Raw genomic sequence first — 57671 nt, 5'->3', positions numbered from 1 at the left:
TTCCCTATACAATCAGTGGGGATGACGTGACCTATAAGTCCGGGAATAAACCGTATATCACCGGGCGCCTGGGCATCATGGCCGGGAAATCGTATAGCGTCAACGGCCATGCCGGCCTGTTCTACGGCCGCTTTGGCGTTCAGCGGGAAATGAACGGGACTACGACCGGGAGCCTCCACAGCGATGACCAGGCAACCCTGACGGCCGATGTCGGTTCCAGTCATTACACTTGGTATGACATGACTTTTGGGACATCCCTGTCCCTGGGAAAGGGGAATTCTGTCTGGGGCGAATTGACGCGGCGCTCTGGGTCCAACATGATGTCGACGTGGAGCGTCAACGGCGGACTGGTCCTGAAATGGGGCGGTGCCAACCGGACGACGCGGGAACGGATGAAGGCCTTGAAAAAAGACCCGCACAGTATCGAACTGGATATCAAGAAAAAATAATAAAAAATAACCATTCTCCATTATTGACAAGTGTACTGATTTAGTCTATAATAAGCACATAAAGAAAAACAATTATTAATTAGTAAGCAACTTCTTATATATAAATCGTACATTCGCCAGGGGCCTAGCCCCGAAGGAGGAACCCATATGAAACACGTAGAATTTTACCGTAACGATAAAGATGGCAGCGTTTTAGTATCTGTAGGCACACAAGTACCGGAAAAACTCATCTATGCCGGTCAGGAATTGACACACCTCGTCGCCGATACCGTCGACGCAGCTAAAGAAAAACATGTACCGGCTATCCAGAAAATCGATGGTCACTTGGAAGTCCACGTCGGTTCAGTGACACACCCGATGGAAGAAAAACATTACATCGAATGGATTGCTTTAGTCGATGACAATGGCGTAGATATTCGTTATCTCAAACCCGGTGAAGAACCGAAAGCGGAATTTGAAACCGGTGATACTGGGGAAGTCTATGCATACTGCAACCTCCACGGCTTGTGGAAAGAATCGTTCGCCGTCAAAGAAGCTCCGTCCCTCGATGGCGCTACCTGCTCGCCGGAATTTGGCGGCTGCGTCATCCACGAATTATAAGCCATAAGGAGGTCACGCCATGAACGTATACGATTTCACCGTCAAAGATATCCAGGGGCACGATGTATCCCTGAGCCAATATAAAGATAAAGTCCTTCTCATTGTCAATACGGCCAGCAAATGCGGCTTTACACCGCAGTACGACGGCCTGGAAGCCTTATATCAGAAATATAAGGATAAAGGCCTGGTCATCCTCGGCTTCCCGTGCAACCAGTTCTTGGAACAGGATCCGGAAGATAATCAGCATATCGAACAGTTCTGCCGACTCAATCACGGCGTCACGTTCCCGCTCTTTGCGAAAATCGACGTCCGCGGCGACCAGGCAGCTCCGCTCTATCAATACCTCACCGAAGCTGCGCCTTTCCAGGGTTACGAAACGGATAAAGAAAGCGGTCAGCTCATCCAGAAAGTCGTTGCCGAATACTATCCGGATAATGCCCAGGGCAACGGTATCAAATGGAATTTCACCAAATTCCTCATCAACCGGGACGGCAGCCAGGTCCAACGCTTTGAACCCAGCACGACACCGGAAGAATTAGAACCAATCCTCGAAAAACTACTCCTCTCCTAATAAGAAAAGGGACTGTCGCACATGCGGCAGTTCCTTTTCTGTAGGGGCGCTCCCTATAAGATTTGTATTACAAACTATAAAACCATCCGCTAATCCCTAACCCCTAACCCCTAGCCACTAACAGCTAATCCCTAAGAAAGGGGTTGTCGCACGAAGGTTTCTGCCATCATGTGATGCCCCGTTTACTTTATAGTTTGTAGCACAGAACTTATAGTTTGCAGAGAAAAGCTTTAAATTTAAACCCATCCGCTAACAACTAATAACTAGCCACTAACAACTTGAAAGGAGCTGTCGCGATGCGACAGCTCCTTTCAATATGACAAGCCCTGCTGAAATGGGGTATAATAAAATTGAATCGTTATCTATGAAAAAAGGAGTGTGTTTCCCATGAATAAAAAAGCGGAAAATTTTAAGAAATATCTGGATGACAAAGACATCAAGGCATTTACGGTCGATGAAATCAAGGATGACCCGTTCCAGACGGTCGTCTTCCGGTCGGCTGCCGACATTAACGGCAACCGCCTGCCCCTCATCGTCATCCTCGACACCAGCATTTACGGCATGATCCGCGTCCTGGTAGCGCCGAAGGTTCTGCACGATGACAACGAAGCGGCCGTCCTCAAGCTGCTCAATACGTACAATAAGCAGTACAAGTCCTTCAAGTACTACGTCGATGATGAAGGCAACCTCATCCTCGATACCTGCATCCTTCTCAAAGACGATGAAGTTGACGGCGATTTGATTTATGCCATGTTCGACGTCATCATCCGCCACCTCGGCGAATCGTACAAAGAGCTCATGAAATCCATTTGGGCATAATATGGTTTATAGTACAGCGTTTGTAGCGCGCAGTAGAGGATTTTAAATTTTTAGCTATTGGCTTACTGAAAACTACAAACTACAAACTAGCAACTAAAAAATAGGCTGTCTTTGTATGACAGCCTATTTTTTATGACTCTTTTTCATGAATATGCACGCGTTTAGATAAAATTGGCATAAGATGAACGTTTTACTGGAAAGGCCTTGCGTAAATTTTTTCGAAATAGTACAATGAAGATAACAAATAGTCATCTAAAAAATACCTTAGTCACATAGTGAAAAGTGATGATTTTATCTGCGCAATGTTAAGGATGACTCCTAAGTGTACACGGATTCTTTCATTTACCAGGTTTTACAGAAAGGGGAAAAGTACTATGGCAAAGAAAATTTTCAAGACAATGGACGGGAACGAAGCTGCGGCTTATATTGCCTACGCCTTTACGGAATTGGCTTCCATCTTCCCGATAACGCCGTCGTCGCCGATGGCGGAACACGTCGATGAATGGGCCGCTCATGGCCGTAAGAACTTGTTTGGCACGACTGTCCAGGTTCAGGAAATGCAGTCCGAAAAAGGGGCTGCCGGTGCCATGCACGGTGCGTTGAACACTGGCGCATTGACGACGACCTTTACGTCTTCCCAGGGCATGATGATCATGCTCAGCAATATGTTCAAGATTTCCAGCGAACTCCTGCCCGGCGTCTTCCACGTCGCTTCCCGTACGGTCGCCACCAACGGTTATACGATCTTTGCCGGCCATGACGATGCCATGGCTATGCGGGGCACGGGTATCAGTATGATGTGTGAATCGAGTGTCCAGGAAATCATGGACCTGGCAGCTGTCGTCCATGCCACGGCTATTTCCTGTCGTATCCCGATCGTCAACTTCTTCGATGGCTTCCGTACATCTCATGAAATCCAGAAAATCGAAGTCCTGCCGTATGAAAAACTCCGGCCGCTTCTCGATATGGATGCTGTCCGGGCTTTCCGCAAACGCGGCATGAATCCAGATAATCCGGAAGCCATTTCTTTCTGCGAACCGGCTGAAACGTTTATGCAGCACCGCGAATCGCTCAATAAATTCTACGACCGCGTGCCTGATGTGGCAGAAGGCTACATGCAGAAAATCAGTGAAATCACAGGCCGTGACTACCATCTGTTCAATTATACCGGTGCTCCCGATGCTGAATTCGTTCTCGTCGCTATGGGTTCCGGCGCGCAGACTATTGAAGAAACGGTCAAGATGCTCGTTGCCAAAGGCGAAAAAGTCGGCTGTATCAACGTCCACATGTTCCGTCCGTGGTCGGAAAAACATTTCCTGGCTGCCTTGCCGAATACGGTCAAGAAGATTGCCGTCCTGGACCGCACCAAGGAAACCGGTGCCAACGGCGAACCGCTCTATCACAGCGTAGCCGCTACTTTTGCCGTAGCTGATAATGCACCGAAAGTCTACCACGGCCGTTATGGTATCGCATCGAAAGAATTCTTGCCGGGCGACGTCGTAGCCGCTTTTGAAAACCTCAAGGCCTTCGAACCGAAGAACGACTTCACTTTGAGCATCGTCGACGATGTTACTTATAAATCTCTGCCTCGTGTCAAAGGAATCACTACCGGCGGCAAAGGCCTGAAAGCCTGCAAGTTCTGGGGCTTCGGTTCCGACGGTACGGTCGGCGCCAATAAGAGTGCCATCAAGATCATCGGCGATAACACCGACATGTATGCCCAGGCATATTTCGCTTATGACTCCAAGAAATCCGGCGGCGTCACCGTATCGCATCTGCGCTTTGGCGATACGCCGATCAAGATGCCGTATCTAATCAATAATGCCGACTTCATCGCCTGCCACCGCCAGTCCTATGTCCATGGCTTCGACCTCCTGCGGGGCATCAAGAAAGGCGGTACGTTCCTGCTCAATACGGTTTGGAAACCGGAAGAACTGGATGAAAAACTGCCGGCTAAATTAAAACGCGCTATTGCCCGCAACGACGTCAAGTTCTATATTATCGACGCCGTCGGCATTGCTCAGAAAATCGGTCTCGGCGGCCGCATCAACATGATCATGCAGTCGGCCTTCTTCAAATTGGCCGACGTCATTCCTCTGGACCTGGCTATTGCGAAACTGAAAGAATCCGTCGTCGCATCGTATGGCAAGAAAGGCCAGAATATCGTCGATATGAACAATGAAGCTATCGACCAGGGCCTGTCTGCTATCGTCAAGGTCGATGTACCGGCCGCCTGGGCTGATGCTGTCGATGAACCGGTTGATATGTCGAAACATACGAAATTCTTCCGCGAATTCTCCATTCCTGTCAATGCCCTCGAAGGCGACGACCTGCCGGTCAGCGCTTATGATGGCATCGAAGACGGCCGCTGGCCGACGGGGACCTGCGCCGAAGAAAAACGCGGCGTCGCCATGTTCGTGCCGAGATGGGATGCTGAAAAATGTATCGGCTGTAACCAGTGTTCCTTCGTCTGCCCCCATGCCGCTATCCGCCCGTTCCTGATGACACCGGATGAAGCCGCTAAGGCACCAAAAGGCTACCAGGATAAGGAAATCAAAGTGGCACCGGGCTATAAGTATAATATCGTCGTATCCGTCATGGACTGCCTGGGCTGCGGCAGCTGTACCCACGTCTGCCCGAAACAGGCCTTGACCATGAAGCCCTTCGACGATGAAGAATATAAAGCCGCTCTTTGGGATTACGTCATCGACTTGCCGGCGAAAGCCAACCCGATGGACAAGAATACCGTCATCGGCAGCCAGTTCGAACAGCCACTCCTCGAATTCACCGGCGCCTGCGCAGGCTGTGCTGAAACGCCGTATTGCAAAGTCGTCACCCAGCTCTTCGGCGACCGCATGATGATTGCCAACGCTCACGGCTGTTCCAGCGTCTGGGGCGGCAGTGCACCGGACTGCGGCTATACCAAGAATGCTCAGGGGCACGGCCCGGCCTGGTCGACGTCCCTCTTTGAAGACAACGCCGAATACGGTTTCGGTATGATGCTGGCTGAAAAGACGGAACGGAAACTGCTGGAACAGTACATCGATGCCGCTATGGACGTCGCCAGCCCGGAACTGCAGGCAGCCTTTACGGAATGGAAAGAACATAAGGCTGAAAGTGACGGCACCCGCGAACGTTCCGATAAGGTCATTGCCCTCTTGGAAGCTGAAAAAGACGGCAAACCGGCACTGGAACAGGTCTATGATATGAAACAGTTCCTGGTCAAACGCAGTCAGTGGATCTTCGGCGGCGACGGCTGGGCTTACGATATCGGTTACGGTGGTCTGGACCACGTCCTGGCTCAGGGCGAAGACGTCAACGTCCTGGTCTTTGATACGGAAGTTTACTCCAATACGGGCGGTCAGGCTTCGAAGGCTACGCCGACGGCCGCTGTGGCTCAGTTCGCCGCTTCCGGTAAGAAGACACGCAAGAAGGATTTGGGCATGATGGAAGCACAGTACGGCTACATCTACGTCGCTCAGGTCGCTATGGGCGCCGACAAGAACCAGTTCATGAAGGCCCTCAAAGAAGCGGAAGCCTACAACGGCCCGTCCCTGATCATCGGCTATGCACCGTGTATCAACCACGGCCTGAAAGTCGGCCAGGGTCAGAGCCAGCTCGAAGAAAAACGGGCAGTCGAAGCCGGTTATTGGCATCTGTGGCGCTATAATCCGGAATTGAAGAAACAGGGCAAGAACCCCTTCATCCTCGACTCCAAACCGCCGACAGCCAACTTCCGTGACTTCCTCATGGGCGAAACACGCTTCTCGTCCTTGCAGCGCACCTTCCCGGATACGGCAGAAGCTCTCTTCGAAAAGACCGAAGAAGACGCTAAGGAACGCTATGAAGGCTATGTCCGCATGACAAAAGCATATGATGACAAATAAATAGTTCGTTGTAAATGAAAAAAGGCGCTGTCGCACGAAGACAGCGCCTTTTTTGCAGTCAGCGGTTAGCTGTTAGCCGTTAGCGGATGATTTTAAGTTTAAGGCCCGTTAGGAATTTGGATGCTTCTCCGGCAGACTGGTCAGAAAATCACATGGATCCTGGGACGGGCTCGCCACGTGCGAGCCCCTACGGATTACGAGCCCCTTCGTGCGACAGCCACTACGAGCCACGAGCCACGAACCACGAACCACTAGCCACGAACCACTAGCCACTCTCCCGTCCTTCCAAGAGGCCGGTCAGGATGGTGATGTAGTGGCGGGCTTCTTCGGGCAGAGGCTCACCGGCAATTTTGATCCAGCCTACAGTCATGGTATCCAAGGGATTCTCGATGGGGATGGCCTGGATGTGGCGGCCGATGATGGATGGCGCTACATGGCCCGTGCCGATGGTGTAGGCATCGGTAGACCGGATGACGCTGAACAGGGTGGACCGGTCGGTGACGTATATACACTGGCGGCTGGCCGGATTGGGAAGGAGGAGTTCTTCAGAGAACTGGGACTTGTCATGGCCTTGTTCAAAGCGGACGCAGGGATACTCCATAAATTGGCCGGGAACGACGTGCTGGCACGCTGCCAGGGGATGGCCGCTGCGGACATAGAGACAGGGCGTAAAGGCGCAAAGAGGCGTAAATTCCAGCTTGTTTTTGCAGAATAAGTCCTGGAGAAAACGCTCGTTCATATGGGACAAGAAGAGGATACCCAAATGGCTCTCCCGGGTGACGACGTCGTGGATGACCTGCGACGTCCGCCCTTCACGCAGGGTGAATACGCAGGAGCTGCCCGGCTGGACGTGCTGCAAGGCGTGGATGAAGGCTTCGTCGGCGAAGGGATAGTGCTGGGAAGAAATGGACAGGATCTGGGGAAGGTCCTGTCTTTTTTCTGCCTGGAAATGGTCGTGCATGGCCGCGGCATGGGAGAGGATGTGACCGGCATAGTGCAGGAATTCCAGCCCTGCCGGTGTGAAGGTGATGCCATGGCGGTTCCGCTCGACCAGGGTCAGGGAGAATTCTTTTTCCAGATCCCGGATAGCTGTGCTCAGGCTGGGCTGGGAGATGTTGAGGGCCTGTGCGGCAGCTGAAATTGAATTGTGCTTAGATAACTCTAAGATATAACGAAGTTGCTGTAAAGTCATAATGAAACACCTCGAATATCAACCGTACCTATAGAATCGTTTATCGTACTTTTATTGTATCAAAATAAAAAAATCGAGGAAAGTTATGAGCTTTTGATACAATAAAGGAATATTTAAAATGAAAATAAAGAATAAATAGAGGCGAAAAGGTAAAAGGAAATGTCTAGTCGTGACTTGCAAATTATAAAGAAAATATATCGAAATTTGACTTTTTAGAAAGGACATTTCTTTGTAGAAATGCGGGAATCGTGAGAACAAGTCATTCTCAATATATGGAATTTTGGTCTGATGATGGAGAAAATTTAAAGGAAATAAGGTATTGATATAGGAAAATCCTATGAAAGTAAATTGCACAATGAATATTTTACAGTTCATACCTTACATGCTATACTTTAATTAAGAAATAGAACGTTTTAGTAAAAGGTGAAACGCCGACATATACATTAAAAATTATGGTTTTTGGAAAATAAACAAAAACTGATATAGATAAAATGTATATGAAGAGAAATTGAGAAAGGGGAGCCGATGACATCGACGAAGATGTAATGTTAAGAGAGACACTGTATTTTCAAATGTATCCATCATAGGAGGTAATTCATATGAACTCATCAGCAGCATTGGCCCGTCAGGCGGGCATGACAGATGCACAATGGAAAGAAGCCGTCAAGTTCGACAGCACGGACTGGGGCTGGATTATTATGAGCATCGGTATGGCTATCGGTGCCGGTATCGTCTTCTTGCCCGTTCAGGTCGGCCTGGTCGGCGTATGGGTCTATTTGTTCTCAGCTATCATCGCCTATCCGGCTATCTATCTCTTACAGCGTTTATTTATCAATACCCTGGCAGACTCGCCGCGGTGTGAAGATTATCCCAGTGTCATCAGTGGTTACCTCGGTAAGAACTGGGGCTTCCTCCTGGGGATCCTCTACTTTCTGAGCATCCTCATCTGCGTCTTCATGTATTCGACGGCCCTGACCAACGACAGCGCGTCTTTCCTGTTTTCCTTTGGCGTAACGGATACGCTCCTGTCGGACAGCCCCTTCTACGGACTGGCTATCATCTGTGTCATGGTCCTCATCGCCTCCCGGGGTGAACAGCTCTTGTTCCGCGTATCGACGCTCATGGTTCTGACGAAATTGTTAGTCGTCATCTGCTTAGGCGGCATCATGATCCAGCATTGGAACCTGGCCAACATCGGCGTTTTCCCGGATCTGGGCTACCTCGTCAAGAACACCATCGCCATGCTGCCGGTCACGTTGACCTCGATCCTCTTTATCCCCAGCATCAGCCCGATGGTCATTTCCTACCGCTCTCATAACAAGTCCATCCACGTCGCCCGTTATAAAGCCATGCGGGCTATGAAAATCGCTTTCTCCGTCCTGTTCATCACGATCTTCTCGTATGCTATGTCCTTCAACCTGGCCCTCGGTCATGACCAGGCTGTCATCGCTTACTCCCAGAACATTTCGGCTCTGGCCATCGTCGCCAGAGGGTTTGATGGCAGCGCCGTCAAGATTTTCAGCCTCATCCTCAATATCTTCGCAGTCATGACGGCTTTCTTCAGCGTCTTCCTCGGTTTCCGTGAAGCCTGCCAGGGCATTGCCATGAATATCCTGCGCCGCTTCATCCCGGAAGAAAAAATCAGCAAGACCGTCGTCCGTCACGGTATCCTCCTCTTCGCCGTCGCCGTCGCCTGGGGTGCCATCGTCCTCAATGCACCGGTCCTCAAGCTCTTGACCCTGCTCGGCCCGATTTTCGGTATCATCGCCTGCCTCATTCCGGCATACCTGGTCTATAAAGTCGATGCCCTGCATAAATACAAAGGCATCTCCCTGGTCCTCATCGTCTTCGCCGGTATCCTGCTCATCATCTCGCCGGTCATCGCGATGATGTAGTTTCTTAGCAGTTAGGGATTAGCAGTTAGTGGCTCATAGTTCGTAACGCCCTGAAAACCCCTAACCCCTAGCCCCTAACCGCTAACCCCTAAAAAGGATTGTCGTCGTACGACAATCTTTTTTTCGCCAGTAAAACGATTGTCTTTAGAAAATGGACAAAAATCTCCTTGACAGGTTAAAAAATGCGGTGTATCATACAACCATCAACCGAACATCGTCCATGAAACCTTTGAGGCGGAAGTAAAAACGATGACGTGCACGTACAGAGAGCCGGGGTGCTGAGAGCCGGCCGACGCAGCTCGTTAAATGGACCGCTGAGGGCGCAGTCAAAGGCCTTAAGGCTGAGTATTCTGCGACGTGTTGGCATACGTCAGTTGCCGGGAATATGTTGGTATTCCGTCGAGAGTAGGGTTCGATCCCTAAAACAAGGTGGCACCGCGGAACTTAATCCGTCCTTGACAAGTAACATTGTCATGGACGGATTCTTTTTTTTAGGAGGTTCATATGGAAACGCTTAGTCTGGAACAGGTAAAAGCATATCAAGGGGAATATAAGGTCGTGCCCATCTGCCGCAGCATGTATGCCGACGTCCGCACGCCTATCGAAGTCTTGCGCATCGTCAAGAACATCAGCTCTCACTGCTACTTGCTGGAAAGCATGGAAGATTCCCAGCGCTGGGGCCGTTACACCTTCATCGGTTATGACCCGCAGATGGGCTTGTACTGCAAGGACGGTACGGTTCACATCAAGACTGGCGCTGAAGTCCAGATCCATACAGACCATCCGGAACAGCTCATTTCCCAGATCCTGGCAGACAATAAGGCGCCGCGCCTTTCGGACCTGCCTCCTTTTACAGGCGGTCTGGTCGGCTACTTCGCCTATGATTTCATCAAATACGCCGAACCGTCGCTGAAACTCAATGCCGTCGATGATGATGGCTTCAACGACTTCGACCTCATGCTGTTCGACAAGGTCATCGTCTTCGATAACCTGAAACAGCAGATTTACCTCATCGTCAACGTCCGTCTCGACTCGGCAGAGGAAAATTACAACCGGGCCCTTTTGGAAATGAAGCGCATGGAAGCGCTGATCCGCGAAGGCAAGAAGGCACCGGACGTACCGTTGCAGCTCAAGAGCGATTTCAAGCCCTTGTTCAATGAAGAAGAATATTGCCAGATGGTTGAAAAGGGGAAGAATTACATCCGTGAAGGCGATATTTTCCAGGTCGTCCTGGCCAACCGCCTGAGTGCCGAAGCCGAAGGGAGCCTCCTCGATACATACCGCGTCCTGCGGACCATCAACCCGTCACCGTACATGTTCTTCTTCTCCGGTGATGACATCGAACTCGCCGGTTCTTCGCCGGAAACGCTGACCCGCCTGGAAAACGGCGACCTCTTCACCTTCCCGCTGGCCGGTTCGCGGCCGCGGGGCAAGACGCCTGAAGAAGACCAGGCCTTAGAAGACGAACTCCTGCACAATACGAAGGAACTGGCTGAACACAATATGCTCGTCGACTTGGGCCGCAATGACCTGGGCCGCATCAGTGAATTCGGCAGCGTCCACGTCGAACGCTATCTCGACGTCCTGCGTTTCTCCCACATCATGCACATCGGCTCGACGGTCCATAGCACAATCCGCAAGGATAAGACGGCTGTCGATGCCATTGCATCGGTCCTGCCGGCCGGTACCCTATCGGGGGCGCCGAAGATCCGGGCCTGTGAAATCATCGATGAACTGGAAGGTCACAAACGCGGCGTCTATGGCGGTGCTATCGGATACATCGACTTTACCGGCAATATGGACTGCTGCATCGGCATCCGACTGGCTTATAAGAAAGGAAATCACGTCTACGCCTGCTCCGGTGCGGGCATCGTCGCCGACAGCATCCCTGAACAGGAACACCAAGAATGCCTGAACAAGGCCAAAGCCGTCGTCATTGCACTACAGCAGGCTAATGGAGGGATTGACAAATGATAGTTCTCATTGATAATTACGACAGTTTTTCTTATAATCTCTACCAGCTCCTCGGTCAGTTCGACCCGGATATCACGGTTATCCGCAACGATGAAAAGACGGTCGAAGAAATCGAAGCCATGCATCCGGACCATTTGATCATCTCTCCCGGCCCTGGCCGCCCGGCCGATGCCGGTATTTGCGAACAGGCTATCAGCTACTTTGCCGGCAAAGTCCCTATCCTGGGCGTCTGCTTAGGCCATCAGGCCATCTGCGAAGTCTACGGCGGCACCATTACCTATGCCAAACAGCTCATGCACGGCAAACAGTCCGTAGCTACGCTGAAGACGGACAGCCCTTTGTTCAAGGGACTGCCGGAACAGGTCGACGTCGGCCGCTATCATTCCCTGGCCCTCGACCCGGATACGCTGCCGGAAGAACTGGAAGTCCTGGCCCATACGGATGACGGCGAAATCATGGCCGTCGGCCATAAACAGTATCCTGTCTACGGCCTGCAATTCCATCCCGAATCGATTTTGACGCCCCAGGGGCCGATGATGGTAGAAAATTTCCTTAACTTATAAGTGATATAGATGACTCTTTGAACAGGGAGGTACTTACAATGATTAAAGAAGCGATTATCAAGATTGTCAATAAAGGCGATTTGACCTATGACGAAGCTCATCAGGTCATGATGGAAATCATGAAAGGCGAAACGACGCCGACTCAGAACGCTGCTTTCCTGGCTGCGCTTTCGACGAAGAGCACCAAAGCCGAAACGATCGATGAAATTTCCGGCTGTGCCGAAGCCATGCGTTCCCTGGCCACGCCCGTTCCTCATCCGGGTATGGAAGTCCTGGAAATCGTCGGTACCGGCGGTGATGGCGCCCACTCTTTCAATATTTCCACGACATCAGCCATGGTCCTGGCCGCAGGGGGCGTCAAAGTCGCCAAACACGGCAACCGGGCCGCTTCATCCCTGTGCGGCACGGCAGACTGCCTGGAAGCGCTGGGCATCAACATCCAGCAGGACCCGCAGCTGGCGTTGAAGATGCTCAAAGAAACGAATTTCTGCTTCCTCTTTGCCCAGAAATACCATGCTGCCATGAAATACGTCGGGCCGATCCGCAAGGAACTGGGATTCCGGACAGTCTTCAATATCCTCGGACCCTTGACCAATCCGGCCAAGCCGGAAATGTTCCTCCTCGGCGTCTATGACGGCTATCTCGTCGAACCGCTGGCCAAAGTCCTGGCTTCCCTCGGTGTCAAACGGGGCCTCGTCGCTTATGGCCAGGAAAAACTCGATGAAATTTCACCGAATGGCCCGACGACGATTTGCGAACTCCGCGACGGGTATTACCGGACGTCGGTCATCAAACCGGAAGACTTCGGCCTCACACCGGGGACAAAAGAAGACCTCGTCGGCGGTACGCCCGAAGTCAACGCCCAGATTACCCGCGATGTCCTGTCCGGTAAGATCCAGGGGACGAAACGCAATGCCGTTCTCATGAACAGCGGTGCAGCCTTCTTCGTCGCCGGCAAAGCCGACTCCATCGCCGATGGCATCCAGCTCGCCGCCAGCCTCATCGACAGCGGCAAGGCGACGGCTGCCCTGGAAAAATGCATTGCCGTCAGCAAGGAGTGAGAAGGTGCCCTATGATATTAGATGATCTTACCGCAGCCGTTGCCAAGCGGCTGGTCACGGATAAACAGCAGGTGCCGCTGGAAGTCATGAAGCAGCGGGCCCTGGCAGCGCCAAAAAAAGAAGGCTTCCCCTTTGAAAGGAACCTGGCCAAACCGGGCTTGTCCTTCATCTGTGAAGTCAAGAAGGCGTCGCCGTCCAAAGGCCTCATCGCTCCTGATTTCCCTTATGTCGCCATTGCCAAAGAATATGAACAGGCCGGTGCCGCAGCGATTTCCGTCCTGACCGAACGGGATTACTTCCTGGGCAGCCCGCAGTATTTACAGGAAATCGCCGCTGCCGTCAAGACGCCGGTCCTGCGCAAAGATTTCGTCATCGACGAATATCAGATCTATGAAGCCCGGGCCCTGGGCGCGTCGGCTGTGCTCCTCATCTGTGCCGTCCTCGATGATGACCGGCTGCAGACCTTCTTCCAGCTGGCTGATTCCCTGGGCCTGTCGGCCCTGGTCGAAGCCCACGATGAAGAAGAAGTGCGCCGGGCCATCGCCGTCGGCGCCCGCGTCATCGGCGTCAATAACCGCAACCTCAAGGACTTTACGGTATCCCTCGATACGAGCTGCCGCCTGCGGCCGCTGGTACCGAAGGACATCCTCTTTGTTGCCGAAAGCGGCATCAAGACGGCAGACCATACGAAGGTCCTGCGCGACCACGGCGTCGACGCCGTCCTCATCGGCGAAACCTTCATGCGCAGTCCTGACAAGAAAGCCATGCTCGACGAGCTGGCCGGAGGCTCTCGTGGTTAAGGTCAAGTTCTGCGGCCTCAAGCGGCCCTGCGATATTGCCTGGGCCAATGAACTCCGTCCCGATTATGCCGGCTTCGTCTTTGCCGGCAAGAAACGCCGCGTCAGTGACGACCAGGCTGCTGCTTTGCGGCAGGACTTGAATCCGTCCATCCCGGCCGTCGGCGTCTTCGTCGATGACAGCCTGGAACATATCGAAAAGCTGGTCACCGCCGGTACGATCCAGATGGTCCAGCTCCATGGCCATGAAGACGACGCGATGATCGAAGCCGTCCAGCAGACCTTGAAGGTACCGGTCATCAAGGCTTTCTCTATGGCCAGTCAGGCCGATGTCCGGCAGGCTCAGATGAGCCGGGCCGACTACATCCTGCTCGACCACGGTGCCGGCGGGACCGGGGACTGTTTCGACTGGGCCCTGCTGGCCCATATCGACAGACCGTACTTTCTGGCCGGCGGCCTCAATCCGGACAACGCGGCCCAGGCGGCGGCGCTCCAGCCTTTTGCCCTGGATGTGAGCAGCGGCATTGAGACCGATGGCGTGAAAGATAAAGAAAAAATGAAACGATTCATGGCACAAGTACGTGCTTACAGGAGGTAACTACATGAGTACAGGAAGATTTGGCCCCTTCGGCGGTCAATATATACCGGAAACATTGATGAATGAAATCCAGCGTTTGGAAAAAGCTTACAGCCATTATAAGAATGATCCCGATTTCCAGGCGGAATTGAAAGATTTGCTCGACAATTATGCCAACCGTCCGTCTTTGCTCTACTATGCAGAACGGATGACCAAAGACCTGGGCGGTGCTAAAATCTATTTGAAGCGCGAAGACCTGAACCATACAGGCGCCCATAAGATCAACAACGCCCTGGGCCAGTGCCTGCTGGCCAAGAAAATGGGCAAGACGCGGGTCATCGCTGAAACCGGTGCCGGCCAGCACGGCGTCGCTACGGCGACGGCAGCGGCTTTCTTGGGCCTGGAATGTGAAGTATTCATGGGCGAAGAAGATACGATCCGCCAGGCCCTGAACGTCTACCGGATGGAACTCCTGGGCGCAAAGGTCCACGCCGTCACGTCGGGTTCGCGGGTCCTCAAGGATGCCGTCAACGAAGCTATGCGTGAATGGGTCAGCCGCGTCGATGATACGCACTACGTCATCGGCTCGACCATGGGACCCCATCCGTTCCCGATGATGGTCCGCGATTTCCAATCTGTCATCAGCAAGGAAGCGCGTCAGCAGATCCTCGAACGGGAAGGAAAATTGCCTTCGGCTGTCCTGGCCTGCGTTGGCGGCGGCAGCAATGCCATGGGGATGTTCTATCATTTCATCGGCGATAAAGACGTCAAACTCATCGGCTGTGAAGCCGCTGGCAAAGGTATCGACACCAAGATGCACGCTGCGACTATGGCCAAAGGCGAAGTTGGCATCTTCCACGGCATGAAATCGCTCTTCTGCCAGAACGAAGACGGTCAGATCGATGAAGTCTATTCTATTTCTGCCGGCCTCGACTATCCGGGCATCGGGCCGGAACATGCTTATCTGCATCAGACAGGCCGGGCCCAGTATATCCCCGTCAAAGATGATGAAGCCGTCGAAGCTTTTGAATATTTAGCCCGTACAGAAGGCATCATCTGCGCTATCGAAAGCGCTCACGCCGTCTACGAAGCCATGCAGATTGCACCGAAGATGAGCAAGGACGACATCATTATCGTCTGCTTATCCGGCCGCGGTGATAAAGACGTCGCCGCCATTGCAAGATATAAAGGGAGGGACTTACATGAGTAAGATTGGCAACGCCTTTAAGAACGGCAAAGCATTTATCGGATTCTTGACAGCTGGCGACCCGTCACTGGACAAGACGTATGAATATATCATGACTATGGAAAAAGCCGGAGCGGACCTCATTGAAATCGGCATCCCTTTTTCCGATCCCATTGCAGAAGGCATCGTTATCCAGGAAGCTGACCTGCGGGCTTTGAAAGCCGGTACGCACATTGATGACGTCTTTGCCCTCGTCGAACGGGTCCGCAAGGAAACCCAGATTCCCCTGGTCTTTTTGACGTACCTCAATCCGGTCTTCCACTACGGGGTTGAAAAATTCTTTGCCCGCTGCCAGGAAACCGGCATGGACGGCATCATCATTCCGGATATGCCCTTTGAAGAACGCGACGAATGTGCGGCTGCTGCCAAAGCGCATGGCATCGACATCATTTCCATGATTGCACCGACGTCGAAAGACCGTATCCAGAAAATCGCTAAAGTCGGCGAAGGCTTCTTGTATATCGTTTCCTCCCTGGGTGTTACAGGGACGCGGACGGAAATCAAGACGGACCTTAAAGAAATCATTGATACGGCTAAGGAAGTCACGGACGTACCCTGTGCTGTCGGATTCGGCATCAATACGACAGAACAGGCTGAAAAAATCGGCCATGTCGCTGACGGCGTCATCGTAGGCAGTGCTATCGTCAAAATCATCGCCAAATACGGCGACGATGCAGCACCCCATATCTACGACTATGTCAAAGCCATGAAAGAAGCTACAGTTCGAGGCTAATAGTAAACTTTCAACTTCAAATTCAAAAAGAGGCTGTCTTAAACGACGCCTCTTTTTTTGTTATTGTGAAACTTTTTGTGAAGTGTATAATAAATGCAAGAGTCTATATAGGCGGGATAGGAGGGAGCATGATGAATGTAAAAGAACATATTCGACAGGACATTGTTACTTTTGTCCGAGATTATGGACAAAAACAGGGGATTGCCGATGTATGGCGTACACCTTTGGTCGGGTTTGCAGATGCCCGTTGTGATGGAATCAAACGGTTGAAAGAACTGGTATCGCCAGAACACGTCATGCCGTGGGAAGTCTTGGAAGATGCGACGATTATCATCGCTTATTTCGTTCCTTTTACCAAGGCATTGGGCGAAACGAATGCCTGTACCGGGTTGGCGTCTCCACAGTGGGCCTTGGCCTATGAACAGACGAATGCGATGTTTAATACGCTCAATGACCATCTTATCTATCAGTTGCGTCTTGCCGGATATCATGCAGCTGTTTCTCCAGAAGCGACGACCTTTGATCGGGATAAATTGATTAGCCATTGGTCTCAGCGTCATATCGCCTATCTGGCCGGATTAGGCTCATTTGGCATCAATAACATGCTGATTACCCAAGAAGGCTGTTGCGGCCGGTATAGCACTATTGTTACGAATTTACCGGTAGCTGCCGACCATCCGATAGAAGCAGATTATTGCTTGTACAAGAAAAATGGTACTTGTGGTGTTTGTACTCGGCATTGTCCTAGTGGCGCTTTGACGTGTGATGGATATGACCGTAAAAAGTGTTTCGACGTCTTGCTGAAGAATGCTGAGGTTTATACTAATTTTGGCAGTTCCTATACGAATGAAGACGGTACAGGGAGTAATAGTGCAGGCAGCGAAGTTTGCGGCAAATGTGTTGTCCATATTCCCTGTGCGACTTGTGCTCCTGGGTTAAAAGTACGCTGAAATGGAGTGGTGACTTTACATATTGTCCCGCCCATATAAAACTTCAAATTCAGAACCATCCGCGAATCCTTGATTAGTAGTGGATAACCTTTTAAAAAGCCTGTCGCACGTGCGGCAAGCTTTTTTTACATTACAATTTCGCATTACGAATAATTTGTCTATGCTAAAATTCGCATTTCATTGACTTTGGATGATGGTCATGGTATTATGTAGCCATAATAATTCTTAAAACGAAATATCAATATAACAAATCATCATATTGCATATTATCGTTGTTTGTTTAACACCAAAGGAGAGAGGTCGTATGAACTTTGAATTGACAGCACAGCAACAGCAGATTATGGAGCAGGTCCGTGATTTTACTGCCAAGAGACTGGCACCCGGTGTGGTAGAACGGGACGAAGCATCCGAATTTCCCCTTGAAGCTTTTAAGGAATTCGGCAAGATGGGCATGTATGGCCTTTGTTATCCACAGGCGTTCGGCGGTACCGATATCGGCTATCTGCCGTATATCCTGGCCGTTGAAGAAGTGTCCAAGGTTGATGCTTCTTTTGGCATTGCCTTTTCGGTCAACACGTCGCTTTATGGCGGCAGCATCATGTATTCCAGCGCGACAGAAGAACAGAAACGGCGTTTTTTGAGCCCTATCGCTTCGGGTCAGGCTATCGGCTCTTTTGGACTGACTGAACATTCCGCTGGTTCTGATGCAGCTGGTCAAAAAACGGTTGCCACGAAAGATGGCGATGACTATGTGCTAAACGGTACGAAAATCTTCAATACGAACGGCCCGTTAGCCGATTATACGGTTGTCTATGCCTTGACTGACCCGGCTCTGGGTACGAAAGGCATGTGTGCTTTCGTCCTGGAAAAGGGAATGGAAGGGTTCCACGTCGGTAAAATCGAAAACAAGATGGGCATCCGTTCAGCGCAGGTTTCAGAAATGGTCATGTCCCAGGTCCGCGTTTCGGCAGACCGGATGATTGCCAAACCCGGAGAAGGGTTCAAACTCGCCATGAAGACACTGGATGGCGGCCGTATCGGTGTCGGTGCTCAGGCATTGGGGATTGCAGAAGGGGCTTTCAAAATCGCCATCGACTATATGAAAAAACGGGAACAGTTCGGAAAACCCCTCTATAAGCAGCAGTATTTGGCATTCAAGATGGCAGAACTTTATGCAGATATCGAAAAGGCGAAATTAGTGCTCTATAAAGCAGCCTGCCTGAAAGAAGCCGGCAAGCCCTTTACGACGGCGGCTGCCGTAGCTAAATTGACTTGTACTGACGTGGCGATGAAGGTTACGACGGAATGTGTACAGATGATGGGTGGCAATGGTTACATGAAAGAATATCACGTCGAACGCATGATGCGCGATGCGAAAATCACCCAGATTTATGAAGGGACCAATGAAATCCAGAAGCTCGTTATTTCCGGCGGCTTATTCCGGTAGATAAAAAAAGGCCGTCGCATGAAGGTTTTTGCCATCCTGCGAGGGCCTTTTTACTTTATAGTTTGTAGAAGATGGTCTTAAATTTAAAAGCATTCACTACAAACTGCAAATGAATACTCAAAAAGAGGCTGTCTTAATGCGACAGCCTCTTTTTTACGCTATTAATGCTGAGCCGGTGCCGGTTGAGCGTCGAGTTCAGAAGCCAAATCGTGGTCGGTCATGGCACAGACTGCCGAGTCGGACCAGACGTTTTCGGCTGTTTCAATCATGTCGATGATGGTGTAGATCGGCAGGATGATACCCATGATGCCGATAGGAGCCCCGATGCCGGACATGAGCGACAAGGTCAGGAAGTAACAGCCCATGGGGACGCCGGCGTTACCGATAGCTGCCAGAACGGCGACGAACAGCCAGGCAATCATCGTGCCTATAGAGAGGTCGAAACCGCCATTCTGCATGAGGAATAAAGAGGTGACCAGGATGAAGGCAGCACAGCCATTCATATTGATGGTCGTACAGATAGGCAGGACGAAACGGGATACCTGAGGATGAACATTGAGACGCTGTTCGGCAGAAGCCAGGGTGACCGGAAGCGTACCGGCCGAGCTCTTCGTGAACAGGGCGACGGCAATAGCCGGTGCCATCTTGCGGAAGACGTAAATCGGGTTGAGACCGCGGAGAGCTAGGAAAATCGGCAGGACGATGAAGAACTGGATGAGGTTACCGCCGAGGATGACCAGGGTGTATTTGCCCAGGGCACCGACGATGACCCCTGCTTCAATCTGCGCCGAAAGCTGAGCCGAGAAAGCCAGGATGCCGACGGGCAGAATCCAGAGCAGGGCCCGGATGAGGGTGAAGAGAACTTCCTGTAAGCCCAAGAGCCCTTTCAGGAGAACGGCGCGGTTTTCCGTCTTCGGCATGAAGGCTAAAGCCAGGCCGACAGCCGCTGCGATGAGCATAACCGAGAGGACATTGCCGGACAAGAACGGCTGGAGCATGTTATTCGGGATAACCGACAGGAAATGGTCATAATACGTAACTTTTTCCAGTTTCTGCGGGACGTTGGAAACCCCGGAATTGATGAGGTCAACTGGCAGGTTGCCCGGAGCAATCCAGAGATAGAGTGCCAGGCCGATAGCGGCAGCACAGATCGTCGTCAGCAGCGTGTACGTGACGGCGTGGGCAAAAATGCGGCCCGTTTCTTTTTTGGCTCCCAAAGCCGATAACGTTGTGATGACAGCTAAGGCGATGGTCGGTACGGCGATGAATTGGAATAAGCGCGTGAAAACTGTGGCAATGAAATCGAATAATTGATTCAATGCCGGAATACCGAGCCAGCCTAAGATTGCGCCGATGATCAAGGCGCCCATCCACAAGGCAAACTGACGGCCGCGATGCTGGCCCTGGCTGCCACGGATGGCTTCGCGGGCCTGTTCTTGGACCCGGTCTTGTGATTCGTTAGACATGAGTGACTCCCCCTTTTGGAATATAAACAGATTCTATAGAATACCGTTTCAGTATATTATAGAAGAGGGGACGCTGTCTGTCAATGGAGAAAGGACGAGTCATGCAAAAAAAGACATACGTAAAAGGACCGATACACACGCGACATATGTCTACCGGTCCTCTACGTTATAGGATTCATATTCATCTCGTTTTTGGTTCTGGTTACTTTAACCTCGTACAAAAATGTTGAAAACAATTGTCGTTCGTTGCGCTTGGATTTACTAGACTAACCTATTTGAAAAACATCACACCCATTCGAAAAGTTCGAAGCACTTCAAATCAAGATAAGTTAATTCGTAATGTTCATCGACGAACGTTTGCTGATCCTATGGACATTATTTAGTTGTTAATGATCAACGCAATGAAAACTAAATCATTCTGACTTTTGTTTTCCAAGCTGTGACCCTTGCCATCTGATGTGTAAGTAACGTCTCCTGGTTTAACGGTCCGGATTTCTCCGTTGTCGTCATATTCTCCCTCTCCGGAAAGGATGTAATATGCTTCTGCGTTGTCACTGTGAACGTGATAGCCTAAGGAACATCCAGGTTTCAATGTGATTTCGGCGAACATACCTACCTTGTCTTTCAGCTCGGTGGCGCTCAGAAGTCTCTTCTTCAAGATGTACCCCTTACCGCCGGCGGCATGTTCTACTTTCTCTATTTCCACTGGACTCACCCCTTTCTAATGCGCTTACAAAGGAAGCAACTTGCTTGCGATTCCTTTCGCATCTCTTGGCTATATTATAGCATAGGATTTTACGTTTGTCATGAGATAGACGAAAATATATTATGTAACTTATGCATCGAAGAATAGACATGTATAGCCTTTAGGAATAATGAGGAACACAGTCCGCAGGTCGCAGGTCGCAAGCCTCCCCTGATAGGGGAGGTGGCCTGAAAGGCCGGAGAGGTTGCATTTTCGAATCCGCTTGTGAAAATCCCGTAACCTGTACGAAAATCAACCTCTCAGTCAGCTGCGCTGACAGCTCTCCCAGGAGGAGAGCCCCTTGGGCGGGGCATCAAAAAAGGCGCTGTCGCATGGAGACAGCGCCTTTTTGGGTATTAAGTTTGTAGTTTTTAGTGAAGGCTTTTAAATTTAAAGCCCTCTTCTACAAACTCTGTACTACAAACTTTCAAGAGAAAGGGGACTTTCATGATAGTAAAAGCCTTCGTGCGACAACTCCCTACAGGAAAAACAGCTTCGCTATTTTTCCTGTAAAATCGGCATGACTTTGGTGGCATGGGGCATGATGTTGATGGTGTAATCCTTGTCTTTGCCCTGTTCTTTCAGTTTCTGCTGTGCCAGGTCCCAGGCTTCCTGGACCGTTTCGACCGGAATCTGGCCGGTGCGGCGGATGTCGTTGAAGTTACGCGGCAGCGTGACCAGGATGACCGTGTCCTTGTGGGTCAGGCAGAAGAGGTTGAAGGCGACGAAGAAGGGGATGGTGAAGTGTGCCCGCAGGGCTTTTTCCATTTCGTCCATCGTGTCGTATTTGAAGCTGTCCATGTAGATGGCTGGTTCCTTGATGTCCCGGGCTTCCATGATGGCGATGATGATGCCGCCGTCTTTGACAGCCATTTCAGCCGGGTCATAGCATTTGCAGCCCTGGTAGAGGCTGACGTCGCTGGGATAGCCGCCGGCGCAGGCAATGACGACGTCCGTTTTCTGCTTCATGGGAACGCGCTGGATGTCGAGGACGGCTTCCGTGCCGGCACGCCATGCTTCGTACCAGTCGCCGCCGACCATGCGGCAGATTTCACCGTCGCCATTGATGACGGAGTGGACGAGGAAGCAAGGGTTGATTTTGCTGCAGGCTTCAATCATGTCGTCATTGAGCGGGTTGTCATCGATCATGAGAGCGCGGGTCTTAGGATTGATGCCATGACCGAATTCGTCGGCTAAGGCATGGCAATGGTTGCGCTGGATCGTTTCAAAACCGGAGACGCCGGGCAGGATGAGCTTGCGGCCGCCGCCGTAACCGGCAAAAAGATGGGTCGTAATGCCGTCGACGATGATGACTTTATCGGCGTCGACGACGCGTTTATTGAGTTTTAACGGCGTACCGAGCTTGGTCGTACCGCAGTCGACGAGGGTCGGGTCCATGCAGTCGTGCTGATAGGTCTTGATGCGGCGGATGACTTCTTCGCCGCAGACGAGGACGTCTTCTTCCGGCGTCTGGGCGCGGTGCGAGCCCTGGGCAAAGACGATGTAGATGTCATCATCGGGGATGCCGGCCAGATTCAATTCATCGATGATATAGATGAGGAATTGATTGGAATGGTTCCACGTGCGGGTGACATCGGCGACGACGAGGCAGACCTTATCGCCTTTCTGGACTTTTTCCTGCAAAGGCGCGCTGCCGATAGGATGACGCATGCAGTCGATCGTCGCTTGTTTGACATCGACAGCCGGAACGTGTTTTCCTTCCATGACGTCGGAAATGTGTTCTTCCGGGAGCATGACAGTCTGCGTAGTTTCACCAATATTAAAAGTAAATTCTTTTAATGCCATTCTTTACCACCACTTCTTTTTAAAATTAAAAATAAACTGTACTTTATTATATCATGTTTAAAACGCTGTGCAAGCTTAAACTTTACAATAATCGTTTAACATATGGCGATGACAAGCAGCTAGACATTGCCTAGATAGACGTAGTGAAGATACGGGCTGGCTGCTGCCTGCAGTTGTTTCAGCGTCGTCACGGGCGTCGCCGGCGCTGACCAGTGATATTGCGGGAAGTAACGGGTCAGATGCAGGGGGATGTCCGGAGAAATGGATGCCAGCCATCGGGCCTGATGGTCCATTTGTTCGACGTCGTCGTTCTGACCGGGAATGACCAGTGTCGTCACTTCGACATGGCTTACGGCAGCGGCTGCTTCAATCGTATCCAGCACGGGCTGGAGGGAGGCCCCGCAGAGGGACTGGTAGAAGTCCTGGGAGAATCCCTTGAGGTCGATGTTCCAGGCATCGATATAGGGCAGCAGGGCCTGGAGCGGCTCTTTTTCGATGTAGCCGTTGCTGACCATGACGTTGACCAGGCCGGCTTCATGGACGAGGCGGGCTGTCTGGATGATGAATTCATAGCTCAAAGTCGGTTCGTTGTACGTGTAGGCCAGGCCGATGCTGCCATTTGACGTACTGCTTTGGGCCAGGGCCAGAGCCTGTTCCGGCGTCAGTTCCCGGAAAGGCGCTTCCTGCTGGGAAATCTGCCAGTTCTGGCAGAAGGGACAGGTGAAATTGCAGCCCCACGAACCCAGGGACAGGATAGCGGAACCGGGGTGGAAGCGATAGAGGGGCTTCTTTTCGATAGGGTCTAAGGCGATGGCCGTGCATTGGCCGTAGTTCAGGGCCTGGAGACGTTCTCCGTCGTAATAGCGGGTCTGGCAGCGGCCGCGATGACCCTGGACGATGTGGCAGTGATGGGGGCAGAGACGGCAGAGCGCCTGGCCGGCCGGACCGATTTCGTAATAGGCGGCTTCCATGGTCTCACCTACTTATAGCGCGTGACCGTGAAGCGGTAGAGGTCGGGCTGGACCTGCGGCGGGATGCCGGCTTTTTCCTTGGCAATGGCGATTTGCTGCTGGACCGTGTCGACGCCTTCCAGGTCGGGCAGTAAGAGGCCCGTCTGGGCATGGCTCATGACGATGACGCCGTACTTCTTGGGGTCCAGGTCGGCCGGAGAAGCCACGGCTTCGGGCTGGCCCAGGACGTCGACGGAAATGTCGATGTCTTTCAGTTCGTCCAGGCTGACCGGGTAGAAGCGCGGGTCCCGCGTCGCAGCAGATACGGCGTTGTGGATGATTTCGCTGGCAATATTCATCTGCATGGGCAGGAAGGTGCCGATGCAGCCGCGCAGGCGGCTCCCCTTGTGGAGGGAAACGAAGGCGCCGGCCTTGTCTTGCAGGTCTTCCGGCAGGTCCTTGGGAACGTTCATGAAGGCATGGTGCTTCAAGTAGTACGAAATGCTTTCCCGGGCCAGGCGGACGCGGATGTCGGCGACAGCCGGCTTTTCGGCCCGTTTTTCCTGACCTTCCGGCAGATACAGGGCGACGCCGTAGCCGACGCCGAAGGGCCCTTCATAAGAATAGACCGGCATGACCGGGCGGAAATGGCGCAAGGCGCCGAAGAGGAAGTATACCGACGGCAGGCCGCACATGCCGGCTTCGTCGATGAGGCTGCGGCTCATCGTCTTTAAGAGGGCCGGATCCTGTTTTTGCAGGGATTCCATGACGGTCTTGTCGAAGATGGCCCCTTTTGGCGTGTAGCCGTTGGGCGAACCCGGCAGGAGACGGTGCGACAAGTCGCCCGATGCGATGATGGCGATGCGCCGGCCCAGGCGGGCAGCGGCCTGGACGACGAGGTCGCCTAAGAGGCTCATGCTGTCGTAGTCGTCGAAGCGCGGTGCCATGATGACGACCTGACCGGTGAAGCCGGCCTGGCGCAGGTAATATAAGGGGACGAACGTACCCTGATCGACGTAGAGAGGGTGACCGAAGCGGTCGCTCCAGGCAGCATCGAGGCGGTATACGTCAGTCTTGGGCGTGGCTGTTTCAAAGATTTCTTCGGCCAGGTCCATATCGGTGCGGACGTCCATGGCCAGTTCCGGATAGCCGAAGGCGTCGAGGTTGCCGTAGAGGCGGGGCGCTTCCAGGAGCGTCGCCCCGTCGGGGAAGACGTAGTTATGAGGCGACATGATGACCAATGTTTCCGGCTTCTGGCTGACAATCAATCGGGCAGCCGACTGGACGGCCCGGACCGTGGCGTCTATCTTTCGCAGTTCATCGCCGCCGATTTCCGGCAGCATAATCGGCGGATGGGGAAATAACCCCGCTGCGACACAAGCATGTTCCATAAGAAAAACCTCCCTCATAATGGTATATGTTTATTATACCATTATGAGGGAGGTTTGACTAAAGGGCTTGTCGCACGACGACAAGCCCTTTAAAGTGGTTAGTGGCTAGCAGTTAGTTGTTAGCGGATGGCTTTAAATTTAAAGCTATCGCTTCAAACAGCATACATCAAACCTCAAACATTAAATTAAAGAGAAAGGAATCATGCATGATAGCAAAAAAACTTTGCACGACAGCAGCCTGTGAAAGCGGTTCAGGGGGATTCCCGCAAGCGGGACGCCCTTTGCGGCCTGCGAACTGCGAACTGCGGGCCGCCTTAACAGGCCGGCCCCTACTAATATTCCGTATCATCCATGAGGCTGGTCTTGCCGAAACGGGTCTTCAGGTCTTTTCGTTCCATTTTCCACTGCGACGAGGCGATGGACATGGTCGGGTCGTAGTTCGGCGACTGCATGTTGAGGACGCCGCAGATGAATTCGTATTCCAGGTCGTTGGTGAAATACTTATCTTTATTGGCCTTGATGGCTTTGACGACTTCTGGGTTGCGCTTCTGGTAGCCATCGGACAAGTAGCAGAACATGGGGATGCGCAGGACCTTGAAGCTGGCACTGTCGGGCTGGCGGGCGACGTCGGGATCGCTGCCGTGGTCGGAGAAGTAGATCATGGCGTCGAGATTGAGGTTATCCCGGGCATAGTCGTAAATCTGCGACAGGACCCAGTCCGTATAGAGGACGGTATTGTCGAAATCAGCTTCCTGGTTGATCTTGCCGTCATTGAACTTCTGGAATTCTTGCGGGTAGCGGTTGCGGTATTCGATGTGGCTGCCCATGACGTGGAGAACGACGAAGTTCTTTTCCTTGGGATCGACGCGTTTGAGGAACTGTAAGAGAGCTCCGTCCAAAGTCGATTCTTTCAGGTCCCGGTCGACCCATTCGGAGACGTCAGCCGTGTTGGCGACTAAGGTGATGGGCGTATCGGCAACGCCGACAGAGCCCTGGTTGCTGAACCAGTACGTCTTATAGCCGGCCTTCTTGGCCATGTCGATGATGGAGATGGATTCGTTGAAGGGCTTGTCATTGTAGAAATTCGATTCCGTCAGGGCGTGTTCCAGGACGGGGACGGTGTACCAGACGCAGCTGTAGGCGTTGGTGAACAGCGTGAAGTCCGGATTCGACTTCATAGCCGTCAGCCACGGCGTATTGGGGACGTGATCCGGGTTGTAAGCATTCATCAGCGTCCGCGTTTCCGATTCGCCGATGACGACGATGACCGTGTTGGGATAGTCTGCCGGATGGAGCTGGACGGCCTGAAGGGCGGCGTATTTATCGTCGTGGTTTTCGGCATATAAGGCCGAGCGCTGCATATAGTCGTGCGTGTCGATGAAGGTCCGGATCGGGAAGGCTTCCGGGAAGATTTCTTCACTCAAGGCACCGACAGACGGGGCGATGATGAGCAGCAGCGAAGCCAGGGGGATGATCTTGCGGTAGACGTGGGTCCGGGGCAGGATGTTCTGGCGATAGTTCAAGAGGTACAGTGCTCCCAGGATCAGGGCCAGGGCGACGGCGATGGCGGTCACCTTGAAGAGTCCCAGGGAATGGAAGTATTCAAGCGTTTCTGCAGGTCCCGTCTGGAAAATGAGCAGGGCGCCGGACGTGGTGATCGACGAATTATAAAGGAAGTAATAGACCCACTGCAGCAAGATGATGAAGAAGGCTGCGAACTGGACCAGGGTCATGAAGATGGCCCCGATTTTGTGGGGGAGGTACTGCCGGACAATCATGTTCAGGCAGAAAAAGATAGCAAAAAAGTATAGCCCTACATATATATCATATATATTGTTCAAGTAAATCGTGTTGGTATTGACCAGGGAAATATAACTCAAGTAAGGGCCCGTGATGATCCAGCCCAGGCCGATGAGGGCCGGCGGGATGACGGCGCCTGGGGACAGGTGCTTCCAGTACAGGGCCAGGGACAGGACGACAGCGCCGACGCCGGGCAGCAGGCCGAACGTCATGTCTTCGATATTGTCGGGACCCATGCCCAGGGAGACGAGAAACTGCCATTCAAAGCAGAAGCCGTAAACTACGGCAAAGATGATGAACAGCGGCAAGAGTTTGCGCCGCCAGTTGCTGAATGCCTTCTTTGCATGAACCATGTGTTTGTTCTATCCTCTCTGTAAATCTCTTTGTAAAAACGGTGTAAACAAAGCGTACCGGCTATATTATACATCAAATGTAGCCGATAACATAGAGGGAAATTTGGAATTGTTGGAAAAAAAGATAAAAAAAGACTTGCCAAAAATGCCATGTCATGGTAGAATAGTTTTCGTTGAGGCACTCCGTGCTGATACAATGGTGAAACGGCCCCGTGGTGTAGCGGTTTAACATGTCGCCCTGTCACGGCGAAGATCGTCAGTTCAAATCTGATCGGGGTCGCCACTTTTTTTGCTCAGGTAGCTCAGTCGGTAGAGCAGGGGACTGAAAATCCCCGTGTCGGCGGTTCAATTCCGTCCCTGAGCACCAACATCACTTACCTATCATGCGGTTGTGGCGGAATGGCAGACGCGCTACTTTGAGGGGGTAGTGAGCGAAAGCTCATGGGGGTTCAAGTCCCCCCAACCGCACCATAGCTTCTCTCTGAGGAGCGCTGAATAGAAACGGCCCCGTGGTGTAGCGGTTTAACATGTCGCCCTGTCACGGCGAAGATCGTCAGTTCAAATCTGATCGGGGTCGCCATATTCTTTTTTTTACAATTTTATATGCGGTTGTGGCGGAATGGCAGACGCGCTACTTTGAGGGGGTAGTGAACGAAAGTTCATGGGGGTTCAAGTCCCCCCAACCGCACCATGTAAAAAGGGCTTGTCGTATGACGACAAGCCCTTTTCAGTGATTAGTGGCTAGCTGTTAGTGGTTAGCAGATGGTTTTGAATTTATAAAGAGAAAGGGACTACGCATGATGGCAACAGCCTTCGTGTGACAGGCCCTTTTTTAGCAGTTAGTCTTTCGTAGGGGCCGTCCTGTCAAGGCGGCCCGCCACAAACCACTTCTCCACTGCTTACGACAAACTCGAAAAAGGGGAATCCCTATGGATAAGGAACATATATTTTTTGAAAATTATGCCAGGAACTGGGACCGCGACCGCAAGGCCGACGTCAGGGTCTTGTCGTCTTTTATGGAGCTGGCAGCTATCCGGCCTGGTTCGGTCATCCTCGATGCCGGCTGCGGGACGGGCGTGTTCCTGCCGTATTTATCGGCTGCTGCCGGTCCAGACGGGACGGTTGAAGGCTTTGATTATTCCCAGCAGATGATCGATGTGGCTAAAGAGAAATTTTCTCACCTGGCCAACGTTACTTTTACGACGGGCGATGTCCTGAAATACCATTTTCCGGAAAAACATTACGATGTCGTCTGCTGCCTTAATTTTTATCCTCATGTCGCCAATCACAGCCGGGAAGTCATCCACCGCCTTTATGATGCCATTGTGCCTGGCGGGATGCTGCTCATCATGCACGATATGCCCCGCAAGGCTGTCAACGCCATCCATGGAGGCCAGCCCGTGCTGCCGCCTGTCGATGTCTTGGAAGAGAAATTGATCAGCGCCGGTTTTTCCGTCGTCGCCGCCATGGATACGGACTCGTTCTATTTCATCAAAGTCATCAAGGCTGCCGATGAAGCCGATTTCGTCTATGACGACGAGGAACCGCCCGTCCCTGTAGATACCCATCCGGCTCATCATCATGCCCATCATCATACGGAAACGAAACGCGTCCTCAACCGCCTGTCGCGCATTACCGGTCATATCGAGGCCATCAAGCGCATGATCGAAGAAGACCGTGACTGCAGCGACGTCCTGGTCCAGCTGGCCGCCGTCCATTCGGCTATTGCCGGTGTGAGCCGGGTCATCCTCAAGGACCATATCGACCATTGCATCGTCGATGCCATCCAGGAACACGACACAGAGGCCGTAGAAAATCTCAAGAAAGCTATTAATACCTTTGTCAAGTAATGGTATAATAGGAACAGAGTATCCATTTGGAAAGGGTGTGACCACGATGCAGTTTCGTGTAGTATTAGGTGATTTATCGGAGTGGAAGGCCGACGGGATCGTATATTCTGCCAGCTCGACTCTCTTGCCGACGAATAGCGTCAGTAGTAAGATTCATCAGAAAGGCGGCTTGTCTTTTTCCGCCTCGTGCCGTACCATCGGCATGTGCCACGTCGGCAGTGCCGTCATGACCAAGGGCTATAAATTGAAGGCCCCTTTCATCATCCACGCTGTCGGGCCGTACTGGGTAGGCGGCAAGCGCGGCGAAGAAGGAGAATTGTTATCGGCTTATAAGAAGGCCATCCATCTGGCCGATGAAAAGCATTTGAAGCACATCGCTTTTGCCTCGCTGAGTACGGAAGAAAAACGCTATCCCCTGCAGCGGGCTGCCGCAGCCGTCGTGCCACTGCTCCTGACCGACGGGGCCGGTTTCGACCGCATCGATATGGTCTGCACGAGTCCGGAAGAACAGGAAGCCTATACGAAAGCGGCTGTCTTCTTTTGGCTCCGCCATCTCGGAGACGCTGCCGGCAATGAACAGGCGGCCATGATGGAAGAAGCCGGCGCTTCCCTGGCCTTATTGCAGAGCCGCGATGACGCACCAGACCCGATTGCCTTATCGGAAGACGTCAAGAAAATCGAAGCCATCGTCCATCCTTTCTTGAAGTTGAGGAAACGCAGCCTCGTCGACATCGAACAGGCTGCTTCACAGATCATGGCCTTGTATCCGGCCAGCAGTGCGGAAGGAGTGTAACCCATGGCAAAAAGAAACGGAACCCATGACCTGGACGTCACTGTCCAGTGCCCGGCCTGTCACGAATACGGCGTTTTCCATACGTGGGACGTCATCGATACGGCAGATGCGAAATTGAGTGAACGCGTCCATTTCGACGAAAATCTCTTTTTCTACACCTGCCCTCATTGTCATGCCAAGATTCATATGGAAAGCAAGTGCCTCTACATCGACCGGGACAAGAAGCTCCTGGTCTGGCACATCCCGGACCCGAAAGAACGGGTCACATCGAAGGAAGTCCAGGATGCCCTGGGGTCTCCGTCCTTCACGACCTATACCTGCCGGGCTGCCCTGACCTGGGGCGAATGGCGGGAAAAGATCATCGAACTGGAAGGCTCTTATGACGACCGCCTCTATGAAATCATCAAATACGGCGCTTATCAGCTCCTGAGCCAGGAAGACAAGGACCGCCTGCCCCTGGAAGCCTATCACATCGACTATGCCGACGACAGCCACGACCCGGACAAGCTGGCCCTGGTCTTCATGCAGAAAGATGCCAAAGGCATGGCCTATGTCTATCCCATTACGGAACACTTGAAAGAAGTGACGAAAGACATCTTCCTGCCCATCATCGAGCAGATCGCCGATGCCAACCGCAAGGCCCAGTTCGACCGTTTCGGCTATTCCTGGGCCCGCCAGTTCACGACGTATATCATCAAGGCTGCCGAAGAAGACAAGAACCGCGAAACCTATGGCAACCTCATCGGTTTCTGGGTCAAGACCATCGGCGACGAAATCTTCCGGGCCGAAGTGAAACCGGAATAATTTGTAGGGGCGCCCCGTGTGGGGGCGCCCGCCGGTCGCAGTTCGCAGGCCGCAAGTCGTAAAAACCATGCCATTAAGCTGGTAGGGATGTGGTTGACTGTTCGCGGCGGGACGGCCCTTACGAACTGCTAGCCCCTAACCACTAGCCCCTAACCACTAGCCCCTAACCACTAACCACTAAAGAGGCGCTGCCGCGTATGCGATAGCGCCTCTTTTTATTGACAGATGTTTTAATTGAAAATATAATAAAAATAATGGGTTATTATAGGATTTGTATTCCTTTGCAATTCATAATTTTGTTAGATGAGGAAGGAGACATTGGATGTTTTCTATTTTAAAGCGCATTATGCTGACGACGGTCATTGCTGTCGGTTTTATGATTGGCTCCATGACGGTGACGGCTCAGGCCGATATGCCGCCGACGATTGCTGAATCGGCCTGCATGATCGATGTCGATACAGGCAAGGTATTATATCAGGTCTATCCGACCAAGTGGGTTCATCCGGCGAGCACGACGAAAATCGTCACGCTCATTACGGCACTGGACCAATATAAGGACAAGCTGGACCAGCCCTTGCAGATTTCCTGGGAAGCCGCCAATACGGAACCTTCCTGTCTGGGGATCGCACCGGGTGATCCGATTTCCATCCGCGAAGCCCTGCGGGGCATGATGGTCGTTTCCGGGAACGATGCCGCTGTCGCCGTTGCCCAGACCTTGGGGGGCTCTGTCGCCGGTTACGCGGAAAAGATGAACCAGGAAGCAGTCAAAATGGGAGCTACCCATACGAATTTCGTCAACCCGAACGGCCTGACGGCAGCCCATCACCACACGACGGCTATCGACATGGCCAAGATGGCAGCGTATGGGATGAAGAACTTCCCTGAATTTCGTTATATTGTAGGACTCAAATCCTATGATGTAAAATATATGGACGGTCGGGAACCGAAGCACGTCACGACGACGAACCACTTCCTGACAAGCGGCTATCCTGGCGCGAACGGCGTCAAGACAGGTTTTACCAATGCTGCAGGCGAATGTCTCGTTGCTTCGGCAACGCGCAACGGCCATACGCTGGTCTTAGTCTTGTACAACGACGACAACCGCTGGACCGATGCACCGACCATTTTAGATTACGGCTTCCGGAGATTGCAGACGGGGAATTAGTCTGACCGGGAGCGCGACGAGGGGGTATAGTTATGGCGCACGTTTTGATTATTGAAGATGACAGTATGATTGCTGCCATCGAACGGGACTTTCTCGAGGCCAATGGCTTTGAAGTATCCGTAGCCATGACGGGAAAGGAAGGCATGAAAATCTTTGATGGCGGAGCCATCGAAGCAGTCCTGCTGGACATCGGCCTGCCTGACACGGATGGCTTTCTGTTGTGCCGCAAGCTGCGGGACATCAGCAACGTCCCGATCCTTTTCATCACCGCTCGGGGGAGCGACGACGATAAGATCAAGGGATTGGGACTCGGCGCTGACGATTATATCGTCAAGCCTTTCAATCCATCGGAAATGATGGCCCGCCTGAAGGCCCATCTGGAAATCCATCAGAGACTGTTAGGGGTACGTCTCCAGGATGCCGATGACAATAAACCGGATATCCAAGTCGGTGACTTGCGCATTTTCATCAAGCGCCACCAGGTTTTCCGGGGAAAAACAGAAATCAATCTGACCGGGAAGGAATTCAATCTGCTCTTGTTCCTGGCCCGTCATCCCAATCAGGTCTTCTCCAAGAAGTACCTCTTCGAGATGATATGGCATCTCGATGCCCTGGGCGAACTGGCAACCGTGACGGTCCACGTCAACCGCCTGCGGGACAAGCTCAACGAAGTCGAACCCGAATTCACGGCCATCGAAACCGTTTGGGGAAACGGTTATCGCTTCCGCGTAGAAGAATAGAGAAAGGGCTTGTCGCTGTGCGACAAGCCCTTTAACGTTGTTAGTGGCTAGTGGCTAGTGGCTAGTGGTTAGTGGCTCGTTTTCTACAAACTACCACTGCCCAATCCGGCCAGGATGGCGGCTGTCAGTTTGTCGGCTCCTTCTTTCAGGGCTTTCAGTCCGGCTGGGGTAATAGCGTCGATGTGGACACCGCCTGTGCAGACTGTCCGCTGTCCGGTGGCTGCGGCGACGGCTTCGGCCAGGGGGCGGCAGAGAGATTCGTCTTTATGGCCCAGGGCATTGAGAACCGACGACGTAGCGCTCCGGGACCCGTCGCCGTGCAGGCTGGGCCTGGGTTCAGCCAGGACGACCGTTCCGACGTGGGCCTGGCCGCCCTGGCAGATGAGGATATAATCCGTCCCGGCCTGGAACAGGGTGACCGTCAGCGTCGTCTGTAGTTCGGGAATATCTTGAGAAAAGGTTTTCATAGCACACCTCATTTCCAAAAAGTGGGTGACCGTACTTTATCACAATCAGCGGCTGCCGTCAACCGGGGCAGGCCGGTGCGGTGTATAGCAGCTATACACCGGGACAAGGAGTGATTTCCATGAAACATGGCATTTCAATCAGCGATATGGCTAAATTGCACGGCCTGACGAGACAGACGTTGCTGTATTACGATAAAATCGGCTTATTCAAGCCGGAAAACGTCGATGACAAGGGCTATCGCTATTACAGCTGGCGCCAGATCCCTGTGTTGCGGGAAATCTGTTTCCTCAAGGCGACGGGCATTCCCTTGAAGGACATTGTCGGCCACTTCCAGAATCGGACAGCACATAAGGAATTGATCCTGCTGGACAATCAGAAAATCGTCATCGAAGAAGAAATCGGCCGGCTCCAGCGCCTGCGACAGGCCCTGGATATGCGCATCCAGACTTACCGTACGGCTGATGAAGCCATTCGCATGCATCAGGATGAGCCCTTTTTGCTGAATCTGCCGTCCCGTCAGGTCCTCTATCGGGAATATTTGAAGCCCGTCCACAAAGAGAATCTCCACCGGACATTGATGGAATTATGGAAGAACGTCACGCCGGAACTGGGGCTGCCAGCCGGGCGTTTCGGCACGATGATCCTTCAGGAATACGCCCGGACGGACCATCCTATCGACGGAGCCGGGAGTTGTTTTTTCCTGCCGGAATGGGAACAGCGCCGGCCCGAAGCGATTACCCTGCCGGCCGGGGAATACGCCTGCCTGTTCAGCTATCACATGCCCTATGATATGACGGCTATGCAGCAGCTCCTGCAATGGATGGACGGGCAGGGACTGGAGCTGGGCGGCCACGTCGTCGACATCTGCCTTCTCGATACGACCTTCTATACGACAGCCGATTCTGTCGATTTTTGTCTCCTCCAGGCGCCGGTATATCACAGAAATAAATAAGTTCTGACAAACCTCTTGACTGTATGCTGACTGTACAGTGTACCATGACTTCCGTAAGCAAAAAAGCTGGTGCACACAGCCGCAAAGAGTCAGGAGGTTATTTTTATGCGAAACGATATTTATGATTTGCGTACCGCTCTGGAAGCGTTGAAGAATGAACCGGGACAGCTCGTCGAAACGGCCGTCGAAGCCGATCCGAATGCTGAAATTTCCGGGATTTACCGTTATGTCGGTGCCGGCGGCACCGTACCGCGTCCGACCAAAGAAGACGGCCCGGCCATGCTCTTCCACAACGTCAAGGGCTTTCCCGATGCCAAGGTCGTCATCGGCATGCTTTCCAGCCGCAAACGCGTAGGCCTGCTCCTGGGCAGTGACTACAAGCGCCTGGGCTGGCTCCTGCGCGACGCCGTCAAGAATCCCATCAACCCGGTCATTACGGAAAAACCGGCACCTTGCCAGGAAATCGTCTATTTGGCCAGTGATCCTGATTTCGATTTGCGCAAGCTCGTACCGGCACCGACGAATACGCCGGAAGACGCCGGCCCGTATGTCACCATGGGCCTCTGCTCCGGCAGTGATCCGGAAAATGGGGATACGGACGTCACCATTCACCGCCTGTGCATCCAGTCCCGTGATGAAATGACCATGTGGATTACGCCGGGCTCCCGCCACCTCGGCGCTTTTTGGGAAAAATGCCTGAAACTCAACAAGCCCATGCCTATTTCCGTCAGCATCGGCATGGACCCGGCCATTTACATGTGTGCCGGCTTCGAACCGCCGACGACGCCGATCGGTTTCAATGAATTGCAGATTGCCGGTGCCCTGCGCGGCAAACCGGTTGAACTGGCCCAGTGCGTCTCCATCCCGGAAACGTGCATCGCCCATGCGGAATACGTCATCGAAGGCGAACTCATCCCGGGCCTGACCATGCGGGAAGACATCAATACCAATACGGGCAAGGCCATGCCGGAATTCCCCGGCTATACGGGCGATGCCAAACCGGACAGCCTGCCGGCTTATCTTCCGGTCATCAAGGTCAAAGCCGTCACGACCCGCAAGAACCCAATCATGGAAAGCTGCATCGGTCCGAGTCATGAACATGTCTCGATGGCCGGCATCCCGACGGAAGCCAGCGTCATCGACATGGTCGAACGGGCCATGCCCGGCCGTCTGGTCAATGTCCACGCAGCGCCCTGCGGCGGTGGCAAATTCGTGACCATTATCCAGTTCCGCAAGAACAACATCAACGATGAAGGCCGCCAGCGTCAGGCTGCCCTCCTGGCTTTCTCGGCATTCAGTGAAATGAAACATGTCTTCCTCGTCGACGAAGATGTCGATATCTTCGACATGAACGATGTCATGTGGGCCATGACGACGCGTTTCCAGGGCGATGTCGATTTCATCGCGATTCCCGGCGTCCATACGCATGTCCTGGACCCGTCCAACGACCCGGCCTTCGACCCGTCCATCCGCGTCCATGGCATTTCCTGCAAGGCTATCTTCGACTGCACCGTTCCTTTCGATATGAAAGACCATTTTGAACGCTGCCGGTTCCTGGAAGTCGATCCGAAAAAATGGCTGCCTGATTTTCAGTTCTAATCAGGGATATCCCGCATTTTAGGAGGTTTACTCATGGGGAAACAGAAACCCGTCATCGGTCTGATTGTCGGTCTCATCATCGGCATCGGCCTGTATTTCATGAATTTTCCCGGTCTCAGCACGGAAGGGCATCTTTGCTTGTCCTTCTCGCTCATGACCGTAGCCTTCTGGGCTTTTGGCGTCGCCCAGCCCGGTTATATTTCTGCCTTGTACCTGGTCCTGCTGTCGGTCTTCAACGTCGCGCCGGGGACGCTCATCTTTTCGACCTGGACGGGTCCGATGATGTACCTCATCATCGGGGCCTACCTCATCGCCGCCGCTGTCAATGATTCCGGGCTGGGTGAACGCATCGCCTACTGGTACATCGACCGCTATGTCACAGACTTCAAGAGCATCATCATTTCCATCTTTGTCCTGACCTTTATCCTGGCCCTGCTCATCCCGCATCCCTGGCCGCGGGCCTTCCTCATCATGTCGGTCATGAGTGTCGTCATCAAGAGCGCCAATATTCCCAAAGTCGATGCCGTCAAAATCGGCTTTACCGTCTTTACGGCATCCATTCCCGTGTCGATGATTTTCCTCACTGGCGACGCATCCATCAATCCCTTGGCCGCTGCCAGCGTCACACCGGCTCCCTTGGGCTGGATGGCCTGGCTGGAAGTCATGGGGGTTCCCATGATCGTTGCCAGCCTCATTACCCTGGGCATGATCCTGGTCATGTTCAAGCCGTCTCAGGAAATCTCCGTCAACAAGACGGAAATCGCCGCCAAGCGCCAGTCCCTGGGCGCCATGACGGGCATTGAGAAGCGAACGGCCCTGTGGGTTGTCATCGCCATCATCTTGTGGATGACGGACAGCATCCACGGCATCAATATCGGCTGGGTGACGCTGTTCATCGCTGTCATGATGGCCCTGCCCAAAGTAGGCGGTATCCTGACGCCGCAGAGCTGGTCCAGTGTACCGGTCCAGACGCTGCTCTTTTTGACGGCGGCTGTCGCCATCGGCCGCGTCGGCGGCGAAACGGGGATGAATGCCTGGATTGCCCAGACCCTGCTGCCGACCGCCGTTCCGGACAATATGTTCATCCTGGTAGCCTTCATCACCCTGATTTCCATTATTGTCCACATGTTCTTTGGCAGCGTCATCGCCGTCATGGGCATCGTCATCCCGGCCATGCTGGCATTTACACAGCCCTTGGGAGTCAACTCCATCATCCCCGTCATGGCTACGTATATCGCGGTCAACTGCCATTTTGTCCTGCCGTTCCATAATCTGGCCATCCTGGTCGGTATGGGCGAAGAAAACGGCATGTATTCTGAAAAGGAAACGATTAAGTTCGGCGTTCCCTATACGATTGTCTTATTCATCCTGACCTGCGTTGTCAGCCTTCCCTGGTGGAAAGTGCTGGGTTTGTGGTAGGATAGCAGAAAGAGAGGTACTGCCATGCGCATCATCGTCGGCATTTCTGGCGCCAGCGGCGTCGTCATGGGCTATCATTTGCTGAAAGCCTTGAAAACTATTCCTGGAATGGAAACGCACCTCATCATCACCGAAGGAGCTGCCAAGACCTTTCCTTATGAAACGGATATCCCTGTCTCGGCTGTCCGGGCCCTGGCCGACGTGGTCCATGATAACCACAATATGGCAGCCGCTGTATCCAGCGGGTCTTTCAAGACGGACGGCATGATCATCATTCCCTGCAGCATGAAGACCGTCGCCGGTATCGCCAGCGGCTATGCCGATAATCTCTTGCTGCGGGCTGCCGATGTCTGCCTGAAAGAAGGGCGGAAAGTCGTCATCGTCCCCAGGGAGATGCCCATGAGCCGTATCCACCTGCGCAACATCAAAGAAGCCGCCGATTATGGCTGCACCGTCGTACCGCCGGTCCTGACCTTCTATAACGGCGCCGATAGTGTAGAAAAACAGATACAGCACATCATCGGCAAAATCCTCATGCAATTCCATATCGATTACGAACCCTTCGTCCCATGGACGGGGAGGGAATAAAAAATAGGCTGTCGCAAGGGCGACAGCCTCTATTTTTTACTGTAGGGGTCGCCGCGTGGGCGACCCGCTGGATATTTGGTGGCAATCTCTCTGGGCCAGAAAATCGTTCATGTTCTGGGGCGGGCTTGCCACGTGCAAGCCCCTACGAAGATAGTTGCTAACCACTAGCCCCTAACTGCTAGCCACTAAAAAAGGGCTTGTCGCACGTGCGACAAGCCCTTTTTTCACACTATTAGTAATTGACGTTGCGGAGTTCGAAGAAGGACTGGGGATGAGCACAGACCGGGCAGATTTTCGGAGCTTCGGCAGCTTCTACGATGAAGCCACAGTTGCGGCAGATCCAGGTCTTCTTGTCGGATTTCTTGAAGACTTCCTGTTTTTCTACGTTAGCCAGGAGAGCGAGGTAGCGTTCTTCATGGTGTTTTTCGATTTCAGCGACTTTTTCGAATAAGAAGGCGATTTTGTCGAAGCCTTCTTCGCGGGCTTCTTTAGCGAAGGTCGGGTACATTTCCGTCCATTCGTAATGTTCGCCGGCAGCAGCGTCTTTCAGTGCGTTGATGTCGTTCGGCATTTCGCCGCCGTTGAGGAGTTTGAACCAGATTTTAGCATGTTCTTTTTCATTGTTAGCCGTTTCTTCAAAGAAAGCTTTGATCTGTTCGTAGCCTGCTTTTTTAGCTACGCTGGCATAATAGGTGTACTTGTTGCGGGCCTGAGATTCACCTGCAAAGGCAGCCTGTAAGTTTTTTTCTGTTTTCGAACCTTTTAATTCCATAATTCATTTCCTCCTTGACAAAAAGTTATATTTGAAATTATTTTTTAGCACCTCTTTGGGTTGATTTCATTGTAGCACTTTTTAACCCTAATGTCAACGGATAATAATTATTTGTTAGTATATTTTTTTTAACGGGCCCGGTTGTTGTCATGGACGTCTGTCGTATGGTCGCGGTCACTGGAATGGCTGCTGCTCTGCGTGCTGCTGCGGCTGTTCTGGGTCTGGCTGCTGCGCTGGGAAGACGACTGGCTGCTGCGGCTTTGGGATTGGGATTGAGAACGGCTGCGACTGGTGCTGTCGTCGCGGGTATAGGAGTTCCACTTCGACTTGACCGTATCGCCGGCATCTTCGGCCGAGTCCTTGAGGCTGCCGTATTTGGCCTTGAACTGGGCTTCAATCTGATCAGCCTTTTCCGGATACATGGCCTTCAATTTAGCCAGGAGTTCGGCTTTGCTGGCATTGCCCTTGTCCAGGGCGCCCTGGATTTCTTTATATTCTTTATAATAAGCCATCCAGTGCTTCAGCGGGCCGTAATCGTTGCTCATGAAGGACGTATAGCTGCCGAAAGCGCAGGCCAAGGTCAGGATGAGGAAGACGAGGACGCGCTTCATTTACTGCGCCCCCTTTCCGCGGGCTGCGGCGTGGCAGGCCTGGCTGGCCGAGCTGGCCGTCATGGCGGCGAAGAGGACCGTCAGGACGATGAGGACCCGGGTCACGATGGAGAGTGTCGGCAGGGGCAGGAGGTCCGTATAGGCATAGGCTGGGATGAAGGAAATGCCGATGGCCGCCAGGATGACGATGGCCAGGGCCAGGTAGAGGAAACCGCTGAGGATGCCGAAGAGGGTACCCAGGACGTCCATGAAAGGACTGGCCACGGCTTTGGCTGCCTTGCCCATCTGACTGTCGCCGTCGTTCCAGTTGAAATCCTTGCCCGTCTTGGCGGCTTCGGCAGCGTAGCGCTGGCGCATGGCCTGTTCCCGGTCGTAACGGCGCTGCTGCTGGGCCAGCTGCTGCTGACGGTAATATTCGTCGTCCCGGTCCTGGTCATAGAAGATGCGGTCTTCCACGCCCGGGCCGAAATCGCCGTAGGCCCCGTATTCGTCGCCAGGCATACGCGGATTGTCTTCGGGGACGATGGGTTCGCCGATATAGTAGCGGTAAATGTTCTTGGGATGCCCCAGTTTACAGCAGATTTCCTCTTCCGATCTGCCTTCTTTGGCACCGAGGCGGAACTGTTCTTCACAGTCTTCGATGATGCCTTTCAAGTCATTTTTGTCGCTCTTGCGGAAATAGTAGTGCAAGAGGTCCATAAATTCATTCTTTCTCATGCTTTACTCTGTCAGGCCCTTCCTTTCCCGTGAGTGCTTCATAGCGCTGGTGCAACGTCGCCCCGTACTGCCAGGCAGCGACGCTGATGGCGGCGATGGCGATGATGACGATGAAGATAGCAAATACCGGCATGTCCGGCAAAAAGGCGACCGACGCCAGCGGCTCTTTTTCCAGGGCGATGCAGATGGCTACCCAGGCCAGGAGCGCGATGGCGCAGACCGTAGAGATCGTGCCGATGATGTAACAGATGAGATAGGACCGGCGCAGGTTCTGCCGGCTCATCGATGATTTCAAAGCAATTCCTCCTCTTCAATTCATTACCTGTTATCTTAACACAGGCACTATAGCAGGTCAATCGCGGCGGCTCATTCCCTTGCGAAGGGGGGCCTGGGGCTATATAATGATATATTATAATTGTCTTTTGAAGGAGGAATTTTGATGGCTGATTTTGTCCGTTATTATGTAGGTGACGTCGTTCAGATGAAGAAAGCCCATCCCTGTGGTTCAAATGAATGGGAAGTGCTGCGCATCGGCGTCGATTTCGTCATCCGCTGCATGGGGTGCGGCCACCGGGTCATGATTCCCAGACCCAAATTTGAAAAGGCTGTAAAGAAACGATTAAAATGTGCCGGTGATGAAAGTGAAAAAGCGTAAAAAGTTAGAAAAAGGTATTTTTATTTTTAGGACTTTGTGGTACAATATTCAACAGCCGATATTTTAATGCTTTACTAGAATAAAGAACTAAAGAAAGGGAGGTCATAGGATGAACAACAATACCTTGGATGGAGTGAAGATGCTCCACCATGATGAAATGCGCAATTATGACCGGATCCAGGGGAAAATAATTTCTGTTATCATGAACCACGGCTGTAAGATTATTGAAACGCCGAGTTTTGAAGATTATGACGTATACCAGCACTTCTTTCCGCAGCTCCGCCAGCAGATGGTCAAGACCATCGACACGGATGGACGGGTCCTGGTCCTGCGGCCGGATGTAACGCTGCCTCTCGTCGAAACGGCGGCTCGCGAGTTCCCGCGTTCGAACCAGCTGCTCAAGTTCGGTTACGTCAGCACGGTATTCCGCGAATATTACGGCCGGTCGACGTACGGCAAGGATTTCCTGCAGGGGGGCATTGAAATCCTGGGCGACTCCAGTCCCGAATGTGATGGCGAAGTCATCGTCACGGCAGCTGAGATACTCAAAGCCGTCGGCGTCGAAAATATCCGCATCGACATCGGAACAGCGGCCTATACGCAGGCTTTATTCGATGGCCTTCCCATTTCGGAAGAAGAGAAAGAAACGCTCAAAGGCTATATGGCCGAACGCAACCTGGTAGCCTGCAAGTCTTATATCGCATCGCTGCCGATTTCTGCCGATGCCCGCAAGGCCCTGGAAGCCCTGCCGGTCCTCTTCGGGCCCTATGCCCAGACCTTGAGCAAGGCCCGGGAGTACTCCATCAACAGCGGTATGCTCAACGCCCTGTCGCGGCTGGAACGGGTCTATGACTATATCCTCTATGCCGGCTATGCCGACAAGGTCCAGCTCGATTTCGGCTTTGCCAGCCGCCTGGGTTACTATACGGATACGGTCTTCAAGGTCTACGTCGACGGCGCTTTGTATGACATCATCGACGGCGGCCGCTATGACCAGTTGTCGTCGCGGTTCGGTGTCGACCGCCCGGCCTGCGGCTTCGGCATGAATATCAATCTATTATATGAATATATGAGCGATGCCGGCCTGTTAGAAGATACGGAACCGTCGTTCCAGATGGCCGTCTCCTATACCGCCGGCGACCAGACCCTGGTCCGGGACCTCATGAACTGGCGCAGCCGCGGCTTCCGCGTCGCTGCCTATCCCGATTCGTCCTTCATCGACAGCGCCGACTACAGTATCCATGCCATTTACCGCAACGGATCGTACTATAAGGACGGCAAGGCCATGACGGCCGAAGAATTGGAAGCACTCATGGGGAGGTTGTAACATGGCGATTCATATTGCACTGGCCAAGGGCCGTATTCATAAAGTGGTCATGAAATATTTAGCCGAAAGCGGCTATGATTTCCCGACTTATTCCGAAGAGAGCCGCAAGCTCATCTTTGAAGATGCCAAGGGCCAGCTCAAAGTGACCCTGGTCAAGTCGCCTGACGTCGCGGTCTACGTCGAACGCGGTGCTGCTGACGTCGGCATCGTCGGCAAGGACGTCCTCATCGAAGAAGCGCCGGGCGCCGACGTCTACGAAGTCATGGACCTGGGTATTGGCCGCTGCCGCATGGCCGTTGCCGGCATCGCCGGTAAGCCGGTCGACATGACCAAGCGCATCACTATCGGCACGAAATATCCGCGCATTGCCCGCAGCTATTTCGAGGCCAATCATCACAGCGTCGACATCATCAAGCTCAACGGGTCCGTCGAATTGGCACCGATCGTCGGCTTGTCCGATGTCATCGTCGATATTGTCGAAACGGGCAATACCTTGAAAGCGAATGGCCTGGAAGTCCTGAAATATTTCATGGATTTCAGCGCCCGCATGATTTGCAATCCCGTTTCCTTTAAGATGAAATATAACGAAATCCAGCAGCTCATGGATGTCATCCGTGAACACAGCATGAAGGCATAACTAAGGGGGAGTTAGAGTGGAATGGATAGATGTACCCAGTGAAGGGTTGACTTTACGCGACATTCGCCGCATTACGAAACGCGATCAGGCAGAAAGTGAAGATATCCGCAAAGCCGTCGAAGCCATTTTGGCCGACATCGAACAGCGCGGCGATGCGGCTGTCCGTGAATATACGAAACGCTTCGACGGCGTCGACCTCGACAGTTTTCTCGTTTCGCCGGAAGAAATCGACAATGCTGTCGACATCGTCGGTCCCGATTTCATGGCCATTTTAGAAGAAGCGGCTGCCAATATCCGGGCGTATCATGAACGCCAGGTCGAACAGACCTGGATCGATACCTTCCGCCCCGGCGTCCGTCTGGGTGCCAAGTTCACGCCTATCCAGCGCGTCGGCGTCTACGTCCCTGGCGGCACGGCAGCTTATCCGTCGACGGTCCTCATGGATACCATCCCGGCTCATGTCGCCGGTGTCCCGTCCATTGCCGTATTTACGCCGCCGGCCAAAGACGGGTCAGTCAATCCCTACATCCTGGCTGCAGCTCACGTTGCCGGAGCTACGGAAATCTACAAGGTCGGCGGGGCTCAGGGGATTGCCGCTGCCGCTTACGGTACGGAAAGCATTCCGCCGGTCTTCAAAATCGTCGGCCCCGGCAATGCCTATGTTGCCATGGCTAAGCGCCTGGTCTTCGGTACTGTCGGCATCGACATGATCGCCGGCCCCAGTGAAGTCGGTGTACTGGCTGACCACGATGCCAACCCGGTCTGGGTCGCCGCAGACCTCCTGGCCCAGGCTGAACACGACCGCCGGGCGGCTGTCTTCCTGGTTACACCCAGCGCTGCCTTTGCCGGTGAAGTCGAAGCCGAAGTCCGGCGCCAGCTGGAAGAATTGCCGCGTAAGGACATCGCCGCCGAATCCATTGAAAAACACGCCAAGTTCTTCATCGTCAAGGATAAGGACCAGGCCGTCGACATCATGAACCTCATCGCACCGGAACACTTGGAGATCGCCTTCAGCGATGCCGAAGCATGGGCTAAGAAAATCGTCAATGCCGGTGCCATCTTCATGGGGCCCTATACGACGGAACCGTTAGGGGATTATTTTGCCGGTCCGAACCATACCCTGCCGACGATGGGGACAGCTGCTTTCTCGTCGCCCCTCGGCGTCTATGACTTCGTCAAGCGCAGCAGCCTCCTGGAATACCATAAGGAAGCCTTTGAAGCTGTCGCCGACAAGGTCATGCGCTTCGCTAATGTAGAAGGATTACAGGCACACGGCCTGGCTGTAAGGAGGAGAATCGATGAATAATAACTGGCTTCGCAATACCATCCGCTCTTTTGAACCCTATGTCGTCCCGGAAATCCGGGAACATACCGTCATCAATGCCAATGAAAGTCCGTATAATCTTTTTGATTTCCCCAAGGTCAAAGCCGATTTCCTGGAACGCCTGGCCAAGACGCCGTCGTACCACTATCCGGATCCCTTTGCTGAAGAACTGCGGGCAGCCCTGGCGAAATACGTCGGCTGCCAGCCTCAGGAAGTCCTCGTCGGCAATGGCGGCGATGAAATCATCAGCCTCATCATGAATACCTTCCTCAATCCTGGCGATACGCTCCTGACCCATACGCCGACCTTTGACATCTACGGCATCGACGCCGAAGTCCTCGGTGCCAAGGTCGTCACCGTGTCCGACCTCGACGGTTACCGCCGCGACCGCGACGGCCTCCTGACCAAAGTGAAGGAACTCCAGCCGAAGGTGACGGTCCTCTGCAACCCCAATAACCCCACAGGGGAACTGCTGCCTCTGGATTACGTCGAAAGCCTGGTTCAGGCTGCCGACAATATCGTCGTCGTCGATGAAGCGTACCTGGAATTCGCCGGTGCGCCGAGCATCATTACTAAGCTCTCCCAGTACGACAACCTCATCGTCATCCGCACCTTGTCCAAGGCCTTCGGCCTGGCCGGCTGCCGCGTCGGTTATGGCGTAGCCCAGAAGGAAGTCATCGACGCCCTGGGCCTGACGAAACTCGTCTATAACCTGAATATCCTTTCCCAGAACGCCGCCCTGGCTGCTATGGACTATGCCGATGAAATCCTGGCCCACAACATCCCGCCGACACTGGCAGCGCGCCAGCATTTCATCGATGCCTTGAAGGACGTACCGAATCTTACGGTCTATCCCAGCTCCAGCAACTTCGTCCTGGTCCGCGTCCCCGACGGCCCGGCTATGGTCAAAGCTCTGCACGATGCCGACATCTGCGTCCGTTCCTATAAAGCGGCCGACCTCAAGAACTGCCTGCGCATCACCATCACCACCGATGAGGTCGTCCGCCGCGTCGTCGCCGTCATGACCGAGGAGGCGAAGAAATATGCGTAGTGCCCAAATCGAACGGGAAACGGCAGAAACACAGATTGCTGTCTCCCTCAACATCGACGGCTCCGGTACGTTTGGCGGGACGACGGGCATCGGTTTCTTTGACCACATGATGAACCTTCTGGCCTGCCACAGCGGCATGGATATTACCCTCCACGTCCACGGCGACCTCGACGTCGACACGCATCACACCATCGAAGACCTGGCCATCGTCTTTGGCGATGCCTTGACCCAGGCGCTGGGTGACAAGAAAGGCATCAACCGCTACGGCATGTTCTACTGCCCCATGGACGAAGCCCTGACGCGGGTCGTCATCGACCTCAGCGGCCGGCCGTACCTGGTCTACGATGTAAAGCTCGCTGTCGAACGCATCGGGACCTTTGAAACGGAAATGCTCAAAGAGTTCCTCTATGCCCTGGCCGTCCATGGCCGCATGAACCTGCACGTCACCAATCTCTATGGCGAAAATGCCCACCACATCGTCGAATCGGTGTTCAAAGGGCTGGGCCATGCACTGAAAGAAGCCGTCCGCATCGAAGGCGACGAAACGAGTGTCTTGTCGACAAAAGGGGTGTTATGATGAAGATTGCGATTATCGATTACGAAGTTGGCAACCTGGCCAACGTATACAATGCCTGGAAGCGCCTGGGAATCGAAGCGGCCATTACCCGCGACCCGGCCGTTATCCGCGACGCCGACCTGGTCGAACTGCCCGGCGTCGGTGCTATCCGCGACGCCATGGGGAATTTACAGAAATTCGACCTCATCCCGCTCCTGCAGGAACAGGTTCAAAGCGGCAAATTCTTCATGGGCGTCTGCTTGGGGATGCAGGCTCTCTTTGAAAAGAGCTATGAAGGCGGCACTTATGACTGCCTGGGATTCCTGCCCGGCGATATCGTACCGTTCCACACCAAATTGAAAGTCCCCCACATGGGCTGGAATGAATTGGAATTCCGTCAGGAACACTGGCTCCAGAAGGGATTGCCGGCTCATCCGTACGTCTATTTCGTCCATTCTTATCATAAATCGCCTGTCGATACGCCCGACGTCATTGCTACGGCCGATTACGGCCAGCCCGTCCCGGCTATCTGCGGCAAAGATAATGTCCTGGGCTTCCAGTTCCATCCGGAAAAGAGCGGCCGCGTCGGTGAACAGCTCCTCCGGAACGTCGTCGATTACGTCATGAAGAAAGGGTGAGACTATGATCGTATTTCCCGCTATCGATATCCAGAACGGCCATGCTGTCCGCCTGCGCCAGGGCGTCAAGGACGACAGCACGACCTATTTTGAGAACCCCGTCGACGCTGCCGTCAAATGGTGCGACGAAGGGGCCATGTTCCTCCACGTCGTCGACTTGGACGGGGCCTTTTCGGGCAAACTGACCAATGCCTCGATCATCGGCGACATCTGTGAAGCTGTCGATATCCCCGTCGAAGTCGGCGGCGGCATCCGCAGTGAAGAAGCCATCGAAACGTATCTGGAAGCCGGCGTCAACCGCGTCATCATCGGCTCCAAAGCCGTCGAGGATCCGGAATTCATCACGGCCATGGCCAAGAAATACGGCTCGTCCCTGGCCGTATCCATCGACGCCAAGGGCGATGTCGTAGCTACCCGCGGCTGGGTCGACGGCAGCGACAAGAAGGTCCTGCCCTTTGCCCAGTCCATGCTCGATATCGGCATCAATACTCTGGTCTATACGGACATCAGCCGCGACGGCATGCTGACGGGACCGAATTTCGGGATGCTCAGCCAGCTCCAGCAGCTGCCCTTTATCCGCCTCATCGCTTCCGGCGGCATGAGCAGCATTGACGATTTGAAGAAATTACAGGCCATGGGTGTTTACGGCGCTATCACCGGCAAAGCGCTCTACGAGGGGAAAATCACCATGGCTGAAATCCGCGCATTAGGGGGAATGTAAGATGTTGGCAAAACGTATTGTACCCTGCCTGGACGTCCGCGATGGCCGCGTCGTCAAAGGCAAACAGTTTAAACATATCCAGGACGTCGACGATCCCGTTAAACTGGGGAAATTCTATTCGGACCAGCTCGCCGACGAACTCGTCTTCTACGATATTACGGCGACCCATGAAAAACGCCATATCTTCATCGACGTCGTCCGCGCTGTTGCCGAAGCCATTACCATTCCCTTTACCATTGGCGGCGGCATCAGCAGCATCGACGACTTCCACCAGGTCCTGCGGGCCGGTGCCGATAAGGTGTCGGTCAACTCGGCGGCTGTCCGCCGTCCCGAACTGATTCGCGAAGCCGCCCAGCGTTTCGGCAGCCAGTGCGTCGTCCTGTCCATCGACGCCAAGCGCGACAACCACGGCAGCTGGCAGGTCTACGTCGAAGGGGGCCGCAAGAATACCGGCATCGACGCCATCGCCTGGGCCAAGCAGGGCGTCGCCCTCGGTGCCGGTGAAATCTGCATGAACTCCATGGATGCTGACGGTGAAAAAGCCGGCTTCGACCTGGAACTGAACCGCCGCCTGGCGACAGAACTGCCAGTACCCATCATCGCTTCCGGCGGTGCCGGTACGATGCAGGATTTCAAAGATGTCTTCGATGTCGGCGTCGATGCCGCCCTGGCCGCATCGGTCTTCCATTTCGGCCAGATCGACATCCCGGACTTGAAGACCTATTTACAGGGACAGGGAATTCCCATGAGAGGGGCAGAAGAATAAATGGAAAGTGTATCGATGAAAGATATTAAATTTGATGAAAAAGGCCTCGTGCCGGCTGTCGTCCAGGAAGGCTGCAGCGGCAAGGTCCTCATGGTGGCTTACATGAATGAAGAATCCCTGAAGCGCACCGTCGAAAGCGGCGATGCCTGGTATTACAGCCGCAGCCGTCAGGAATTATGGCATAAAGGCGAAACGTCAGGCCACTTCCAGCACGTCCGCTCCATCGCCGTCGACTGCGATGCCGACACGATCCTCCTGACCGTCGACCAGGTCGGCGCCGCCTGCCATACAGGCCATAAATCGTGTTTCTTCCGGTCCATGACGGAATGGGAAAAGACCTATACGGGCAACTTGTCCATGCTGTCGGACCTGCGCGAAGAAATCAAGGAAAAACGCATCCATCCGACGGAAAAATCCTACACGGCCTACCTCTTGCAGACCGGCATCGACAAGATCTGCAAGAAAATTGGCGAAGAATCGTCGGAAGTCATCATTGCCGCCAAGAACGCCGACCCCGTCGTCAAGGACACGTCGGAAGCCGCCGACAACCTGCGCCTGGAAGTCTGCAAGGAATCGGCCGACCTCTTGTATCACCTGTCCGTCCTCTGGGAAGACACGGGCGTTACTGTCAACGACGTCATGAAGGTCCTGGAAGAACGGTCTCATGTCAAAGGCAATAAGAAGACCGTCGGCCATTTGGACAAGACATTTTAAGAAAGAGGAGGAAGGCGCGATGAAGAAAGTGATTTTTGATGTCGATGGCGTCTTGCTCAGTGAAAAACGCTATTTCGATGTATCGGCCCTGGTCGTCTGGGAATGGTATTACAGTCCGCACTATATGCACCTCAAACCGGAACGGATCACGGCCGACCTCGACGACGATACTATCGCCGCCCTGCGGGCCCGTTTCTGGAAAGACGATGATATCTTATTGTGGCTCAAGAAACACGGCGTCAACAGTAACTGGGACATGGTCCACGCCCACATCGTCGTCACCTTGTGGCTCATGCTGGAACAGTATGTCGCCGACCACGGCGGCCTGGAAGGGAGCCTGAAGAAAATCGATGACATCCAGTACCTGGGCTCCCTGCTGCGGGGCTATCCCGTGCCGACGGCCGATGACGTCTATCGCCGCCTGAATAATGTCATTCCCGAACGGGCCGGTAAGGACGAAGTCTTTACCTACCTGACCAATGCCGTCCAGTCATCCCTGGGACCGGGCTCCAAACAGTGGACGCCTCTCAATTCGCCCTTGTGGCAGCTGGAATTCGAAGCCTTCCAGGACTGGTATTTCGGCGATGACCTCTATGAACAGACCTATGGGAAAAAGCCTTATGCACCGGGAAAACCGGGCTTTTTGACGCGGGAAGAACCGCTGGGGACCGTCGACGGCATCCGCCATATGTTCCGGGAATTGAAGAAGCGGGGCTATCAGATCGCCATCGCTACGGGCCGGTCGAAGATGGAAATGGAAATCCCTTTCCGGACCTATGGCTGGCTCGATGAATTCGACGAACACTATGTGGCCACCTACAGCGACGTCGAAGAAGCCGAAGCTATGCTGCACATGTCCCTGGACAAGCCAAATCCCTTTGCCTATTACCTCGGGGCCTTCGGCAAGAATAAGAAGCATTACCTCGACTACGTCAGCCATCCCGACGACTTCAAGAAGGGCATCTACTACGTCGTCGGCGACTCCCTGGCCGACGTCTGGTGCGCCCGGGCCATGGGAGCTACCATGATCGGGACCCTGACCGGCATCGACGGGCCGGCGGCTAAGCCCATGTTCAAAAAGGAACACGTCCGCTACATTGTCGATTCAGTCGAACAGATTTTAGATATTTTACCGTAGGAAGCATCATGAAGATTACAGCTATTGAAATAGGGAAAATCGCCATTCCCTTGAAAACACCGTTCATCACGGCCCTGCGCCGTGTCGACGTTGCCGAAGACCTGGTCGTCAAGGTCCATACCGACGACGGCCACACAGGCTATGGCAATGCGCCGGCAACAGTCGTCATTACCGGCGACAGCCACGAATCCGTCGCTGCTGCCATCAAGCAGACCATCGGGCCGAAACTCATCGGCCGGGACATCGACGACCGCGAAGATATCCTCGACACGATCCACCAGGCCATGGTCCACAACACGTCGGCCAAGGCCGCTTTGGACATGGCCGTCCACGACCTCTTCGGCCAGCGCTACGGCCTGCCCTTGTACCGCTTTTTTGGCGGCCGCAAGACGCGCATCGCTTCAGACCTTACCATCAGCGTCAATGCGCCGGAAACGATGGCGTCCGACGCCATCCAGGCCGTCGCCCGCGGCTACAGCCATTTGAAGCTGAAAGTCGGCATCGACCCGGCCGTCGACTTCCAGCGCGTCGCCGCCATCCGTAAAGCCGTCGGGCCGGACATCACCATCCGCCTCGACGCCAACCAGGGCTGGAAACCGAAAGAAGCTATCCGCCTCATCGGCCGCATGGAAGACGCCGGCCTCGATATCGAACTGGTCGAACAGCCCGTCGCTGCCGCTGACTTCGACGGCTTGAAACAGGTCACGGACCACGTCGCGACAGACATCATGGCCGACGAATCGGCCTTCAGCCCGCACGACGTCTTCCGGCTCCTGGCCATGCGGGCCTGTGACCTCATCAACATCAAACTCATGAAGGCCGGCGGCCTCGCCCCGGCAGCCCAGATTGCCGCCATGGCCGACGCCGCCGGCGTCAGTTGCATGATGGGCTGTATGCTGGAAAGCAAAGTCGGCATCACCGCCGCCGCGGCCCTGTCTGCCGGCAAGGCCATCATCACCAAGAACGACCTCGACGCCGCTGACCTTATGGCTGCCGACCCCGTCCAGGGGGGCATCACCTATGACAAAGACCACCTCGTCGTCCCCGACGCGCCGGGCCTGGGCATCACGGCCATCGATGGCTGGCAGCCATTCCACTAGCCGCTAGCTGCTAACTGCTAACCGCTGTCGCACGAAGGTTTTTGACATCGTGCGAGGCCCCTTAAACTTAAAAGTTTTTCGTTCGTAGTTCATCGTTCATCGCGATGGATTGATATTTTTAATCCCATACGACAAACGATGAACGACCTACGATCAACGTAAAAAGAGGCTGTCTTAATGTGACAGCCTCTTTTTTATGTGCAAGCTGCGTATATCCTGCACAGTAGTATATTTTTAAAGATAAAAATAATCCACTTAAAAAGGCTATAGCTTAATGGAAAGACCACTTTTTTCTTGATTATTTTGCATATTACGTCATACTTAGCAAAACGATATAATCTAGATATATATCATCCATATAAAATCTCTTTAGAAAATACATGTGCTCTTTTACAAAGGATAAAATGGGAAGATTACTTTTAAAGTTTATATTTACGTTATATTATGTTATTCTTTATAAGAATACTGTTCTTTTGATTTACTATGAAAATACGGTGAATATATATAATAGGCATCAAAAATATATCTCGAATATATATTGGCTAAGCGCCGAAATGACTTTTCCTAATTATGCATTTAATAAATATAAAGTAAAAATAACAAAAATGTGAAGACTATTTTGCTTATTATTTTTTTTGTGCTATAGTAACGATGAATTACTGGTGATATTATATGTCATCCGTCTACGAGGCAGTGTATATCGAAATATCCAGTTTTTAGATCCTGTCAGGGAAAATCCTCATGAGACCAATCACGAACTTGATAAATAATGTCAAGTTTAATTAGCATGTCCGGATATCATAGAAACCGTAGAGGAAGATTCCTTGACGAGGAATGTCAAGGAGTGAATGAGTGTGGCACAAGTAAGTGTATGTATCCGCATGGATGCGGATTTAAAAAAGGCGTTTGAATTATTCTGTAGTTCTGCCGGATTGAGCATGTCGACGGCGGTCAATTTATTTGTCAAAAAAGCGGTCCGTGAACAGCGTATTCCTTTTGAAATCACGGCGGAGACGACGGATAGGGAAAAATATCTGCCTGAAAGCTCTAAACCTTAATATCGCTTATCGCGTACAAATACTCTATCTATTTTCTCATTATATATATCAATATATACAAGGTACCTTCGTATTCCATATATAATATGGAGTAAAAATATCAAGTAAGTACAGCTGGCTTAACTTGTATTTCATGTCTAAGCAAAGAAAGCGAGGCTTTTTGTATGAACCGAATTTATAAAGTTATCTGGAATAAAGCGAGAAACGCTTATGTCGTCGTTTCTGAATTTGCTAAGGGCCATGCCCGTAATACGGTGCGTTCCCAGGCTGCTCGTCCGGCGGTTATGCTCCGGTTAGCCGTCCTCTTGGCCTGCACGACCAGCACGATGGCTGTAGGCGGTCCCTTGTGGGCTCAAGCAGCCACGGTGAATGCCGGGACAACATCTAATGGGGACAGTAATACCTTGGCTGTAGGGAGCAGTTCCAATGCCCAGGGAAAGGGCTCTGTTGCCGTGGGGAACAGCAGCACTTCTTCGGATTATGCTATTGCCATTGGTGATACGGCAGTTGTAGGCGGCAGCTTTACCTATGGATCGACCGCCAGCAGTACTGCGGCTCAAGCCATTGCCATTGGGCACAGTGTTACGGCCAGTGGGCTCCAGGATGTGGTCATCGGGTCCAGTAATACGGCTGCCACGCCAACCAAATCATATACTGAGACGGATAAAAATGGGAACAATGTTAATGCCATCGGTGGAAGAATCCTGATCGGCCATGACAACGATGCCACCGGTCGGGCAATCAATGCTACGGTAGTAGGGTCCAACAATGTGGTCACTGCTGCTCATGGCATTGCCATCGGCCAGAATGTCCAGTCCGGTCAGGCTTCTGATTCTGGCATTGAAAGCAACAATACCATGGTCATCGGGGTGAACAGCAAGGCTTTGTCCAGCAACTCCATCGCCTTGGGGAATAATGCCACAGCCGGGAACAGTGACAAGAATTCCGGCAATGCCAACGGACAGGGAGCCATTGCCATTGGAGAATCGGCTAATTCTACCGCATATTATACGGTGGCTCTGGGACACAATGCCCAGGCAACCAATGCCATGTCCGTGGCTGTAGGCGATGGTTCCCAGGCTACGGGGCGGACCAGTTCTGCCGTTGGCAATGGGGCCAAGGCAACGGGTGATGACAGTGTTTCTATGGGTTCTGGGGCCCAGGCAACGGGTTATTACAGTGTTTCTATGGGTTCTGGAGCCAAGGCGACAGCAATATCCAGTATTTCTATGGGCGCCGGGGCTGAGGCGTCAGGATTTCATAGCATTGCCATAGGGGGATACAACACCTATAAAGACAGTGAGGGTAAGATTATTTCCTACGGTTCAACCAAAGCAACGGGTGGCTACAGTGTGGCCATTGGGACAGACGCGACGGCAACAGGGCATGACAGTGTAGCCATGGGGACTTTTGCTTCAGTAGCCAAGGATGCGGGACCTGGAATTGCCCTGGGTTATGACTCAATAGCGTATGGGTACAACAGTGTGGCTATTGGAGCAGGTGCCACGGTAGGTACAGATGATTATAAAAATAATGTATCCGGAGGCGTGGCTCTGGGGGCCGGGTCTACTGTGTACCGGGACTTTAAAACAACGGATTGGAATCAGTTAGGGACAACATGGACCAGCTGGATGGATATGAAAAATCCCAACAACAGTCATACAAATGCCAAATGGGCTGCTACCATAGGCGCTGTTTCTATTGGCAGCGATGGGTATGACGTCACGGATCATTCGACGTTTCATTACAATACCCGCCAGCTGACGGGTCTGGCTGCCGGTACCTATGACACGGATGCCGTCAACGTGGCCCAGTGGAAAAATACCATGCTGGCTACGGTGGGAGATGCCCAAGGCAGCAAGTACAACAGCAGCTACGGGACGGATGGAGTGAACCGGAACCTGACCCGGCTTTACGATGAACAGCTGACACTGACCGGCGCGGCTGACGACGGCACGACCTTGACCAAGGATGAACTGACCACGGATGCCAACATCGGCACCCTGGTTGATAACAATAAGATTACCTTCCGCCTGGCCAAAAACCTGACCGGCCTGGATTCCGTCACCACCGGCAAAACGGTGATGAATTCCACCGGCCTTACCATCACCAATACCAATGATAAAACAAAAAGTATTACACTGGATGGAACTAACGGAAATGCTGTTATTGGCGGTGTGACTGTTGGCTATGCAGCTGACGGAGCCCTGAAATATACGGATGCGAAATCAGGTAAATATGCCACCGATGTGCCGGGGGGAACCTATGTATATGGCTTGAGCAATATTAGGTGGGATGGAACTCAGTATGTATCCGGACGGGCGGCCACAGAAGATCAGTTGTACTATGTAGGCAATAAAGCGGAGCAAGATATCAATAATATAGCAAATCAGATTGGCAACGGCAATTTTGGCCTGGAAGACGAAAATGGGAACTCTGTTACGGCACATTTGGATAATACGATTCCAGTAAAAGGTGACGGCAAAAATATTACTACCAAAATAGACGATACAGACAGCGCTCTTCAGATAGAGCTGAACAACAATCTCAATCTTGGCAATACTGGTTCCGTTCAGATGGGCAATACCACCATCAACAACAGCGGCGTCACGATTACTCATACCGATACTGATGGCAACAGTAATAACGTCAGCCTGACGGAAAACGGTTTGAGCAATGGGGGCAACAAGATCACCCATATCGCGAAAGGTGATATCAGTAAAACTTCTACGGATGCCGTCAACGGCAGCCAGCTGTATGATGTCCAGACTCTGGCCAGTCAGCATACGACGGTGAAAGCCGGTTCGACGAATGTTTCTGTTACGGAAGGCACCAATGATGCCGGCGGTAAGAAATATACAATCGACCTGGCCAAAGATGTCACTTTCGGCAGTGATACGAATCAGATTGCCATCAATGGCACTGACGGTACGGTGACGGTCGGTACAGGGGACAATCAGGTCAAACTGGACGGCACGGACGGCAGCGTCACGGCTGGCGGCGTGACCATCAACAAGAGTGGTAAGGGCACCATTGACGGTCTGACGAATAAGACCTGGGATGGAAAAAACTATATCTCCGGCCAGGCGGCAACGGAAGACCAGTTGCATCAGGTCGAGTCGAATACCAATTCTGCAATCAGTAACGTTGACAAACACCATACGGAAGTCACCGTAAATGGGGAAGCCGCTCCTGCTGCTGAAGGTACCTATACGGAAGGCAACCTCCAGATTGCCCAGAAGACAGGTGCGAATGGGCAGAAAATCTACGACCTCAAGCTCAGCGATAACCTGAACATCGGCGGAGCCGGGAAAAACGGCGCTCCGGGTAAAGATGGACATATGGGCATCAACGGGGCCGACGGGAAATCCGGTGTGGCCATCGATGGCAAAGACGGGATTTCCATCAAGGGTAAAGATGGCAAAGACGGTGTCACTATCAAGGGCATCGACGGGAAAGACGGCGTCAATGGCGCGGAAGGCCATATCGGCCTCAACGGCAAAGACGGCGTGACAGACATCTGGACCACTGCTGGCACCCCGGGCCTCAATGGCAAGAATGGGGAAACCATGACCCGGATCGTCTACAAGGATCCCGCTGGGAATACCCATGAAGCTGCCACCCTGGATGACGGTCTGAAATTCGGCGGTGACTTTGGCACGACTTCTGCTGTGAAGCTGAACAAGCAGGTCAATGTCAAAGGCAACGCTGCGACGGAAGCAGATCTCACGGATGGTAACATCGGCGTCGTTTCCAGCCAGGACAGAGACAACGGCCAGCTGCTGGTCAAGCTGAATAAGGACCTCAACCTTGGGGATACTGGCTCTGTTAAGATGGGCAATACGACCATCAATAACGGCGGTGTCACCATCCAGAATGTCAGCCTGACGGGAACTGGCCTGAACAATGGCGGCAACAAGATCACGAATATCGCGGCAGGTGATGTCAGCGAGAACTCGACGGATGCCGTCAACGGCAGCCAGCTGCATGCTGTTGAACAGAAAATCAATAACGTCGAGACGACGGCTGGCCAGCACACTACGGTGAAAGCCGGTTCGACTAATGTTTCCGTTACGGAAGGCAGCAATGCTGCCGGCGGCAAGGAATATACGGTGAATCTGGCCAACAATGTGACGTTTGGCAGCGATGCTAACCAGATCGCCATCAATGGCACTGACGGTACGGTGACTGTCGGTACAGGGGACAAGCAGGTCAAACTGGACGGCTCGGACGGCAGCGTTACAGCTGGCGGCGTGACCATCAACAAGGCTGGCAGTGGTACCATCGACGGCCTGACGAATACGACCTGGACGGAAGGCACATTTACTTCTGGCCAGGCGGCGACGGAAGACCAGTTACATACGGTCGAATCGAACGTCAATAAGAAAATTGATAATATCAATACGGCCATCGAGAATGTCGACAAACACCATACCGAAGTCACGGTCAATGGTGAAGCCGCTCCTGCTGACGGTACCTATACGGAAGGCAATCTCCAGATTGCCCAGACGAAGGGTGCGGATGGGCAGAAAATCTATGATCTCAAGCTCAGCGACAATCTGGACATCGGCGGTGCCGGGAAAGACGGCGCCCCGGGCAAGGATGGCCATATGGGCATCAATGGTGCTGATGGCAAGTCCGGTGTCGGCATTGACGGCAAGGATGGTATTTCCATCCAAGGTAAGGATGGCCAGAATGGCGTCACCATCAAGGGCGTTGATGGCAAGGATGGTACGGAAGGCCACATTGGCCTGACAGGACCTAAAGGTGCTGATGGCCAGAATGCCACGGCCGATATCCACGTCAAGAATGGCCAGAACGGTGTCGATGGCACAGATGGTCATGGCGGCAAGGATGGTATGGACCGCGTTGTCTATGAAGACCACAATCATATTACCCATGAAGTGGCAACTATGGATGACGGCATGAAGTACAGCGGTGATTCCGGCAGTGCAGCGGTAACCCTGAACAACAATGTCCAGATTTACGGCGGTGCGACGGAATATGCCGATGGCAACAACATCGGTGTCGTTGCTTCCCAGGATGGCGACAATGCGAAGCTGCAGATTAAGCTCGCCAAGGACCTCAAAGGCATCAATAGCATTGAAGCCCAGACTATTACGACGGGCAACACGACCATGGACAACGGCGGCTTGACGGTCAAGGGCGATGACAACCACCAGGACATCATCATCCATCAGGGCAACGTCAACATGGGTGGCAACACCGTCAGCGGTGTGGCTGATGGACAAGTTGCGCCGGGTTCGACCGATGCTGTCAATGGCGGTCAGCTCTGGCAGCGTGATCAGGCTATCAATGGCCTCGGCGGAGCTGTCAGCAAGCTGGATAGCCGCGTCAACCGCGTCGGTGCCGGGGCTGCTGCTCTCGCTGCCCTTCATCCGCTGGACTTCGACCCGGATGATAAATGGGACTTTGCAGCCGGTTATGGCAATTATAAAGATGCCAGCGCGGTCGCTGTCGGTGCTTACTATCGTCCGAATGAAGATACGATGTTCAGTGTTGGTGGTTCCTTCGGCGGCGGTGAAAACATGGTCAATGCCGGTGTCAGCTTCAAACTGGGCCAGGGAAACCACGTTTCGACGTCCCGCGTCGCCATGGCTAAGGAAATCAAAGATTTGCGCAAGGAAATCGAAGGTCTGCGCAGTGCCTTGGCAGACGTTGCAGCCGGGAACCGTCTGGATCCGACGAAGACGAAACTCTTCCCGGATATTCCGCAGAACCATTGGGCTTATAACGAAATTGCCCAGCTGTACGGCAATGGCATCGTACAAGGCTATCCGGATGGCAACTTTGGCGGTGACCGCATGATGACCCGTTATGAATTTGCCCTGATGGTATATCGCCAGATGCAGCGCGGGGCTGCGCTCAGTGACCGGATTGTCAATGAATTTGAACCTGAACTGGAACGCATCCGCGTAGATACCATTACTAAAGATAAAGATGGGAATCCTGTTATTCAGCGAGTCCGCGTCATCAAAGATAGAGGATAATCGAAGGCCCTGCATGAAGGTTTCTGCCATCATGCAGGGCTTTTTGTGTTGAACAGCGATATCACGACGAAATGGCAGGTCAATGCAGGCCTGACTTGGCAGTTCTAAGCGGGTTTTTATTGACACCGGCGCCGACATTTTTTATAATCCCAAGTTTGACACTTAAAAAAGAGTAAAAGGCTGAAAACCCAGTAAATACAAGGGTTTTCAGCCTTTTCTTTGTCC

At 53.0% G+C, this 57671-nt stretch carries 50 protein-coding genes and 5 tRNA genes (1 of these 55 running past the window's edge); 43 read left to right on the top strand and 12 right to left on the bottom strand.

Going from position 1 to position 57671, the window contains the following annotated elements:
* From ACE418_RS08455 to nifJ, 5 genes are all read left to right on the top strand, one after another.
* Positions 1-449, top strand: partial view of an autotransporter domain-containing protein gene (locus tag ACE418_RS08455; protein WP_416450196.1) — the 3' portion only. Its footprint begins 706 nt before the window's first position; only the last 449 of its 1155 coding nucleotides appear in the window; its start codon lies beyond the left edge, outside the window; the stop codon is at positions 447-449.
* Between the two features lie 147 nt (positions 450-596).
* Positions 597-1049, top strand: coding sequence for a desulfoferrodoxin family protein (locus tag ACE418_RS08450; protein WP_416450195.1), 453 nt, complete (start codon positions 597-599; stop codon positions 1047-1049).
* A gap of 19 nt (positions 1050-1068) precedes the next feature.
* On the top strand, positions 1069-1620 hold the full coding sequence (locus ACE418_RS08445; RefSeq protein ID WP_416450194.1) for a glutathione peroxidase: 552 nt from the start codon (positions 1069-1071) through the stop codon (positions 1618-1620).
* 387 nt (positions 1621-2007) lie between these two features.
* Positions 2008-2439, top strand: coding sequence for a YbjN domain-containing protein (locus tag ACE418_RS08440; protein WP_416450193.1), 432 nt, complete (start codon positions 2008-2010; stop codon positions 2437-2439).
* 374 nt (positions 2440-2813) lie between these two features.
* Positions 2814-6326, top strand: a complete 3513-nt coding sequence (gene nifJ / locus ACE418_RS08435; RefSeq protein WP_416450192.1) for a pyruvate:ferredoxin (flavodoxin) oxidoreductase — start codon at positions 2814-2816, stop codon at positions 6324-6326.
* Positions 6327-6591: 265 nt separating this feature from the next.
* Here nifJ and ACE418_RS08430 read toward each other — a convergent pair whose 3' ends face one another.
* Positions 6592-7518 carry a LysR family transcriptional regulator gene (locus ACE418_RS08430; protein ID WP_416450191.1) on the bottom strand — a complete coding sequence of 309 codons (927 nt, stop codon included), beginning with the start codon at positions 7516-7518 and terminating at the stop codon, positions 6592-6594.
* Between the two features lie 599 nt (positions 7519-8117).
* On the opposite strand from ACE418_RS08430, the gene ACE418_RS08425 reads away from it, so the two are divergent.
* The 10 genes from ACE418_RS08425 to ACE418_RS08380 all read left to right on the top strand — a co-directional run bounded on the left by ACE418_RS08425 (position 8118) and on the right by ACE418_RS08380 (position 18761).
* Positions 8118-9413: an SLC5/6 family protein gene (locus ACE418_RS08425; RefSeq protein ID WP_416450190.1), complete on the top strand. Its 1296-nt coding sequence runs from the start codon at positions 8118-8120 to the stop codon at positions 9411-9413.
* 504 nt (positions 9414-9917) lie between these two features.
* Positions 9918-11387 (top strand): anthranilate synthase component I family protein, encoded by a 1470-nt coding sequence (locus ACE418_RS08420; protein ID WP_416450189.1) that lies wholly within the window; start codon positions 9918-9920, stop codon positions 11385-11387.
* Positions 11384-11950, top strand: a complete 567-nt coding sequence (locus tag ACE418_RS08415) for an anthranilate synthase component II (RefSeq protein WP_416450188.1) — start codon at positions 11384-11386, stop codon at positions 11948-11950. The genes ACE418_RS08420 and ACE418_RS08415 overlap by 4 nt, the downstream gene beginning before the upstream one ends.
* A 38-nt stretch (positions 11951-11988) precedes the next feature.
* Entirely contained in the window at positions 11989-13011 is a 1023-nt protein-coding gene (trpD, locus tag ACE418_RS08410; RefSeq protein WP_416450187.1) for an anthranilate phosphoribosyltransferase, read from the top strand.
* A gap of 11 nt (positions 13012-13022) precedes the next feature.
* Positions 13023-13811, top strand: coding sequence for an indole-3-glycerol phosphate synthase TrpC (gene trpC, locus ACE418_RS08405; RefSeq protein WP_416450186.1), 789 nt, complete (start codon positions 13023-13025; stop codon positions 13809-13811).
* A complete protein-coding gene (locus tag ACE418_RS08400) occupies positions 13804-14406 on the top strand; it encodes a phosphoribosylanthranilate isomerase (protein WP_416450185.1) in 603 nt (200 codons plus the stop codon). The genes trpC and ACE418_RS08400 overlap by 8 nt, the downstream gene beginning before the upstream one ends.
* Positions 14407-14410: 4 nt before the next feature.
* Positions 14411-15595: a tryptophan synthase subunit beta gene (trpB, locus tag ACE418_RS08395; protein WP_298587690.1), complete on the top strand. Its 1185-nt coding sequence runs from the start codon at positions 14411-14413 to the stop codon at positions 15593-15595.
* Positions 15588-16364, top strand: a complete 777-nt coding sequence (gene trpA, locus ACE418_RS08390) for a tryptophan synthase subunit alpha (RefSeq protein ID WP_416450184.1) — start codon at positions 15588-15590, stop codon at positions 16362-16364. Before trpB ends, trpA begins: the two co-directional genes overlap by 8 nt.
* Before the next feature lie 128 nt (positions 16365-16492).
* Positions 16493-17314: a hypothetical protein gene (locus tag ACE418_RS08385; protein ID WP_416450183.1), complete on the top strand. Its 822-nt coding sequence runs from the start codon at positions 16493-16495 to the stop codon at positions 17312-17314.
* A gap of 304 nt (positions 17315-17618) precedes the next feature.
* Positions 17619-18761: an acyl-CoA dehydrogenase family protein gene (locus ACE418_RS08380; RefSeq protein WP_416450182.1), complete on the top strand. Its 1143-nt coding sequence runs from the start codon at positions 17619-17621 to the stop codon at positions 18759-18761.
* Between the two features lie 161 nt (positions 18762-18922).
* Here the strand turns inward: ACE418_RS08380 and ACE418_RS08375 are convergent, their stop codons facing one another.
* The 6 genes from ACE418_RS08375 to ACE418_RS08350 all read right to left on the bottom strand — a co-directional run bounded on the left by ACE418_RS08375 (position 18923) and on the right by ACE418_RS08350 (position 27272).
* Complete coding sequence (locus tag ACE418_RS08375; RefSeq protein WP_416450181.1) at positions 18923-20227, bottom strand: dicarboxylate/amino acid:cation symporter; 1305 nt, start codon at positions 20225-20227, stop codon at positions 18923-18925.
* A 379-nt stretch (positions 20228-20606) separates the two neighbouring features.
* Positions 20607-20933: a cupin domain-containing protein gene (locus ACE418_RS08370; protein WP_292297632.1), complete on the bottom strand. Its 327-nt coding sequence runs from the start codon at positions 20931-20933 to the stop codon at positions 20607-20609.
* 537 nt (positions 20934-21470) lie between these two features.
* Positions 21471-22778, bottom strand: coding sequence for an NPN-dependent 2-hydroxyacid racemase, LarAH10 family (gene larAH10, locus ACE418_RS08365; RefSeq protein WP_416450180.1), 1308 nt, complete (start codon positions 22776-22778; stop codon positions 21471-21473).
* A gap of 119 nt (positions 22779-22897) precedes the next feature.
* Positions 22898-23749, bottom strand: a complete 852-nt coding sequence (gene amrS, locus ACE418_RS08360; protein WP_416450179.1) for an AmmeMemoRadiSam system radical SAM enzyme — start codon at positions 23747-23749, stop codon at positions 22898-22900.
* 8 nt (positions 23750-23757) lie between these two features.
* Complete coding sequence (gene amrA / locus ACE418_RS08355; RefSeq protein ID WP_416450178.1) at positions 23758-25119, bottom strand: AmmeMemoRadiSam system protein A; 1362 nt, start codon at positions 25117-25119, stop codon at positions 23758-23760.
* A 332-nt stretch (positions 25120-25451) separates the two neighbouring features.
* Positions 25452-27272, bottom strand: a complete 1821-nt coding sequence (locus ACE418_RS08350; RefSeq protein WP_416450177.1) for a phosphoethanolamine transferase — start codon at positions 27270-27272, stop codon at positions 25452-25454.
* 206 nt (positions 27273-27478) lie between these two features.
* On the opposite strand from ACE418_RS08350, the gene ACE418_RS08345 reads away from it, so the two are divergent.
* The 10 genes from ACE418_RS08345 to ACE418_RS08300 all read left to right on the top strand — a co-directional run bounded on the left by ACE418_RS08345 (position 27479) and on the right by ACE418_RS08300 (position 32624).
* Positions 27479-27555 (top strand) — tRNA-Asp (locus ACE418_RS08345).
* Between the two features lie 8 nt (positions 27556-27563).
* Positions 27564-27639, top strand: a tRNA-Phe gene (locus ACE418_RS08340).
* Positions 27640-27657: 18 nt separating this feature from the next.
* Positions 27658-27743, top strand: a tRNA-Leu gene (locus ACE418_RS08335).
* Positions 27744-27775: 32 nt separating this feature from the next.
* Positions 27776-27852: transfer RNA gene (locus ACE418_RS08330), tRNA-Asp, on the top strand.
* Positions 27853-27877: 25 nt separating this feature from the next.
* Positions 27878-27963, top strand: a tRNA-Leu gene (locus tag ACE418_RS08325).
* Positions 27964-28201: 238 nt separating this feature from the next.
* Positions 28202-29122 (top strand): metal-sensing transcriptional repressor, encoded by a 921-nt coding sequence (locus tag ACE418_RS08320; protein WP_416450176.1) that lies wholly within the window; start codon positions 28202-28204, stop codon positions 29120-29122.
* Positions 29123-29168: 46 nt separating this feature from the next.
* Positions 29169-29915 carry a macro domain-containing protein gene (locus ACE418_RS08315; protein ID WP_416450175.1) on the top strand — a complete coding sequence of 249 codons (747 nt, stop codon included), beginning with the start codon at positions 29169-29171 and terminating at the stop codon, positions 29913-29915.
* Positions 29916-29918: 3 nt separating this feature from the next.
* Positions 29919-30719: a CpXC domain-containing protein gene (locus ACE418_RS08310; RefSeq protein ID WP_416450174.1), complete on the top strand. Its 801-nt coding sequence runs from the start codon at positions 29919-29921 to the stop codon at positions 30717-30719.
* A gap of 322 nt (positions 30720-31041) precedes the next feature.
* Positions 31042-31884, top strand: a complete 843-nt coding sequence (locus ACE418_RS08305) for a D-alanyl-D-alanine carboxypeptidase family protein (RefSeq protein ID WP_416450173.1) — start codon at positions 31042-31044, stop codon at positions 31882-31884.
* Positions 31885-31916: 32 nt separating this feature from the next.
* Positions 31917-32624 (top strand): response regulator transcription factor, encoded by a 708-nt coding sequence (locus ACE418_RS08300; protein WP_298586362.1) that lies wholly within the window; start codon positions 31917-31919, stop codon positions 32622-32624.
* A gap of 83 nt (positions 32625-32707) precedes the next feature.
* On the opposite strand, the gene lpdD is transcribed toward ACE418_RS08300, so the two are convergent.
* On the bottom strand, positions 32708-33091 hold the full coding sequence (gene lpdD / locus ACE418_RS08295; protein ID WP_416450172.1) for a prenylated flavin chaperone LpdD: 384 nt from the start codon (positions 33089-33091) through the stop codon (positions 32708-32710).
* A 119-nt stretch (positions 33092-33210) separates the two neighbouring features.
* Between lpdD and ACE418_RS08290 the strand changes: the two genes are divergently transcribed.
* The 4 genes from ACE418_RS08290 to ACE418_RS08275 all read left to right on the top strand — a co-directional run bounded on the left by ACE418_RS08290 (position 33211) and on the right by ACE418_RS08275 (position 37650).
* Positions 33211-34044: a MerR family transcriptional regulator gene (locus tag ACE418_RS08290; RefSeq protein ID WP_416450171.1), complete on the top strand. Its 834-nt coding sequence runs from the start codon at positions 33211-33213 to the stop codon at positions 34042-34044.
* Positions 34045-34149: 105 nt separating this feature from the next.
* A complete protein-coding gene (locus tag ACE418_RS08285) occupies positions 34150-35643 on the top strand; it encodes a UbiD family decarboxylase (RefSeq protein ID WP_416450170.1) in 1494 nt (497 codons plus the stop codon).
* A 33-nt stretch (positions 35644-35676) separates the two neighbouring features.
* Positions 35677-37062, top strand: coding sequence for an SLC13 family permease (locus ACE418_RS08280; RefSeq protein WP_416450169.1), 1386 nt, complete (start codon positions 35677-35679; stop codon positions 37060-37062).
* Positions 37063-37086: 24 nt separating this feature from the next.
* Positions 37087-37650 carry a UbiX family flavin prenyltransferase gene (locus ACE418_RS08275; RefSeq protein ID WP_416450168.1) on the top strand — a complete coding sequence of 188 codons (564 nt, stop codon included), beginning with the start codon at positions 37087-37089 and terminating at the stop codon, positions 37648-37650.
* A 232-nt stretch (positions 37651-37882) separates the two neighbouring features.
* On the opposite strand, the gene rbr is transcribed toward ACE418_RS08275, so the two are convergent.
* From rbr to ACE418_RS08255, 4 genes are all read right to left on the bottom strand, one after another.
* The gene (gene rbr / locus ACE418_RS08270) at positions 37883-38422 is read right to left on the bottom strand and encodes a rubrerythrin (RefSeq protein WP_416450167.1); all 540 of its coding nucleotides are present in this window, start codon (positions 38420-38422) and stop codon (positions 37883-37885) included.
* Between the two features lie 128 nt (positions 38423-38550).
* Positions 38551-39033, bottom strand: coding sequence for a hypothetical protein (locus tag ACE418_RS08265; RefSeq protein ID WP_416450166.1), 483 nt, complete (start codon positions 39031-39033; stop codon positions 38551-38553).
* Positions 39034-39750: a DUF1700 domain-containing protein gene (locus ACE418_RS08260; protein WP_416450165.1), complete on the bottom strand. Its 717-nt coding sequence runs from the start codon at positions 39748-39750 to the stop codon at positions 39034-39036.
* On the bottom strand, positions 39737-40045 hold the full coding sequence (locus tag ACE418_RS08255; RefSeq protein WP_416450164.1) for a hypothetical protein: 309 nt from the start codon (positions 40043-40045) through the stop codon (positions 39737-39739). The genes ACE418_RS08260 and ACE418_RS08255 overlap by 14 nt, the downstream gene beginning before the upstream one ends.
* A 144-nt stretch (positions 40046-40189) precedes the next feature.
* Here ACE418_RS08255 and ACE418_RS08250 point away from each other — a divergent pair, with 144 nt between their 5' ends.
* The 14 genes from ACE418_RS08250 to ACE418_RS08185 all read left to right on the top strand — a co-directional run bounded on the left by ACE418_RS08250 (position 40190) and on the right by ACE418_RS08185 (position 57446).
* On the top strand, positions 40190-40405 hold the full coding sequence (locus ACE418_RS08250; RefSeq protein WP_416450163.1) for a DUF951 domain-containing protein: 216 nt from the start codon (positions 40190-40192) through the stop codon (positions 40403-40405).
* A gap of 109 nt (positions 40406-40514) precedes the next feature.
* A complete protein-coding gene (locus ACE418_RS08245) occupies positions 40515-41732 on the top strand; it encodes an ATP phosphoribosyltransferase regulatory subunit (protein WP_416450162.1) in 1218 nt (405 codons plus the stop codon).
* Between the two features lies 1 nt (position 41733).
* Entirely contained in the window at positions 41734-42369 is a 636-nt protein-coding gene (gene hisG, locus ACE418_RS08240; protein WP_416450161.1) for an ATP phosphoribosyltransferase, read from the top strand.
* Between the two features lie 16 nt (positions 42370-42385).
* Positions 42386-43675 (top strand): histidinol dehydrogenase, encoded by a 1290-nt coding sequence (gene hisD, locus ACE418_RS08235; protein WP_416450160.1) that lies wholly within the window; start codon positions 42386-42388, stop codon positions 43673-43675.
* The gene (hisC, locus tag ACE418_RS08230) at positions 43668-44744 is read left to right on the top strand and encodes a histidinol-phosphate transaminase (RefSeq protein ID WP_416450159.1); all 1077 of its coding nucleotides are present in this window, start codon (positions 43668-43670) and stop codon (positions 44742-44744) included. The genes hisD and hisC overlap by 8 nt, the downstream gene beginning before the upstream one ends.
* Entirely contained in the window at positions 44737-45321 is a 585-nt protein-coding gene (gene hisB, locus ACE418_RS08225; RefSeq protein WP_416450158.1) for an imidazoleglycerol-phosphate dehydratase HisB, read from the top strand. The genes hisC and hisB overlap by 8 nt, the downstream gene beginning before the upstream one ends.
* Complete coding sequence (gene hisH, locus ACE418_RS08220; protein ID WP_239639561.1) at positions 45318-45938, top strand: imidazole glycerol phosphate synthase subunit HisH; 621 nt, start codon at positions 45318-45320, stop codon at positions 45936-45938. The genes hisB and hisH overlap by 4 nt, the downstream gene beginning before the upstream one ends.
* Before the next feature lie 4 nt (positions 45939-45942).
* Complete coding sequence (gene hisA, locus ACE418_RS08215) at positions 45943-46659, top strand: 1-(5-phosphoribosyl)-5-[(5-phosphoribosylamino)methylideneamino]imidazole-4-carboxamide isomerase (protein WP_416450157.1); 717 nt, start codon at positions 45943-45945, stop codon at positions 46657-46659.
* A gap of 1 nt (position 46660) precedes the next feature.
* Positions 46661-47425: an imidazole glycerol phosphate synthase subunit HisF gene (gene hisF, locus ACE418_RS08210; RefSeq protein WP_014015195.1), complete on the top strand. Its 765-nt coding sequence runs from the start codon at positions 46661-46663 to the stop codon at positions 47423-47425.
* 15 nt (positions 47426-47440) lie between these two features.
* Positions 47441-48139: a bifunctional phosphoribosyl-AMP cyclohydrolase/phosphoribosyl-ATP diphosphatase HisIE gene (gene hisIE / locus ACE418_RS08205; protein WP_416450156.1), complete on the top strand. Its 699-nt coding sequence runs from the start codon at positions 47441-47443 to the stop codon at positions 48137-48139.
* 19 nt (positions 48140-48158) lie between these two features.
* Positions 48159-49277, top strand: a complete 1119-nt coding sequence (locus tag ACE418_RS08200) for an HAD family hydrolase (RefSeq protein WP_416450155.1) — start codon at positions 48159-48161, stop codon at positions 49275-49277.
* A gap of 8 nt (positions 49278-49285) precedes the next feature.
* The gene (locus ACE418_RS08195; RefSeq protein WP_416450154.1) at positions 49286-50377 is read left to right on the top strand and encodes a mandelate racemase/muconate lactonizing enzyme family protein; all 1092 of its coding nucleotides are present in this window, start codon (positions 49286-49288) and stop codon (positions 50375-50377) included.
* Between the two features lie 848 nt (positions 50378-51225).
* Positions 51226-51435: a type II toxin-antitoxin system RelB/DinJ family antitoxin gene (locus tag ACE418_RS08190; protein ID WP_416450153.1), complete on the top strand. Its 210-nt coding sequence runs from the start codon at positions 51226-51228 to the stop codon at positions 51433-51435.
* Between the two features lie 164 nt (positions 51436-51599).
* Positions 51600-57446 (top strand): ESPR-type extended signal peptide-containing protein, encoded by a 5847-nt coding sequence (locus ACE418_RS08185; protein ID WP_416450152.1) that lies wholly within the window; start codon positions 51600-51602, stop codon positions 57444-57446.
* The last annotated feature ends 225 nt before the right edge of the window (positions 57447-57671 follow it).

Source organism: Megasphaera jansseni, assembly GCF_047974155.1.
Taxonomy (GTDB): Bacteria; Bacillota; Negativicutes; order Veillonellales; family Megasphaeraceae; genus Megasphaera.
The sequence above is the reverse complement of the archived record's forward strand: the minus strand, read 5'-3'. Positions and strand labels throughout refer to the sequence as shown.

Coding starts and splice junctions, on each gene's coding strand:
- hisG (WP_416450161.1), top strand. CDS start 41,734: ATGGCGATTCATATTGCACTGGCCAAGGGCCGTATTCATAAAGTGGTC.
- ACE418_RS08440 (WP_416450193.1), top strand. CDS start 2,008: ATGAATAAAAAAGCGGAAAATTTTAAGAAATATCTGGATGACAAAGAC.
- ACE418_RS08185 (WP_416450152.1), top strand. CDS start 51,600: ATGAACCGAATTTATAAAGTTATCTGGAATAAAGCGAGAAACGCTTAT.
- ACE418_RS08290 (WP_416450171.1), top strand. CDS start 33,211: ATGAAACATGGCATTTCAATCAGCGATATGGCTAAATTGCACGGCCTG.
- ACE418_RS08445 (WP_416450194.1), top strand. CDS start 1,069: ATGAACGTATACGATTTCACCGTCAAAGATATCCAGGGGCACGATGTA.
- ACE418_RS08310 (WP_416450174.1), top strand. CDS start 29,919: ATGGCAAAAAGAAACGGAACCCATGACCTGGACGTCACTGTCCAGTGC.
- ACE418_RS08430 (WP_416450191.1), bottom strand. CDS start 7,518: ATGACTTTACAGCAACTTCGTTATATCTTAGAGTTATCTAAGCACAAT.
- hisA (WP_416450157.1), top strand. CDS start 45,943: ATGATCGTATTTCCCGCTATCGATATCCAGAACGGCCATGCTGTCCGC.
- ACE418_RS08190 (WP_416450153.1), top strand. CDS start 51,226: ATGAGTGTGGCACAAGTAAGTGTATGTATCCGCATGGATGCGGATTTA.
- ACE418_RS08200 (WP_416450155.1), top strand. CDS start 48,159: ATGAAGAAAGTGATTTTTGATGTCGATGGCGTCTTGCTCAGTGAAAAA.
- amrA (WP_416450178.1), bottom strand. CDS start 25,119: ATGGAACATGCTTGTGTCGCAGCGGGGTTATTTCCCCATCCGCCGATT.
- ACE418_RS08375 (WP_416450181.1), bottom strand. CDS start 20,227: ATGTCTAACGAATCACAAGACCGGGTCCAAGAACAGGCCCGCGAAGCC.
- nifJ (WP_416450192.1), top strand. CDS start 2,814: ATGGCAAAGAAAATTTTCAAGACAATGGACGGGAACGAAGCTGCGGCT.
- trpC (WP_416450186.1), top strand. CDS start 13,023: ATGATATTAGATGATCTTACCGCAGCCGTTGCCAAGCGGCTGGTCACG.
- ACE418_RS08245 (WP_416450162.1), top strand. CDS start 40,515: ATGAACAACAATACCTTGGATGGAGTGAAGATGCTCCACCATGATGAA.
- ACE418_RS08195 (WP_416450154.1), top strand. CDS start 49,286: ATGAAGATTACAGCTATTGAAATAGGGAAAATCGCCATTCCCTTGAAA.
- ACE418_RS08320 (WP_416450176.1), top strand. CDS start 28,202: ATGGATAAGGAACATATATTTTTTGAAAATTATGCCAGGAACTGGGAC.
- hisF (WP_014015195.1), top strand. CDS start 46,661: ATGTTGGCAAAACGTATTGTACCCTGCCTGGACGTCCGCGATGGCCGC.
- hisB (WP_416450158.1), top strand. CDS start 44,737: ATGCGTAGTGCCCAAATCGAACGGGAAACGGCAGAAACACAGATTGCT.
- hisC (WP_416450159.1), top strand. CDS start 43,668: ATGAATAATAACTGGCTTCGCAATACCATCCGCTCTTTTGAACCCTAT.
- larAH10 (WP_416450180.1), bottom strand. CDS start 22,778: ATGGCATTAAAAGAATTTACTTTTAATATTGGTGAAACTACGCAGACT.
- ACE418_RS08260 (WP_416450165.1), bottom strand. CDS start 39,750: ATGAGAAAGAATGAATTTATGGACCTCTTGCACTACTATTTCCGCAAG.
- ACE418_RS08300 (WP_298586362.1), top strand. CDS start 31,917: ATGGCGCACGTTTTGATTATTGAAGATGACAGTATGATTGCTGCCATC.
- ACE418_RS08425 (WP_416450190.1), top strand. CDS start 8,118: ATGAACTCATCAGCAGCATTGGCCCGTCAGGCGGGCATGACAGATGCA.
- trpA (WP_416450184.1), top strand. CDS start 15,588: ATGAGTAAGATTGGCAACGCCTTTAAGAACGGCAAAGCATTTATCGGA.
- ACE418_RS08315 (WP_416450175.1), top strand. CDS start 29,169: ATGCAGTTTCGTGTAGTATTAGGTGATTTATCGGAGTGGAAGGCCGAC.
- ACE418_RS08420 (WP_416450189.1), top strand. CDS start 9,918: ATGGAAACGCTTAGTCTGGAACAGGTAAAAGCATATCAAGGGGAATAT.
- lpdD (WP_416450172.1), bottom strand. CDS start 33,091: ATGAAAACCTTTTCTCAAGATATTCCCGAACTACAGACGACGCTGACG.
- ACE418_RS08265 (WP_416450166.1), bottom strand. CDS start 39,033: ATGAAGCGCGTCCTCGTCTTCCTCATCCTGACCTTGGCCTGCGCTTTC.
- ACE418_RS08380 (WP_416450182.1), top strand. CDS start 17,619: ATGAACTTTGAATTGACAGCACAGCAACAGCAGATTATGGAGCAGGTC.
- trpD (WP_416450187.1), top strand. CDS start 11,989: ATGATTAAAGAAGCGATTATCAAGATTGTCAATAAAGGCGATTTGACC.
- amrS (WP_416450179.1), bottom strand. CDS start 23,749: ATGGAAGCCGCCTATTACGAAATCGGTCCGGCCGGCCAGGCGCTCTGC.
- hisIE (WP_416450156.1), top strand. CDS start 47,441: ATGAAAGATATTAAATTTGATGAAAAAGGCCTCGTGCCGGCTGTCGTC.
- ACE418_RS08385 (WP_416450183.1), top strand. CDS start 16,493: ATGATGAATGTAAAAGAACATATTCGACAGGACATTGTTACTTTTGTC.
- ACE418_RS08250 (WP_416450163.1), top strand. CDS start 40,190: ATGGCTGATTTTGTCCGTTATTATGTAGGTGACGTCGTTCAGATGAAG.
- ACE418_RS08350 (WP_416450177.1), bottom strand. CDS start 27,272: ATGGTTCATGCAAAGAAGGCATTCAGCAACTGGCGGCGCAAACTCTTG.
- ACE418_RS08285 (WP_416450170.1), top strand. CDS start 34,150: ATGCGAAACGATATTTATGATTTGCGTACCGCTCTGGAAGCGTTGAAG.
- trpB (WP_298587690.1), top strand. CDS start 14,411: ATGAGTACAGGAAGATTTGGCCCCTTCGGCGGTCAATATATACCGGAA.
- ACE418_RS08280 (WP_416450169.1), top strand. CDS start 35,677: ATGGGGAAACAGAAACCCGTCATCGGTCTGATTGTCGGTCTCATCATC.
- ACE418_RS08415 (WP_416450188.1), top strand. CDS start 11,384: ATGATAGTTCTCATTGATAATTACGACAGTTTTTCTTATAATCTCTAC.
- ACE418_RS08450 (WP_416450195.1), top strand. CDS start 597: ATGAAACACGTAGAATTTTACCGTAACGATAAAGATGGCAGCGTTTTA.
- ACE418_RS08305 (WP_416450173.1), top strand. CDS start 31,042: ATGTTTTCTATTTTAAAGCGCATTATGCTGACGACGGTCATTGCTGTC.
- rbr (WP_416450167.1), bottom strand. CDS start 38,422: ATGGAATTAAAAGGTTCGAAAACAGAAAAAAACTTACAGGCTGCCTTT.
- ACE418_RS08275 (WP_416450168.1), top strand. CDS start 37,087: ATGCGCATCATCGTCGGCATTTCTGGCGCCAGCGGCGTCGTCATGGGC.
- hisH (WP_239639561.1), top strand. CDS start 45,318: ATGATGAAGATTGCGATTATCGATTACGAAGTTGGCAACCTGGCCAAC.